A 54601-nucleotide genomic window follows, 5' to 3' on the forward strand; every position below is an offset into this window, starting at 1 on the left:
ACCCGCATCGAGGTGGCCGGCCACGCCGACCGCTCGGGCACCCCGCAGTACAACCAGCGCCTGTCCCAGCGCCGCGCCGAGGCCGTCGCGGCCGAGCTGTCCCAGCGCGGGATCAGCCGTTCGCAGATCACGGTCCAGGCCTTCGGCGAGAGCCGTCCGCTGGTCCCGACCGCCGATGGCGTGCGTGAGCCGCAGAACCGCCGCGTGGAGATCGTCCTGCGCTGAGCAGGCGATCCCTCACCGGGTGAACAGGAGGGGGCGGGACCGCAGGGTCCCGCCCCTTTCTTCTTGGCCCCTCCTCCCGCGAAGGGCGAAGCCCTCTTCGGCTCCACGGGCCAAGGCCCCCTCATGCTGATATAGACGGGCCCCATGACCAGCATCCCCGACCAGCAACTCATCCAGGACGAGATCCTTCGCCAGGTCGCCGCGCGCGCTGCCGGCCGCAGCATCTGCCCAAGCGAGGTGGCGCGAGCCTTTCTGCCCGATGGCTGGCAACCACTTATGGGTCCCGTGCGCCGGGCCGCGGTGGCCCTCGCGCGCGAGGGCCGGCTTGAGGTGCTGCGCAAGGGGCGTCCCGCCGACCTGGATGAGTTGCGGGGCGTCATTCGCCTCCGCGCACCGCTTCCGCCCGGCGAGGCAGCACCGGAATAGCGCATCGCGGAAGGCGCCCGATTGACCGGAGTGCCGGGCGAGAAGCATTGATCCTCTCGAACGGATCGGACCTTCCGCCATGCGAACCATCCCTGCCGCGCTGCGCGATGCCTGGGCGCTCTCCCGCCCCTTCTGGACCGGGGACGGGCGATGGGCGGCGCGCGGCCTGCTGGCGGTGGTGGTGGTGCTGAACCTCGCGCTCGTCGCGATGAACGTGATCCTCACCTACTGGCAGCGCGGCTTCTACAACGCGCTGGAGACGAAGAACTGGGAGTCCTTCATCAGCCTGCTGCTGCTCGGCGGGCCGACGGACGATGCCAGCTACATGCCGGGCTTCAGCCTCATCGCGGCGCTCTACATCGTCGTCGCGGTCTACGCGCTCTACCTCAAGCAGGCCTTGCAGATCCGCTGGCGAACCTGGCTGGCCGAGAACCTCACGGCACGTTGGATGGGCGGTCGCGCCTATTACCGTCTTGCCGTTGCCGGCGACGGCGGCACCGACAACCCGGACCAGCGCATCTCCGAGGACACGCGGCTCTTCGTCGAGAGCACGCTGACGCTCGGCCTCGGGCTGATGCGCGCGGTGGTCACGCTCGTCTCCTTCATCGTCGTGCTCTGGGGCCTCTCGGGCGAGGTGACGGTCTTCGGCGTGGTCGTGCCGGGCTACCTCGTCTGGATCGCCCTCGCCTACTCGGTGGTGGGCACCTGGATCACCCATCGCATCGGGCGGAAGCTGATCGGCCTGAACTTTCTGCAAGAGAAGGTGGAGGCCGACTTCCGCTACGCCCTTGTCCGCGTGCGCGATCATGTGGAGGGCATCGCCCTCCAGCACGGCGAGGCGGAGGAGCGCGCCGGGCTGCAGGGCCGCTTCGGCGCGCTGATCGCCAACTGGTGGGCGATCATGCGGGCCACAAAGCACCTTACCTTCTTCACCGCCGGCTTCGGGCAGGTCGCGACGATCTTCCCCTTCGTGGTCGTTGCGCCGAACTACTTCGCCGGGCGCATCCCGCTCGGCGCGCTCATCCAGACCTCCTCGGCCTTCGGGTCCGTGCAGGAGGCGCTCTCCTGGCTGGTGAACAACTATTCCGACGTGGCTGCCTGGCGCGCGACGGTGCAGCGCCTCTCGGGCTTCGACATCGCGATCAAGGCGGTCGAGGCACGCGCGGGCGAAGGCCCTTCGGTCGAGGCCGGGGCGCAGGAAGAACTCAGGGTTTCCGGGCTGGACGTCTGGCTACCCGACGGGCGGCGCCTCGTGGAGGGTGCCGACATGGCGGTTTCGCCAGGTGAGGCCGTTCTCCTCACTGGTCCCTCCGGCAGCGGCAAGTCCACCCTCTTTCGCGCCCTGGCCGGAATCTGGCCCTTCGGCCGGGGCCGTGTCGGTTTGCCCGCCGGCCGCCCGGCACTCTTCCTGCCGCAGCGGCCCTACCTGCCGCTCGGCACGCTGCGGCGAGCCCTTTGCTACCCTGCCAACGAGACGGGCTTCGACGACGCTACGATCAGGGCCGCGCTCACGGATGTCGGGCTTGGCCAACTGGTGTCGCGCCTCGATACCGCCGAAGACTGGGAGCGCATCCTCTCCGGCGGCGAGCAGCAACGGCTGGCCTTCGCCCGCGCTCTCCTGCAACGCCCCGCCTGGCTCTTTCTCGACGAGGCGACCGCCAGCCTCGACGCGGCGGCAGAAGGGGAGCTCTACGCGCTTGTGCGGGAGCGACTCCCCGGGACTGGGGTCGTCTCCATCGCTCACCGGGCCGCGGTGGCGGCCTTCCACGACCGGGCGGTGCGTCTGGAAAGGGGCAAGCTGGTGCCGGCCTGATTTCCATGGCGCGGGCGGCGCCGGCGAGAGGAAGAGGGAGGTCTTCCTCTCGCCGGCCGCCTCACCGTCGTCGTTTTCTTCGCATTCGCAAGGATTTAGCGGCCGACCCGCCTCAAGCCACGGCCTCGGGGCGACTGCACACGCACGAAGGTGCCAGCGCCCAGGCCCAGTTCCTGCGGCCCGAATCCGCGTCAGCGAGCTAGGGATCTAACGGCCTTAGCCCCCTGGACGGTCCGAGGACTGCCTCGGCCCCGGAGAGGGCAGCGCCCCCTCGGGACCGAGGGCCCGAGCTTCAATGGTCCTGGTCGGGCGCCGGGTCCGAGTTGAGGAGGGTGTAGCGTTCCTCGCCGATGCGCTCGATGAGCGTGAACTGCGCGTGGAGGAAGTCCTCGTGCTTTTCCTCATCGGCGAGGATCTTCAGGAGGAGATCGCGCGAGACGTAGTCGCGCACCGCCTCGCAATGGGCGATGCCGTCCTTGAGGTCCCCGATCGCCTTCTGCTCGAGGCGGGAGTCACACTCGAGCACCTCCTTCACCGTCTGCCCGATGAGCACCTGATTGAGGCGCTGGACGTTGGGCAGCCCGTCGAGGAAGAGGATACGCTTGATGAGCCAGTCGGCATGGCGCATCTCCTCGATCGATTCCTCGTACTCGTGCTTGCCGAGCCGGGTGACGCCCCAGTGATTGAGGGTGCGCGCGTGGAGGAAGTACTGGTTGATCGCCGTCAGCTCGTTGCTGAGCTGCGTGTTCAGGTATTCGATGACCTTCGGATCGCCGGCCATGGGGTGCGCCCTTTCCAAGATGGGCCGGTGATGGGGCCTGGAGGCGGCCCGGTCAATTCGAACCTTGGCCGCGCCTAGTTCGGCGCGCTCGTCTCCGCCTCCGCGTTGCGGGCGCGCAGCATGCACAGGATCGTGCCGGTGCAGGAGCCGCACTGCGCACGGCACTGGCAGGCGGCGTAAACATCATGGGTCCGGCTGGCACCGGCCGAGATGGCGGCCTGGATACGCGTGTCGCTCAGCCCGTTGCAGATGCAAACATACATGCGGCGCGGCTCCCCTCCCCGGACCGGCCGGGGTGGGAGGGTTCTAGCAGTTGCGAAAGTTTCTGCAAGTCATTCGCAACCTGAAAACGCGGAAAGGGGCTGGACCCCTCCCCCTCGGGGTCCGCGCCGTGAGGAAGGCGCCGAAATGGCAGCCCACAGGCAGCCGCTCTGCCGGCGAGGTGAGCCTAAACACAGGGCGGGACTGGGCGAGCCCACCGGACATCCGCCGGTTGGGGCGCCTCCGCAAGGTCAGCTCGCTTCGCGCAACACCCGGAGCACGTCCTGCCCGTAGCGCTCGAGCTTCGAGGCGCCGACACCGTGGACGGAGGCGAGCGCGTCGATGCTCCCCGGGCGGCGCGCCGCGATCTCTTCCAGCGTGCGGTCGGGGAAGATGACATAGGCGGGTACGGCCTGCCGGGTCGCCTCCTCCTTCCGCCAGGCGCGCAGTGCCTCGAAGGTCTCGCTGCCCGCAGCGGCGGAGAAGGCGGGCGCGGCGCGGCGCTCCCCTCGCTGCCGACGGGAGGCGCGGGCGGCCTCGCGCAGCGCGGATTCCTGAAGAAGCACGGGCTGGTTGCCCTTGAGGATCGGCCGCGCGGCCTCAGTCGCCTGGTAGATCGGGAGGTTCGTCTCGCTTGCCATCGCCAGCGCGCCGTGGGCGAGGAGGTGGCGCGCGATGTTGCGCCAGGCGCCCTCCGCCACGTCCCGCCCGATGCCGAAGACCGAGAGGCTGTCATGCCCGAAGGAACCGACCTTCTCCGTCCGGTTGCCGCGCAGCACGTCCACGACATGGCCGAGCCCGAAACGTCCGCCGGTGCGGTGGACGGCCGAGAGCAGCTTCCGTGCGGCCTCCGTCGCGTCCACGAGGCGCGGCGGGCGGAGGCAGGCATCGCAATTGCCGCAATCCTCGGACAGGTCGTCCCCGAAGCAACGGAGCAGCAGGCGGCGACGGCAGGTCGCGCTCTCCACGATCGCAACGAGGCGGTCCAGCCGCTCGTGGTCGAGGCGCTTCTGCGTCTCGGCAGCCGGGCTCTCCCCGATGCGGCGGCGGGCGACGGCGATGTCTTCCGCGCCATAGAGGAGAAGCGCGCGCGCGGGGGCGCCGTCCCGCCCGGCGCGGCCGATCTCCTGGTACCAGGACTCGGGGCCGCCCGGCAGCGCGAGATGGGCGACCCAACGCACGTCCGGCCGGTCTATGCCCATGCCGAAGGCGATCGTCGCGGCCATGACCACGGGATCGCCGGAGGAGAAGCGGCGCTCGGCCGCGCGGCGGTCCGCGGGTTCCATGCCTGCGTGGTAGTGGAGCGCGTCATAGCCCTCCCGCTTCAGGCGGGCGGCGGTGCGCTCCGTCTCGGCGCGGCTCGGGCAGTAGATGATGCCCGCGCCGCGCCCGTCATCGGCCTCCTCCATGAAGGCGGCGATCTGGGCGGTGGGGTTGTCGCGCGGCGCCACCTCGATGCGGATGTTCGGGCGGTCGAAGCTACCGCGAAAGACCGGTGCGTCGGTGAGCGACAGGCGTTCGCGGATGTCGTCCACGGTGCGGGCATCGGCCGTCGCCGTCAGCGCCACGCGTGGCACCTCGGGGAAGCGCTCCGCCAGCATGGTCAGCGCGCGGTACTCGGGGCGGAAGTTATGGCCCCAGGCGGAAATGCAGTGCGCCTCGTCCACGGCGAAAAGGGAGAGGTCGCGGCGCGCGAGGCGCTCGGCCGTCCCCTCCAGCGCCAGTCGCTCGGGCGAGACGTAGAGAAGCTTCAGCCGGCCGTTCGAGAGGTCGAGCGACACGCGGCGCCGCTCCTCCTCGTCGAGGCCCGAATGCAGCGCGGCGGCGGCGACGCCCTGCTGGCGCAGCGCCACCACCTGGTCCTCCATCAGCGCGATGAGCGGCGAGACAACGACGCCGAGCCCGGGGCGGCAGAGAGCCGGCACCTGATAGCAGAGCGACTTTCCGCCGCCAGTCGGCATCAGCACGAGGCCGGAGCCGCCGGCGGTGACGTGCTCCACGATCTCAGCCTGGCGCCCACGGAAATCGGGGAAGCCGAAGACGTCGTGCAGGACAGTGCGAGGATCGCCGCTCAACCCTGTGGCCCCCTGCTGGAGGCCGTGAGTCGTTCGGTCCGCGCCGCTTCGGCGGGATGGCGTTCGGTGCGCTTCATGGGGTCCGGATGAGATGGGGCAGCGCGCCCCCGGCGGACAGGGGCCGGGGGCGGAACGGACGGGTCAGGACATCGCCGGCAGCGCGCGGCCGCCCGCGAGACGGAGGATGCGCGTCGGCCGCTCCACCCCGATCAGCCGATGGGTGATGAGGATGGAGCTGCGCCCGCCGAGCGCGGTGTCGAGGGTCTCGAGGAAGGCGCGCTCCGTCGCGGCGTCCAGCCCCGCCGTCGGCTCGTCCAGGATGATGATGGAGGCAGGCGAGAGCAGCGCGCGGGCGAGCGCGATGCGCCGCGCCTGGCCGCCGGAGAAGCGGGCCCCGGCCTCGCCGCAGCGCGTCTCCAGCCCCTCCGGCAACGCGCGGACGAGTTCGGCGATCTGCGCGCGCTCCAGCGCGTGCCACAGGGCGGCGTCCGGTGCCTCGGGCGCGGCGAGGCGGAGATTGGCCGCGATCGTGTCGTCAAAGAGGGTCGCGTCCTGCGTCAGGCAGGCGATGCGCGCGCGCACGGTATCGGCCGACAGCGTCGCGTAGTCGGCGCCGCCGAGCGTGATGTGCCCTGCCTGAGGCGCCGCCAGCTTCAGCAGCACGGCCGCAAGCGTGGACTTGCCGATGCCGGAGGGGCCGAGCAGCGCGATGCGCGCGCCTTCCGGCAGGTCGAGGGAGAGGTCCTCGAAGACCGGCACCCGGTCCTCCGCCCAGGCGAAGCGGACGCCGCGAACCGAAAGGGCGTGGCCCTCCGGCGTCGCCGAGGAAGGCGGGTCGGGCACGGGAACGGGGTGGTCGGCTGCTTCCAGCAGGCGCCGGGCGCCGGCGGCGGCAAGGGCCAGCGCGGCGCCCGCCCGGGGAAGCGCGCCCAGCGCGTCCGCCGCGGCGAGGACGAGGAAGAGGGCGACGACGACCGCGCTCGCCTCCCCGCCGCCCGCGACACCCCAGGCGAGGGCGCCGAGCAGCGCGCCCTGCGTCAGGACCGTGCCCGCTGCCCCGCCGAGGGAACCCGCGCGGGTCAGGCGCCGCCGTTCCAGGTCCATGTCCCGGGCCGCCGCCTCGACGCGGGCGGTGGCGCGGCCCTCGGCATTGGTGGAGAGGATGTCCTCCATCGCCGTCAGCGGCTCCACCGCTTCGGCGCGCAGGGCACCGGTGGCCATGGCAGCGCGGGTGGCGGCGCGGCCCGCGAAAGGGGCGATGGCCAACGGCAGCAGCAGTGCGAGGGCAAGCGGAAGGGCGACGATGGCTGCCAGCACTGGGGCGATCGCGCCGAGAATGACTGCAAGCGCCAGCACCACCGCGGCCGCCGCCGCCATGGGAACGAGGGCGCGGAGGTAGAGCCCGTCCAACGCCTCCACGTCCGTGACGAGCCGGCCTAGCAGGTCGCCCGAACGCGTCATGCCGGGGCCGGCGGTCAGGCGTTCGGAAAGGCGGCGGAAGAACCAGGTGCGGGTATCCGCAAGCGCCCGGAAGGTCGCCTCATGCGTCGCCATCCGCTCCGCCCAGCGAAGGAAGGGACGAAGGAGGATGAGCGGGCGGAGGAAGACGAGCAGCCCCGCGCCGGCCGCCAGCGTGCCCGTCGCCAACCCCTGCCCCACGCCGCCGCCGGCCAACGCCAGCAGCGCAACGCCCGCGAGCGCCGAGGCACCGGCTGTCACCGCACCGAAGGTGAGCCAGCCGCCACGGGGCCGCCAGAGGCCGAGAACCCGGCCGAGATCCCGCGCGGCACTCATGTGGCCACCGCTCGGCGCTGGGCGACCACGCGGCCGTCCCGCAGTTCCAGCACCTTCGGGAAGCGGGCGCGCAGCATGGCGGAGTGGCTGGCGATGACGACGGTGCGCCCAGTGCAGAGGCGGCGAAGGCTGTCGAGCACCTGGCTCTCCGTGGCGGGGTCGAGATGGGCGGTGGGCTCGTCGAGCAGCACCAGCGGCGCGTCGCGCAAGAAGGCGCGGGCGAGCGCGACACGTAGGCGCTGGCCGCCGGAAAGCCCGTGCCCACCCTCCCCCACCGGGGTGTCGAGGCCCTGCGGCAGTTCGTCCGCGAAGGCCGAGACCTGGGCGGAGCGCGCGGCGGCCTCCACCGCGGCGTCGGTCGCCTCGGGGCGGGCAAGGCGGATGTTCTCGCGGATCGATGCGCGGAGCAGGACCGGCCGCTGCGGCATATAGGCGATCAGCCGGCGCAGCTCGGCAGGGGCGAGGGCGAGCGCGTCCCGGCCATTGAGAGCGATCCGGCCCTCGTCCGGCCTGGAGAAGCCCATCAGCAGCTTCAGGATGGTGGACTTGCCCGAACCACTGGGCCCCGAGAGCACGAGCGCCTCACCGGGGGTCACGCGGAAGGAGACGTCGTCGATCGCCAGGGGGCGAGCCGGGTCGGGCCGGTGCGAGAGGTGGTCCACCACGAGGGTCACGCTCGGTGGCACCTCCTCCAGCAGCAGGCCGGCCGGGGCGGGTGCGTCGAGGATGGGCGCGATCGCCGCCGCCGCGCCCTGGGCAGACATCCGCTCGTGATAGGCGGTGGAGAAGGCGCGGAGCGGCGCGAAGAAGGCGGGCACGAGCAGAAGGCAGAACAACGCCGCAACCGGGTCCGGATGGCCCGCGGCCGCGAGATTGCCGTGCCGCCAGGCGAGGCAGCCGAGGACGGCCGCGGCCACCAGTTCCAGCATGCCGGTCGAAAGGAAGGCGAGGCGCAGCACTCGCATGGTGCGCAGGCGAAGCTCCTGAGCGGCGGCGTCGAGCGCGCGGGCCTCGTCCTCCTGCCGGCGGAAGAGCACAAGCGTGGGCAGGCCCCGCATGCGGTCGAGGAAGCGGCCCGACAGGCGCTGCAGCGCGTCGAACTGCCGCCGGCTGGCGATGGAGGCGCCGATGCCGGAAACGGCCATGCCGACCGGTACGAGAAGCCCGGCCGCGACGAGGATCATGCCGCTGAGCGCATCGGCCGCGAAGGCCGCCAGTGCCACCATCAGCGGACCCATCATCGCGAGCGCCGCCGAGGGGATCCAGCGCGCGAAGTAGCCGTCCATGGCCTCCACGCGGTCCACCGTCAGGGCCGCGCCCTCCCCGGCCGGGCGGGCGGAGGGGGTCTCGGCCAGGAGTCGGGCGAAAAGGCGGCGACGGAGATTGGCGCGCGATGCCTCGCCGGCGCGGGCGGAGGCGGCTTCCTGCGCCACCACCAACCCGACCTGCAGCAGCGCCAGCCCGGCCGCCGCGGCGAGGGTGCCCGCTCCCGCCGCCCCGTATCCGAGCAGCGTCGCGAGGAGCGTCGCCACCAGCCAGGCCTGCGCGATGCCCGCGGCCGATGCCGCCAGGCCGAGCAGGATGGGCAGCATCAGGGCGGCGCGACCCTCCCGCGCGGCGGCGGAGAGGAGGGCGCGGGCAGGATCTCGGCCGGCACGTCGGGACATGATGGGCGGCTTCTTACGTCATTCGCGGGGCTGGCGGAATGCGGCACGGGTGCTGCACCCGCGAAGCACCATGGCGGTCTATCTTGTGCCGATTCATGCCCTAGCGAGGTCCCGCATGCTGCCCGTGCACGGAAGACATGGCTACCACCCCTGGCGCGGCCGCCCTTCCTGGTCCTGGCCAGGCGGGGCGCGGCTGGCCGTCTATCTCGGCGTGAACCTCGAACACTTCGCCTTCGGGGAGGGGCTGGGGGCGGAGCTGGCGCCCGGGGCGAACAGCGGGGGAGGGCCGCAGCCGGACGTGCTGAACCACGCCTGGCGGGACTACGGCAACCGTGTGGGCGCCTGGCGGCTGATCGAGACGCTGGACGAGCTCTCGCTTCCCGCGACGGTGCTGCTCAACTCCGCCATGTACCACCACGCACCGGCGCTGGTGGCCGCGCACCGGGCGCGGGCGGACGAGATCGCGGGCCACGGCCGCACGAACTCGGAGCGCCAGTCCACCCTGCCCGAGGCCGAGGAGCGGGCGCTGATCGCGGAGGCGACGGCGGCTATTGCCTTGCATGAGGGGGCAGCGCCGCGGGGCTGGCTCTCCCCCTGGATCGCCGAGAGCCATGCCACCCCCGACCTGCTGGCCGAGGCGGGCTACGGCTACACCCTCAACTGGTGCAGCGACGACCAGCCCGTCTGGCACCGGACCCGCCACGGCCGGATCATGGCCATCCCCTACCCCCAGGAGGTGAACGACATCCCCGCCATCATCGCCCGCAAGGACGGCGCGGCGCAGTTCGCCGAGATGATCGTGGAGGATTTCGAGGAGCGGCTGCGCCAGGTTCGGGACGGCATGGCGCAGGTGATGGGCATCGCGCTCCACCCCTACATCGTCGGGCAGCCCTATCGGATGCGAGCGCTGCGCCGGGCGCTCGCGCATGTGGCGGCGCGGCGGGAGGAGGTCTGGATCACCACCGCCGGCGCCGTCTTCGACCACGCGAGCGCTCTGCCCCCGGGGAACATCCCCGGGGAGTAGACCCTCAGAAGGTCACCACGGACCGGATGCTCTTGCCCTCGTGCATGAGGTCGAAGGCGTGATTGATCCTATCCAGCGGCATGGTGTGGGTGATCAGGCTGTCGATGTCGATCTTCCCCTCCATGTACCAGTCCACGATCTTCGGCACGTCCGTGCGCCCGCGCGCGCCGCCGAAAGCCGAGCCGCGCCAGTTACGTCCCGTCACGAGCTGGAAAGGGCGGGTCGAGATCTCCTGGCCGCTGGGCGCCACGCCGATGATGATCGAGGTGCCCCAGCCGCGATGGGTGCACTCCAGCGCCTGGCGCATCGTGTTCACGTTGCCGACGCACTCGAAGGAGAAGTCGGCGCCGCCGTCGGTCAGGTCCTGGATCGCCTGCACCACCTTGTCCCGCCCGACCTCGTCCGGGTTGACGAAGTGGGTCATGCCGAACTTCCGGGCCATCTCGACCTTGCTGGGGTTCAGGTCCACGCCGACGATCCGGTCGGCGCCAACCATGCGCGCGCCCTGGATCACGTTCAGCCCGATGCCGCCGAGGCCGAAGACCACCACATTGGCGCCCGCCCAGACCTTGGCCGTATAGACGACCGCACCGATGCCCGTGGTGACGCCGCAGCCGATGTAGCAGATCTTGTCGAAGGGCGCGTCCTCCCGGACCTTCGCCACCGCGATCTCCGGCAGCACCGTGAAGTTCGAGAAGGTGCTGCAGCCCATGTAGTGCCAGAGGGGCTTGTTCGGGTTTTCGCACGCGAAGCGGCTGGTGCCATCGGGCATGATGCCCTGGCCCTGCGTGGAGCGGATGGCCGTGCAGAGGTTGCTGCGCTGGGAAAGGCAGGTTTTGCACTGCCGGCACTCGGGCGTGTAGAGCGGGATCACGTGATCGCCCGGCTTCACAGCCGTGACGCCCGCGCCCACCTCGCGCACGATGCCCGCGCCCTCATGACCGAGGATGCAGGGGAACTTGCCCTCGCTGTCCAGCCCAGAGAGCGTATAGGCGTCGGTGTGGCAGACCCCCGTCGCCATGATCTCCACCAGCACCTCGCCGGGCTTCGGGCCCTCCAGGTCCACGGTCTCGATGCTCAGCGGCTTGTTCGCCTCCCAGGCGACGGCAGCGCGGGTCTTCATTTGGGGGCGGCTTCCCTTCTCGCTCGTCCGGTGACCTTATCCGGCCCCGGTGGGGCGGGCCAGGGGAGGCACGGGGCGTGACGCTGGAGGAGCTGACGGCGCGGGTGCGCGAGGGCGTGCCGCTTGCGGGCGCCTTGGGTATCGAGGTGCTGCGGGCCGACGCCGGTTCGGCCCTGCTGCGGATGCCGCCCTCCTCCCTCTCCCTGCGGCCTGGCGGAACGGCTTCGGGGCCGGCGCTGATGACACTGGCGGATGTCGGGATCTGGGTGCCCCTGCTGGTCGCGACCGGCGGGGCGGACAGCACGCGAACCGCCCAACTCGGCATCTCCTTCCTGCGGCCAGCGGGCGCGGCAGGCGTGCTGGCGGAGGTGCGCGTCGTTCGCCAGGGCCGCACCAGCGTCTATGCCGAGGTTTGGATGCGTGCGGAGGCAGAGGAGAAGCCCTGCGCGCACGCGACGGCGACCTGGATGAAGGCCACCGGCATCTGAGGGCAGAGATTTGCCTGGCGTCATGGCCGGTGAAAGCCCGTGGCCGCGGCACGTGGAAAGCTGGCGCACCCTGAGGGACTTGAACCCCCAACCAACCGGGTAGAAGCCGGTTGCTCTATCCAGTTGAGCTAAGGGTGCGGCGACGGTGCCTCAGTGCGTCCAGTTGACGAGGCGGTCCGTGCGAAAATTGTCGGCATAGGACTTCGGCCGCAGCGCCGGGATCTGCCGGCGGCGCTCGACCTCGTAGGGGATGCCCTTCGACTTGGCATAGGCCTCGGCCTGCTCCAGCGTGTCGAAGCGGAGGCGGACCTGGCGGTTCGTGTCGCCCGAGCCGTACCAGCCCGTGAGCGGGTCGATCCGCTTCGGCTCGGAGGGCTCCCACTCGAAGATCCATTCGTCGGTGCGGCCCTGGCCGGACTGCATCGCGTTCCGGGCGGGCGAGTGGATGCGGGCCATGTTCATGCAGCAACTCCGGCGACTGGTCTCTAATTCGGGGCGGCGGGATTCGAACCCACGGCCTCCTGTACCCAAAACAGGCGCGCTACCAGGCTGCGCCACACCCCGTGAGACCGGGCGAAACTATGGGCGCGGCGGCCCCGGCGCAATGGGCGCCGCGCGATTAGGCCGGACCTATGGCTTCCGCGCCGCCCATGAAGGGGCGCAGCACGGGCGGGATGGCGATGGAGCCGTCCTCCCGCTGGTGCGTCTCCATGACAGCGACGAGGGCGCGGCCGACCGCAACGCCGGAGCCGTTGAGGGTGTGGAGGAAGACGTTGCCCTTCCCCTCCCGCGGCTTCATCCGGGCGTTCATGCGGCGCGCCTGGAAGTCACGGCAGTTGGAGCAGGACGAGATCTCCCGCCAGGCCCCCTGCCCGGGCAGCCAGACCTCGAGGTCGTAGGTCTTGGCGGCGCCGAAGCCGGTGTCGCCGGCGCAGAGGAGAATCCGCCGCCAGGTGAGGCCGAGATCGGTCAGCACCCGCTCCGCGCAGCGGGTCATCCGCTCGTGCTCCTCGGCGGAGGCGTCGGGGGCGGTGATGGAGACCATCTCCACCTTCGAGAACTGGTGCTGGCGAATCATCCCGCGTGTGTCCCGGCCGGCCGAGCCCGCCTCGGAGCGGAAGCAAGGGGAGAGGGCGGCGAGGCGTAGGGGCAGGGCGGATTCGGGCACGATCTCGCCCCGCACCGTGTTCGTCAGCGGCACCTCGGCCGTCGGGATGAGCCAGCGGTCGTCGGTTGTGCGGAAGAGGTCGTCGGCGAATTTCGGAAGCTGGCCGGTGCCGTACATGGTCGCGTCGTTCACCAGCAGGGGTACGACGGTCTCGGTATAGCCGTGCTCGTCCACCTGCAGGTTGAGCATCCACTGGCCAATGGCGCGCTCCAGCCGCGCGAGCGAACCGCGGAGGACGGTGAAGCGGCTGCCGGCGAGCTTGGCGGCGGTGGTGAAGTCCATCCCGCCCAGCGCCTCCCCCAAATCGAAGTGCTGCTTCGGGGCGAAGGGGAGGTTAGGCACCTCTCCATGCTGGTGGAGGACGACGTTCGCGGTCTCGTCCCGGCCATCCGGCACGTCCTCGTCGAGGAGGTTCGGCAGGGCTTCCAGGATGCGGGCCTGGGCGGCCTCGGCAGCGGCCGCCTCGGCCTCCAGGCTCTCCATACGGGTGCGGAGCGCAGTCGCCTCGGCCTCGAGCGTGGAGGTGTCGGCCCCAGCCTTCTTCCCCTGGCCGATCTCGCGCGCGAGGGCGTTGCGGCGGGCCTGGGCCTCCTGCGCCGTGGTCTGGGCGGAGCGCCGGGCGGTGTCGAGCGTCAGCAGCTCGGACGAGACGGGGGCGAGGCCCCGCCGCGCGAGTGCGGCGTCGAACGCGGCCGGATCGGCGCGGACGGCCCGGATGTCATGCATAGGGTGGCCTCAGGTCGTCGGGGGCTTGGGCTTGGGCGTCATCCAGACCGCGGCCAGGATCGACAGCTCGTAGAGGGCCAGCAGCGGCACGGCGAGACCGACCTGGCTGATGATGTCGGGCGGCGTCAGCACCGCGGCGACCACGAACATGCCGACGATCGCGTAGCGCCGGCCACGCCGAAGTTGCTCCACGCTCAGGATGCCGACGCGCGCCATGAGGGTGATGGCCACCGGCATCTGGAAGGCCACGCCGAAGGCGAGGATCATGTGCATGACGAGCGAAAGATATTCGGAGACCTTCGCCTCGAGCTGCACCGGCAGCCCGCCGCCGCCGGTCGGCGTCTCGAAGGAGATGAAGAACTTCCAGGCGAGCGGGAAGATGAAATAATAGGCCAGCGCCGCGCCCATCACGAAGAGGACCGGCGAGGCCACGAGAAAGGGCGTGATCACCTTCTTCTCGGACTTGTAAAGGCCGGGCGCGATGAAGAGCCAGAGCTGCGTGGCCCACATCGGGAAGGAGAAGAACACAGCCCCGAAGAAGGCCACCTTCAGGTAGGTGAAGAAGGCCTCGTAGAGCGCGGTGAAGATCATCCGCCGCTCGCCAGCGCCCTGGTGCATCAGGATGTCGGCCAACGGGCGCGCGAGGAAGCCGTAGATGGCCGTCGAGAAGTAGTAGCAGAGCGCGAAGGCGATCCCGAAGGCGCCGATCGACCACAGGAGCCGCGTGCGCAGCTCCAGCAGGTGGTCGATCAACGGCATGGGCTTGTCGTCGATCGTATCGTCGGGGTCGCGAGACACTGGGGCTGATACTTCTTCGTCAGGCGGTGTGGGTGGTCGCCGGGCGGGCGGCGGTTTCGGCGAGCGGAGGAGCAACGGGGGGCGCGACCGGCTCGGCGGTGCCGGCGACGGGAGGCAGGGCCTCGCTGGCGACGGTCACGGCGGGAGCCGGGGCAACTGGCGCCATATCTGGCGGCGGGGGCGCGGCGGGCAGGTCGGCGGCGCTCGCGACCTCGACCTCGGCGGCGGGCGTGGTCGCGTCCACGGGCGGCGCGCCTTCCGGCAGGGTGGAGGCGGTGCCCTCGGCCGGGGCAGCATCCGAGGTGGGCGGGGGCGGCGCGCGGAAGGGGTCGTCGCGCATGGTCCGCATCAGCGTCCCGTCCTCGTCCACTGCCTTCTCGATGGTGGACTTAAGATCGAAGTTGCGGATGTCGCGAATCTGGTCGCGCACGTCCTCCAGCTTCGCCTCGCGCACCACCTCGTCCAGGTGGCCCTGGAACTCGCCGGCCATGCGGCGCAGCTTCTGGATGCCGCGGGCGACGCCGCGGACAGCGTCCGGAAGGTCCTTGGGACCGATCACCACCACCGCGACAACGGCGATAAGGGCGATCTCGGACCAGGCAAGGTCGAACATGTCTCTCCGATCACCCGGGCCGGGCGGCCAGCCATCGCGTCGGGCGGCCGGTCCCTCGCGGGGTCGCTTCCGTTAGCAGAACTCGCCCGCACGACAAATGGGGCCCCCGGAAGATGGGCCCTTCGCCGGCCCGATGAAAGCGCCGGGCGCTCAGGCGAGCCCGGCGCCGGGCGGCGGCGAAAGGGGCAGCCCCGGCTCGGGCAACAATTCCTCACGCTTCGGCAGGTCTCGCAAGGAGGCGAGGCCGAACTGCTCCAGGAAGCGGGGCGTGGTGGCCCAGAGGGTCGGGCGGCCGGGCGCCTCCTTCCGCCCGCGCGGCGCGACGAGGCCGTTCTCGAGCAGCGTCTCGAGCGTGTTCTGGGAGAGGGCGGTGCCGCGAATCTCCTCGATCTCGGCGCGGGTCACCGGCTGGTGCCAGGCGATGATGGCCAGCGCCTCCATCGCCACGCGCGGCAGGCGGCGGGGCACCTCCACCACGCGCGTCAGGGCGGGCGCGAGGTCGGGCGCGGTGCGGAAGGCGTGCCCGCCCGCGACGGAAACGAGGTTCACCCCCCTGCCCTCATAGGCTTCGGCCAGGGCGGCCAGGGTGGCGGCGGCCTCCACCCCCGCCGGCAGCAGCGGCTGGAGGCGGGCAAGCGTCACCGGGGTGGCGGAGGCGAAAACCAGGGCCTCCGCGATCCGAAGGGCCTCCGCGGGCACGGCCGCCGCCGGGAGGCGGGGATCGGCCGCGGCAGCCGCCGCATCCGGTCCGCCGTCCTCGGCTACGGCAACCGGCGACTCGGGCGCGACGGGCTCGTCGAGATCCGGCTCCTCCGGCGTCGCGGCGTCAGGCAGCGTCGGCATCTCTCTCCCCGCCTATTTGAGCGGCGCCGCGCGGCGGGCGCAGCAGGATAGGGGTGAAGGGAGCGTCCTGGCGAAGCTCCGCGAGGCCGGTCTTGGCCATCTCCAGCCCGGCGACGAGCGTGCTCGCCAGGGCCGCGCGGCGCTCCACCGGGTCCATCTCGGCCTCCGGCAGGAAGCCCGACAGCTCCGCCCAGCCGGGGACGTTGCCGACCAGGGCGCGCAGTCGGGCGAGCGCGTCCTGCACCGTCCAGACCCGGCGCGGGCGCGGGCGGTAGGGCCGGCGCGCGGCGGCACGGCGGAGAACGTCGGTATAGGCGCGGAGCAGGCCAGGCAGGTCGGCGGCCAGCGCCGAGCGGTCCTCCAGCACGAGGTTCTCCGGCACGCCGCGTGCCATGACGTCTCGGCCGAGGAAGGGGCGCGCACCCAGCCAGGCGGCGGCCTCGCGCATGCGCTCCAGCTCGCGCAGCCGGTCCGCCAGCGCCTCGGCAAGCGCCTCCGCGTCCTCCCCGGCCTCGGGGTCGTCGGGGAGGAGGAGGCGGGACTTCAACCAGGCGAGCCAGGCGGCCATGACCAGCCAGTCCGCCGCGATCTCGAGCCGCACGCGCCGCGCGCCCTCGATCACGGCCATGTACTGGTCCACGAGGGAGAGGATGGAGATCCGCGCGATGTCCACCTTCTGCGCGCGGGCGAGGTCCAGCAGCAGGTCGAGCGGGCCCTCGAACCCGTCCAACGTGACGTGCAGGGCGGGGGCGGCCTCGCTCATCCCCCGTGGCCGGTGATGTTCAGGACCGCCTGGGCCGTCGGCAGCACGACCGCCCGGACAAGGGCGCGCAGCGGGTCCAGGCCCGGGACGAGCATGGGGAGGATAAAAAGAAGGCCGAGCACGATGAACAGCCCGAACTGCTCCAGCCGCAGGAAGGGGATGCCGACCGACGGCGGTAGCAGCCCGCCCAGGATGCGCCCGCCGTCGAGTGGCGGGATCGGCATCAGGTTGAAGGTGGCGAGGACCAGGTTGCCGATCAGTGAGAGGACAAGGAAGGACTCGAGCCAATCGAGCAGGTTGTCGCGCCCCGGACCCTCCAGCGGATGCAGCAGGATGGCCGCGAGCACCGCGAGGGCGAAGTTGATCGCCGGACCGGCCGCCGCGACCAGCACCATGCCGTAGCGCGGGTTGCGCAGCCGCATCACGTCCACCGGCACCGGCTTGGCCCAGCCGAACATCACGTCCACCCGCCCAGAGACGAGGAGCTGCGAGATGAGCAGCAGGCCCGGCACCATCAGCGTCCCCACGGGATCGACGTGGCGGAGCGGGTTGAGGGAGAGGCGGCCGAGCTGGGCCGCCGTGTCGTCGCCGAGTGCCCGGGCGGCATAGCCGTGGGCGGCCTCGTGCAGGGTGATCGCGAAGATCGCGGCCAGGGCCGCGGCCGCGAAGTCGGGAAGCCAGTCCATCCGCTTCTCAGGCGTCCGTCAGCGCGTGCGGCAGGGTGGCGGCGGGGGCCGCGCTGCGGGCCGCGATGGCCGCGGGGCGGGCCGCCTGCATCAGGGCGCGGGCCGTTACCATGCGCTCCTCCGCGCGCGGGGTCAGGACCGGGCACTCGCGAAGAAGCGCGGCGGTGTCCTCGAGCACGCCGTTGCAGTGGAGGACGAGGTCGCAGCCGGCGGCGAGCGAGTCGGCCGCGAGCGTGCCCGAGAGCCCGGACAGCGCGCCCATGGTGAGGTCGTCGGAGACGAGCACGCCGTCGAAGCCGATATCGCCGCGGATGGTGCGCTCGATGAGGAGCGGCGAGAGCGTGGCGGGACGGTCGGGGTCCAGCGCGACGTAGGTGATGTGCGCGGTCATCGCCCAGAGGTGCCGGCCGGCGTCGCGCGCGCAGACGCTGCGGAAGGGGGCGATATCCGCTGCCAGCGTCGCGGCATCCGCCTCGACCCGCGGCAGGGAGAGGTGGCTGTCTGCCGTGGCGCGGCCGTGGCCAGGGATGTGTTTGATGACCGGGATGCAGCCCGCGGCCATCAGCCCCTCGATCCAGGCCTCGCCAAGCCGAGCCACTTCCGCGGGGTCGTCCGAGAAAGCGCGGTCTCCGATCACCTCATGCGCGCCGGATAGGTGAAGATCGAGGACGGGCGCGCAGACGACGTCGAGGCCCATGGCCGCGCATTCGCGCCCCAGCAGGGCGGCGTTGGCGGCGGCACTGGCGGCGCTCGCCCCCTCGAAGACGCTCGCCGGCGGGAAGGCCGGCCATTCGGGCGGTCGGAGGCGGGCGACACGGCCGCCTTCCTGGTCCACGAGGATGGGGGCGTCCTGGCCCAGCTCCTCCCGGATCGCGGCGGTAAGCGCGCGGAGCTGGGAGGGGTCCTGCACGTTGCGGCGGAAGAGGATGACGCCGGCGGGCGGCGTCTCCCGCAGCACCCGCGCTTCGGCGGAGGTGAGGGCAGTGCCGGACAGGCCGGTGACGGCTGCGCGGGCGGTCATCCGCCGAGCACGGCGCAGGGAAGGTTCTTCGTCTTGGCGCTCTCGCATAGGGTGCGCGCGGCCGCGAGGTCCGGCATGTTCGTGGCCCTGATCCGCCAGAGCGGCGGCAGGTCGCCCCGGTCCACGCGGGTGATCTGCGGCTCGCGGCCCGCCAGTTGCGGCAACCGCGCCTGGAGCTTCGGCCACTCGTTCCGCGCCGCCTCCTCGGAGCCGAGGGCACCGAGCTGGACCACCACGCGACCGGTGCGGGGCGTAGGGCTGTTCGCGGGCATCGGCGGCGGCGTGATGGCGGGGGTCGCCTGCGCGGCCGCCGCTGCCTGGGGCGCGGGCGGCTGGCTCGGCGCCTGCACCGCCGCGGGCTGGGGTGGCACCAGCGGGCTCGCGGCCGGCTGCGGCGCGGCGGCGGGTGACGGCACGGTCGCGGGTGCGGCGGCGGGCACGGGCTGGGAGGTGCCGTTCTGCGGGACCAGCGCCTGAGGCGCTGCGGGCGCCTGCGGGCCGAGGCTCGGGTTGACGAGCGGCGGGCGGCTCGGCGCGGCCTCCGGCTGGGAGGCGGGGAGCACCACCACGGCCGGCGGGCGGGCAGCGGCCTGGCGCAGCGCGGCCACGTCCGGCCGCTCGGGCTCGGGCGAGAGGCGCGGCTGGGCCGCCGTGCCCGTCGCACCGCGCCGCTGACTCTCGAAGATCCGCTCGTCCTGGTTGGCGACGCGCATGCCGCCGGGGTCGCTTGGTTTCACGCGAATCGGGCGGGTATCGGCCTCGATCACCGGCACCGTGTGGTTCACGGCCCGGGAAATGCCCCAGACGATGCCGCCGCCCACCCCGGCCGCGCCCAGCGCGGCGCCCGCCAGGGCCACCATGCGCCAGGGAATCTGGAAACCCGTCCGCTCCCGGCGGACGCGATAGCTTGGAACCGTAAAGTCGCTCACCGCATCTCCTCGACGGGTGTCACCCCCATCACCGCGAGGCCCGAGCGAATCACCGCGGCCGTGGCCGCCACAAGTGCAAGCCTCGCGCGCGTCGCCCCGGGTTCCCCCTCCCGGATGAAGCGCAGCGTGGCGTCCTCTCGTCCCCGGTTCCAGAGTAGATGAAAATCCGCGGCCAAGTCATGGAGAAAGAAGGCGATTCGGTGCGGTTCCCGCGCGAGCGCCGCGGCTTCCACCGTGCGGGGCCAGGCGGTCAGGCGCCGGATGAGGGCCATCTCCGCGGGATCGGCCAGCGTCTCGAGCGGCGACTCCGCCAATTCCGCCGTCGCCGGGTCGCCGGCGCCGCGCAGCACGCTGCGGGCGCGGGCATGGGCGTACTGCACGTAGAAGACCGGATTGTCGCGCGACTGCTGCACGACGGCGTCGAGGTCGAACTCCATCTGCGCGTCGGCCTTGCGCGTCAGCATGGTGAAGCGAACGGCGTCGCGGCCCACCTCCTCGATCAGGTCGGCGAGCGTGACGTAGGTGCCGGCGCGCTTGGACATGCGCACGGGTTGCCCGCCCTTCACCACCTTTACGATCTGGGTCAGCACCACGTCGAGCGGCACCTTGCGATCGGCCGAGAGGGCGGCAACGGCCGCCTTCATGCGCGGCACGTAGCCGCCGTGGTCGGCGCCCCAGACCTGCACCAGCTCGTCGAAGCCGCGGGCGATCTTGTCGGCGTGGTTGCCGATGTCGTTGGCGAAGTAGGTGTTACTGCCGTCGCTCTTGCGGAGCGGCCGGTCCACGTCGTCGCCGAACTCGGTGGAGCGGAAGAGTGTCTGCTCGCGCGGCTCCCAGTCGTCCGGCAGCTTGCCCTTGGGGGGCTCCAGCACGCCCTCGTAGACGAGGCCGCGGGCGGAGAGCGCCGCGATGGCGGCATCGGCCGCGCCGCTGCGGACAAGCGCCGCCTCGCTGATGAAGACGTCGTGGCGGACGCCGAGTGCCGCGAGGTCCGAGCGAATCTCGGCCATCATGGCGTCCACCGTGAACTCGCGGACCGTCTCGAGCCAGAGCGAGGGATCGGCCGGCACCGCGCCGGGCGCGAGGCTGTCGCCGAACTTCTCGCGCAGCGCCTCGCCCACGGGGATCAAGTACTCGCCGCGGTACTGCAGCCCGCCGGGGATGGAGGCGGCAAAATCGTCCTCAGTCAGGCTCGTGCCCAGCGCCTGGAGGTAACGCCAGTAGGCAGCCCAGGCGAGGGCCTGCACCTGCGCCCCGGCATCGTTGATGTAGTACTCCTTCGTGACGGCCCAGCCGGCCTTGGTCAGCAGGTTGGCCAGGGCGTCCCCGACCACCGCGCCGCGGCAGTGGCCGACATGCATCGGGCCCGTGGGGTTGGCCGAGACGTACTCGACGTCGACCTTTCGGTCCGCGCCCGCGGTGCCGTTGCCGTAGGCTTCGCCGGCACGGAGAATGACCGGGAGCTGGTCGCGGAGGGTCGACTCCTCGAGGCGCAGGTTCACGAAGCCGGGGCCGGCGGGGGCAGCGGCGGCAATGCCCGGCCGGGCAGCCAGCCGTTCCGCAAGCGACTTCGCAACCGCTTGCGGTGCCTGGCGCGCGGGCTTCGCCACGACGAGGGCCGCGTTGGTCGCCATGTCCCCGTGCGAGGCGTCGCGCGGCGGCTCCACCAGAACGCGGGCGAGGGTCTCCTCCGGCAGGTCGGGCAGGAGGGTGCGAAGCTCGGTCACGACCGCGTCGCGGATCGTGCGGAAGATGTCGTCGGTCATTGGGATACGATCAGCCGGGAATGTGGGGGTCCGTCAGGCGACGGTGCTCTTCGAGGGCGAACTTGTCGGTCATGCCCGCCAGCCAGTCGCAGACGGTGCGCGCGGCCTCGGCCGAGCCCGCCTCCCCTGCCCGCTTCGCCCAGGCGGGGGGCAGCATGTCCGGCTGGCCGTGCAGAAGGGAGAACATCACCTGCAGGGCGCGCTTGGACTTCAGCGAGGTGCGGTTGACGCGCCAGTGGCGGTACATGCGGTCGAAGAGAAAGGTGCGCGTCTCCTGGTTGAGCGCGTGCATCCGCTCGGAGAAGAAGACGACGGGCTGGGGGGCGTTGCGGATATCCGTCACGCTCTTCGGCGCGAGCAGCGCGATGCGGCGGCGCGCCTCCTCCACCACGTCCGTGATCATGAGATTGATGACGCGGCGGATGATCTCGCTCGCCACGCGGTCGGGCGGCGCGTCCGCGGGGATGGCGTCCATGGCCAGGTCCCGCGCGGCGCCCACCAGCGGCAGGGCGCAGGCTTCCTCCAGGGTAAAGAGGCCGGCGCGGAGGCCGTCGTCGAGGTCGTGGTTGTTGTAGGCGATGTCGTCCGCGATCGCCGCCGCCTGGGCCTCGGCGCTCGCGTGGCAGTGCAGCTCGAGGTCGTGCCGAGCCGAGTATTCAGCGATGTAGTGTGGCGGGCGGCGGAGAGGGCCGTTGTGCTTCGCCAGCCCTTCCAGCGTCTCCCAGGTAAGGTTCAGCCCGTCGAAGCCGGCGTAGCGGTGCTCCAACAGGGTCACGGCCTTCAGGGACTGCGCGTTGTGGTCGTAGCCGCCCCAGTTTCGCATCAACCCGTTCAGCGCCTCCTCCCCCGCATGGCCGAAGGGCGGGTGGCCGAGATCGTGCGCCAGCGCCAGGGCCTCGGCCAAGTCCTCGTCGAGATGGAGCTGGCGCGCGAGGGAGCGGGCGATCTGCGCCACCTCGATCGAGTGGGTCAGCCGCGTGCGGAAGGCGTCACCCTCGTGGAAGACGAAGACCTGCGTCTTGTACTGGAGGCGGCGGAAGGCCGTGGAATGGATGATCCGGTCCCGGTCCCGCTGATAGGGGGAGCGGCCGCCGCCCGAATCCTCGGGGTAGAGGCGCCCGCGGGAGGCCTCCGGCTGCACCGCCCAGGGGGCCAGCCCCTGCGGCTGGCGCGCCACGGGGCGGGCCGCTTCGGCGGGATCGAGGGGGTTGGAGGGCTGGTCCATGGGCTCGGCGGGCCGTAGCACCCGGCCCGCCGCAGCGGCAAGGCCGTTGCCCCGCTTTGGAGAACCGGCGGGGCGACCCTATCTTAGGGTGAACGGCGGTCGCCCTGGCGGCGCGCCACATCCTGGCCGAGGTTTCCCATGCCCGATGGCAGCGCCCTTCCCGCCCCTTTTACCGTGACCCCCGCGGCTCTCGCGCAGGTGGCGGAGATCGCGGCCGCTCAGGGCAGGCCCTCCGCCGGGCTGCGCCTCGCGGTCGAGGCCGGCGGCTGCTCGGGCTTCCAGTACAAGTTCGACCTGGCCGAAGCGCCCGAGGCGGACGACCTGGTGGTGGAGGGCCGGGTCTTCGTTGATCCCGTCTCGCTCGACCTGTTGCGCGGAGCCCAGCTCGACTGGGCGGACGAGCTGATCGGGGCGCATTTCAAGGTGAGCAACCCGGTGGCGGTCTCGGGCTGTGGCTGCGGGGTGTCCTTCAGCGTCGGCTGAGCCCCATGCGCCTCTGCACCTTCAACGTGAACTCCGGCCGCAAGCGCATGCCGCATCTGCGGCGGCTGCTGGAGCGCCACGCGCCCGACATCGTTTTCCTCCAGGAACTGAAATGCCGAACGGAGGAGTTCCCGGCCATGGAACTGGCCGATCTCGGCTATCGCTGCCACGTCGTGGGCCAGTCCGGTGGGCGGAACGGGGTGGCCGTGGTGTCCCGCATCCCCTTCGAGGTGGTGGACGAGGCCCTGCCCGACGGCGAAGGGGACACCCACGCCCGCTTCGTCGAGGTGAAGGCCGCGGGCGCCCATCTCGCCGGCATCTACCTTCCCAACGGCAATTCCGGCGGGGAGGAGGGCTATGCCTACAAGCTCCGCTGGATGGAACGCCTCCGGACCCGCGTCGCGGAGCGGCTGAACGGCTTCATCCCTTACGCCGTGCTCGGCGATTTCAACGTCTGCCCAACGGACGACGACTTCGCCCCTGGCGCCCTGCCTCGGACCGATGCCCTGGTCCGCCCCGAGACCCGTGCGGCCTTCCGCGCCATCACCCATCTCGGCATGACCGACGCGCTGCGGGCGCTGCACCCTGAAGATGCGCCCTGGACCTACTGGGACTACGGCCCCGCCTTCGAGTCGAATCGTGGCCTGCGTATCGACCACGCCCTGCTGAGCGCGGAACTGGCGGAACGGCTGGTAGGAGCCTCCGTGGACGTGGTGGCACGCTCGGAGGAAAGCCCGTCCGACCACGCGCCGGTGCTTTTCGACTTCGCGGATTAGGCGCCGGCCCCTCCGCGGCCGCTGGCGCTCAATGCCGGACGAAGGTCAGCACCAGCACGTCGCGATGCCCGGGCCGGGAGGGGTCGATCGGGTGGATGGGCGTGACGCCGTGCTTCACGCGGCGGTCGTCGAGCAGCACGGCGTCGGCGGCGTGGGAGAGGGTGAAGCTCGCCTCCTCGTGCCCGTCGATCTCGATGCCGGTCACGCCACCCTCCACGTTCTCGCGGCCGACGAGCATCACCATGACATGGTCCACGCCGTCGCTGTGCATGCCCTCGGGCGTGGGCTGGCCCGCTTCGTCCGGCCGGGCCTCGATGCGGAACTGATGAACCTCGATGTGCCAGGTGGTACCCGGGGAAAGGCGGTCGAAAACAGTCCGGGCGCGGTTCAGCAGGGCAGTGAGCGCCGGTCCCTCCCCGATCGCGGGTTCGACCGGCTCGAACCAGCGCTGAACCCCGCCGTTCAGCGGGTTGTGAGCGACGGCCTGGTAGTGCGGCTGATGTGGCGCGCGCGCGATGGGGCCGCCGGGCGAGGCGGCATAGGTCGCGTGCCGGCGGCGGCGGTAGCGGCCGCCATCGGCCATGAAGGCGTCGGGTCGAAGATCGTTCCAGCTGTCGGCGAAGCGGGTCCATTCGGCCGCCGAAAACGCCGTGCCGGCGGGGTCGAAGGCCGCGCGCGTCGCCTCGCCGTGGAGGGCGACGTAGCCGGTGGCCGCGATGGCGGCGGCGAGGTCCGTCATGTCCGCCGCGCCCTCTCCATCACCTGCCGCATGCGGGAAACGGCGGCGGGGAGGCCCTCGAAGAGCGCCTGCCCCATGAGGAAGTGGCCGATGTTCAGTTCCACCACCTCCGGGATCGCGGCGAGGAGCGGGGCGGTGTCGTAGTCCAGGCCATGGCCGGCGTGGCACTCCATCCCGGCGGCGGCAACGAGGCGGGCGGCTTCGCGCAGGCGCGCCAGCTCCGCGTCGCGCGCCGGGCCGGGCAGGGCGTCGCAGAAGCGGCCGGTGTGCAGTTCCACCGCGCGGGCGCCGAGGCGGGCGGCGGCCTCCACCTGATGGGGATCGGGGTCGAGGAAGAGGGAGGTGCGGATCCCCGCCCCGTTCAGGGCGGAGACCAACGGGGCGAGGTTCGCTTCGCCGCCGGCAGCGTCCAGCCCGCCCTCGGTCGTCACCTCGGCGCGGCGCTCGGGCACGATGCAGCAGGCATGGGGGCGCAGCGAGAGGGCGATGGCCTGCATCTCCGCCGTCGCCGCCATTTCGAGGTTGATGGGGGCGGTCAGCGCCTGCCGCATCGCGCGGCAGTCGGCGTCGCGGATATGGCGGCGGTCCTCCCGCAGGTGGATCGTGATGCTGTCAGCGCCGTGCTCGAGAACGAGCCGCGCGGCGGCCAGCGGGTCGGGGTGGGTCCCGCCGCGCGCGTTCCGCAGGGTGGCGACATGGTCGACGTTCACGCCGAGCCGGATGGGGGTCATGCCGCGACGGGCTCCCTGTTGCGCCGTGCCGCCATCTCAGCCGCGAGGCGTAACGCCGCGACGAGGCTGCCGGGGTCGGCGGCGCCCTGCCCGGCGATGCCGAAGGCGGTCCCGTGGTCGGGCGAAGTGCGGATGATGGGGAGGCCGAGCGTGACGTTCACGCCGCCATCCATGTCGAGCGTCTTGATCGGGATCAGCGCCTGGTCGTGGTAGAGGCAGAGCGCGGCGTCGTAAGTAGTGCGGGCGCGGGCAGTGAACATCGTGTCCGGCGGCAAGGGTCCGAAGGCGTCGATGCCGGCCGCGCGTAGCGCCTCGATGGCGGGGACGACGAGCGTTCCTTCCTCGTCGCCCATGGCGCCCTCCTCGCCCGCATGGGGATTGAGGCCCGCCACGGCGATGCGCGGGGCGGCGATGCCGAAGCCCTGCCGCAGCCCGGCGGCCAGTGCCTTCCCCGTGCGGATGATCTCGGCCGTCGTGAGGGTGTCGAGCGCGCGGCGCAGGGAGACGTGGATGGTCACGGGCACGACGCGCAGCATGGGCGAGGCGAGCAGCATGACCGGCGGCTCGGCCGTGCCGGTCAGGGCGCCCAGGAACTCGGTATGGCCCGGGAAGGCGAAGCCGGTGCGGTAGAGAGTTGCCTTGCTGATGGGGTTGGTGACCACGCCACCGACGCGCCCAGCCTGGGCAAGGGCCACCGCCCGCTCGATGGAGCCAAGCACGGCGGGGGCATTCGCGGGATCGGGGCGTCCGGGCTCGGAGGGGACCGGCAGGCGCACGGTCATCACCGGCAGGCGCTCGGGGAAGACGGCGGCGGCCTCCTCAGGCCCCGAGACCTCGGCCACTGGCACCTCCCAGCCGAAGCCGGCGGCCAGGGCCGAGAGGCGGCGCGGATCGTCCAGCGCGACGAAGGCGGGGCCCTCCCGCCGCAACCGCGACCAGGCCGCAAGCGTGATCTCGCCCCCGATCCCCGCGGGGTCTCCCATGGTCAGGGCAAGGGGCGGGATCGATTCCATCCGGGGTAAACTCGCACGGCCATGATCCGTCGCATCCCCTGCGCGGATCATGGCTGGACTGCCCGGTTCAGATATCGGCGTAGACGTGGGTCTCGGCCGCGCCGCCCGGATGTGTCACCGCGCCGAGGTGGGCAGGACCGACGAGCTGGGCGTATTTCCACAGGGCGCCCGCGTTGTAGTCCGTGCCGCGCGGCTTCCAGGCGGCACGGCGCGCGGCCAGCTCCTCCTCCGGCAGGTCCACGTCGATCGTGCCCTTCTCGGCGTCGATGACGATGCGGTCGCCGTCCTTCAGCAGCGCGATCGGGCCGCCGACCGCCGCCTCGGGACCGACATGACCGATGCAGAAGCCGCGCGTGGCGCCGGAGAAGCGGCCGTCGGTGATGAGCGCGACCTCGCCTCCCATGCCCTGGCCGTAGAGGGCCGCGGTGGTGGAGAGCATCTCGCGCATACCGGGGCCGCCCTTGGGGCCTTCGTAGCGGATGATGATGACGTCGCCCGGCTTGTAGGCGCGGGCCTCCACGGCGGCGAAGGCGTCCTCCTCGCAGTCGAAGCAGAGGGCGGTGCCCTCAAACCGGAGCTCCTTCATGCCCGCCACCTTCACGATGGCGCCGTCGGGGGCGAGGTTGCCCTTCAGCCCCACCACGCCGCCGGTCGGCGAGATCGGGTCGGAGACGGGGCGGATCACGTCCTGGTCCTTCGGGAAGATCACCTCGCGGTGGTTCTCGGCGAGGGACTTGCCGGTCACGGTCAGGCAGTCGCCGTGCAGCAGCCCGGCATCGAGCAGCGCCTTCACGATCACGGGGATGCCGCCGACCTTGTAGACGTCGAAGGCCACGTAGCGGCCGCCCGGCTTGAGGTCGCCGATATAGGGCGCCTTGCGCATAATCTCCGCCACGTCGTGCAGCGTGAACTTGATCCCCGCCTCATGCGCCATGGCCGGCAGGTGCAGGCCGGCATTGGTGGAGCCGCCGGTCGCGCCGACGATGAGGGCCGCGTTGTAGAGGCTCTCCTTCGTGACGATGTCGCGCGGGCGGATGTTCTTCCGCAGCAGGTCCATCACGGCCTTGCCGGATTCCACGGCCCACTTGTCGCGGTCCTCGTAGGGCGCCGGGGCGCCGGCGGAACCGGGCAGCGCGAGGCCGATCGCCTCGGAAACGGTCGCCATGGTGTTCGCGGTGAACTGGCCGCCGCAGGCGCCCGCGCTCGGGCAGGCGACGCATTCGAGGGCGTGCAGGTCCTCGTCCGACATGTTGCCGGCGGCGTGCTGGCCGACCGCCTCGAACACGTCCACCACCGTGACGTCGCGGCCCTGGAACTTACCGGGCAGGATCGAGCCGCCATACATGAACACGCTCGGCACGTTCAGGCGCAGCATCGCCATCATCATGCCCGGCAGCGACTTGTCGCACCCGGCGAGGCCCACCATCGCGTCGTAGCAGTGGCCGCGCATGGTCAGCTCCACAGTGTCCGCGATGGCGTCGCGGGAGGCGAGCGAGGACTTCATGCCCTGGTGGCCCATGGCGATGCCGTCGGTGACCGTGATGGTCGTGAACTCGCGGGGCGTGCCGAGGGCGTGCTTCACGCCGATTTTCACGCTCTGCGCCTGGCGGGAAAGCGCGATGTTGCAGGGCGCGGCCTCGTTCCAGCAGGTGGCGACGCCGACCAGCGGCTGTGCGATCTCCTCCTCGGTCAGGCCCATCGCGTAGTAGTAGCTGCGGTGCGGGGCGCGCTCGGGGCCGACCGTCACATGGCGGCTGGGGAGGCGCGACTTGTCCCAGGTGTTGTCCGGCATCGGCATTTCCCTTCTTGTAGGGCCGTGTATCGCGCAACAAACCGGGCGGATCAACGCGCCAGCACGCAATGCAGGCTCCCGCGGGCTGCTCCCCGGAGGTGCCCTGCACACGGGGATGTCACTGCTGCCGTAGGATTTCGGGCGCGATAGTCCCCTCCCCGACCCTACGCACAGCACCTTCGAGTGAGGCTGCGATGCGCATTCCTTCCCCCCTTCTCCCGGCTTTCCTGGCCGCGATGCTCACAAGCGCCCTCGCACCGACCGCCCAGGGGCAGTCCGGGCCATCCGCCGCCGAGCTGGCGGAGGCGCTGCGGCAGGGCGGACTTGTCCTCTACATGCGCCATCCGGCGACCGAGGCCAGGACGGATGCGGAGGAGGTGGATTTCGCGGATTGCGCGACCCAGCGGAACCTGAGTGATGCCGGGCGGCAGGTGGCCGCCGAGGTCGGGGCTGCGCTGCGCGCCATCCGCGCCCGCGTCGGCCGGGCCGTGACGAGCGAGTACTGCCGTGCCCGGGAGACGGCGCGACTCATGGGCGTGTCCGGGGCGGAGGTTGATGGCGCGCTGAACGACGGCGGACGAATGCTGGCCAAAGGCCCCTCTTCCCCGCAGGCGGAGGCGCTGCGGGCCATGCTGCGCGCCCGGCCGGAAGCCGGCGAGGTGACGCTGATCGTGGCGCACCGGCCGAATCTCGTGGACGCGGCCGGTGCGGGTTTCGCCGATCTGGGCGAGGCGGAGATCGTGGTTTTCCGGGCGGTGCCCGACGAAGCGGGTTTCGCGACCTTGGCCCGGATCAGGGCCGCCGACTGGCCCGCGCTTGTCGCGGCGTCGGGAAGCTAGGACCTTCTCCCCAGCCGTGGCAGTGGACAGGCGTGCCGGCACCCTGCTCGACCAACCGACGACCTCGCCCGTTCAAGCGTCGCGTCAGCCGACGCCGCGCACCGCTTCCTCGGCCCGGCGCCGGGCCTCCTGCCAGAGGCGCAATTCGCTCTTCGCATCCTCAAGGGCGCGGTGGGCTGGCGTGGCCTCCCGCTGTTCCCGGACGATATCGGCGAGGATTTCGGCCAGAAGTTTATCGCACCGGGATGGCTCCACCCCCGCGGCGGTGAGGGCCGCAAGGGCGGCGTCGCGCCTCGCATCCTCCGTATCGCGCAGGCGCAGGGCGTGTCGGGGCTGCCCGGCGGCGCGCAGGAGGCGGCTGAGCCATTGCCCGTCCCAGGACGGGGCGGAAGCGTAGAGAGCATGGCCGGAGAGCTCCGCCAGCATCCGTCGCGCTACTTCGCCGTGCGGCTCGCCTTCGCGCTCCAGCCGCTCGCGCGTGAGGCGATGGATGGCCTCGGCCTCGGCGCTCCACTCGGTCCAATCCGGGGCCGGGCGGATGAGGTGGCTCTCCTCCCGGCCGTCTTCCCGCACCCAGCCGACCTCGACGGGAAAGCTCCGCTTGCCGAGGCTGCTCGCCTCGAAGTCGAGGAAGACGATCACCGGGCGGGCGGGGCGGCACTCTGCTCCCGCGCCAGGTGGCCGTGCACGCGCGGCTCGCGCATGGAAAGGGCCGAGAGGAGGGAGAGGATGCAGAAGCCGGACACGTACCAGAAGAAGGTGCTCTCCATCCCCTGGGACTTGAACCAGAGCGCGACGTACTCGGCCGTGCCGCCGAAGAGGCTATTTGCGATCGCGTAGCCGAGCCCGACGCCGAGCGCGCGGATCTCGGCCGGGAACAGCTCCGCCTTCACCACGCCGGAAATGGATGTGTAGAAGCTGACCACCGCGAGGGCGCCGAAGATGATGGCGAAGGCCGTCGTGCTGCTCTGGACCCCCGCCAGAAGGGAGAGGAGCGGCACCGTCATGATGGCGCCGCCCAGGCCGAAGATGATGAGGCAGACGCGCCGGCCGATCCGGTCCGACAGGGCACCGATCACGGGCTGGAGCAGCATGTAGCAGAAGAGCACCACGGTCATGGTGACGCTCGCCCGCTCCGCCGAGAAGCCGGCGGTGTTGACGAGGAATTTCTGCATGTAGGTCGTGTAGGTATAGAAGGCGAGGCTGCCGCCGGCGGTGAGAAGGATCACCTGCATCAGCGGCTTGGGGTGCTGCAGCAGCAGCGAGATCGTCCCGGCGCCGCTCTTCGAGCGATCGGCCGCCGTGGTCGTCTCGTGCAGCGCGCGGCGGAGGAACAGCGCGACGATCGCCGCCGCAGCGCCGATGAGGAAGGGGATGCGCCAACCCCAGGCACGAATCTCGTCCGGCGTCAGGACCGCCTGCAGCACCACGAGCACGAGCAGGGCGAGAAGTTGTCCGCCGATCAGCGTGACATACTGGAAGGAGGCGAAGAAGCCGCGATGCCTCTGCGTCGCGACCTCGCTCATATAGGTGGCGCTGGTGCCGTACTCGCCCCCGACCGAGAGGCCCTGGATCAGCCGCGCCACCACCAGCAGGACGGGTGCCGCGACGCCGATGCTCGCATGGGTCGGCAGCACCGCGATCATGAGCGAGCCGAAGCACATCATGAGGACCGAGGCCATCATGGAGGCGCGGCGCCCGTAGCGGTCCGCGACCGAGCCGAAGAGCCAGCCGCCGATCGGGCGCATGAGGAAGCCGACCGCGAAGATGGCGGCGGCGTTCAGGAGCTGCGTCGTGCGGTCCCCGGCCGGGAAGAAGGCCGGGGCGAAGTAGAGCGCCGTCGCTGCATAGACGTAGAAGTCATACCACTCGACGAGATTCCCGGAGGAACCTCCGATGATCGCCATCACGCGGCGGCGGGTATCGGCGCGCTCCTCCACAGCGGACGGGTTGGCCAGGACGGCCGCGGGCTGTTCGGGCATGAGGATCTCGCGCGGAGGGGGACGGCGCCGAGGCGCCTTTTTCAAGAAAGCCCCCGCGAGCGGCGTGGTTTCAGGCGGGTCCTTACCCCCGGTCCCTCAGCGATAGACGACGTAGCGCAGGATGTAGATCGCGCAGAGCACGGCGCTGAACAGCGCGCCGAGCCGGACCGCCGCCTGCTCGGTGATGGGCGGATTCCGGTCGATCCGCGGCAGGCGGGTGCGGCACCAGAGGATAGGCACGACCGCCAGCACCGTCAGGGCGAAGAAGTCGAAGAAGCGCACGTTCAGGCCGCGATGCGGGCGATGGCCGCGGCGAGGCGCGCGGCCTCGGCCTCGGCGCTGCGCAGGCGCTCTCGGGTCTCCTCGACCACCTCCTCCTTCGCGCGGGTGGTGAAGTCCGGGTTGGCAAGCTTCGTCGCGATCTTGCGGGCCTCGGCCTCGGCCTTCGCGTGGTCCTTGGCCAGGCGGGTGCGCTCGGCCGCCAGGTCAACCACGCCGGCGAGCGGCAGCATCACCGTCGCCTCGCCGACCACCGCCTGGGCCACGCCTTCCGGGATCGTGCCCTCCAGCGGCCGAACCTCGGTCGCGCGCGCCAGGCGCCGGATCGGCTCGATCCATCGGGCGGCGCGGGCCAGGGTCTCCGCGGATGCACCCTGCACCAGCAGGGGCACCGTGACGGAGGGCGGCACGTTCACCTCGGCCCGCACCACGCGGATCTCCGTGATGAAGGAGACGAGCCAGTCCAGCTCCGCCCGCGCGTCCGCGGCGCCCGGCACCTCAACCGGCGCGGGCCAGGGCGTGCGGATGAGGCTGCCCTCCGGCCCATACCCGAAGCGGTCCCAGAGCTCCTCGGTGACATAGGGCATGACGGGGTGCGCCAGGCGCAGGATCACGCCCAGCACGTGCTGCGCGGCGCCCTTCACCTCGCTCTTCTCGGCGCTATCCGGGCCCATGAGGGCGGGCTTCGCGAGTTCGAGGAACCAGTCGCAGAAACCGCCCCAGGTGAAGCGGTAGAGGGCGGCGGCGTAGTCGTCGAGGCGGTAGGACTCGAGTGCGGCCGTCGCTTCCGCAACAGCGGCATTGGCGCCGTCAACGATCCAGCGCGCGAGCGGCGTGGCCGCGGTGGAGGGATCGAAATCGGCATCCGGCGCGATCCCGTTCATCTCGCAGAAGCGCGCGGCGTTCCAGAGCTTGGTGACGAAGGCGCGGTTGCTCTCCACTTTCTGCCGCCCGAGGCGCACGTCGCGCCCTGGTCCCGCGAAGGAGGCCAGGGTGAAGCGCAGGGCGTCGGTGCCGTAGGCGTCCGCCAGCTCCAGCGGGTCCATGACGTTGCCCTTGGACTTCGACATCTTCTGCCCGCGCTCGTCGCGCACGAGGCCGTGGATGTTGACGGTCCGGAAGGGCACGTCGCCCATGAAGTGGATGCCGAGCATCATCATCCGGGCAACCCAGAAGAAGATGATGTCGAAACCCGTCACCAGCACGTCGCCGGGGTAGTAGCGGGCCAGTTCCGGCGTCTTCTCGGGCCAGCCGAGGGTGGAGAAGGGCCAGAGGCCGGAGGAGAACCAGGTGTCCAGCACGTCGGGGTCGCGGGTGAGCGCCACCTCCTGCCCGTAATGGGCGCGGGCGGCGGCGGCGGCTTCCTTCGCCGTGCGCTCGACGAAGAAGTGGCCGTCGGGCCCGTACCAGGCGGGGATCTGGTGGCCCCACCAGAGCTGGCGGGAGATGCACCAGGGCTGGATGTCACGCATCCAGGCAAAGAAGGTGTTCTCCCACTGCTTCGGCACGAACTGGGTGCGGCCGGTCTCCACCGCCTCGATCGCGGGCTTAGCGAGGGTCGCGGCATCGGCATACCACTGCCAGGTCAGCCGCGGCTCGATCGGCACGCCGGAACGGTCGCCATGCGGCACGGCATGGGTATGCGGCTCGATGGCCTCCACCAGCTCCAGGCGCTCCAACTCGGCGATAAGGGCCTTGCGAGCCTCGAAGCGGTCCTTGCCGGCGAGGTCGCGGATCCAGGCAGGATCGGCCACGCCCGGCACCGCCCGCAGATCGGCCTCGATCTCGTCGAGGCTCACGCGCCCCTCGGCGTCCAGCACCGTCGGCGCGGGCAGGTTGTGGCGGCGGGCGACCTCGAAGTCGTTGAAGTCGTGGCCCGGCGTGATCTTCACCGCGCCCGAACCCTTCTCGGGGTCGGAATAGGCGTCGGCCACCACGGGGATGCGGCGGCCGGTGATCGGCAGGATGAGGAACTTGCCCACCAGGTCGCGGAAGCGGTCGTCATCCGGGTGCACCGCCACCGCAGTGTCGCCCAGCATCGTCTCCGGGCGGGTGGTCGCAACGACGAGGAAGCGGCCCGCCTCGCCTTCCACGGGGTAGCGGAGGTGCCAGAGGCTGCCCTTCACCTCCCGGCTCTCCACCTCCAGGTCGGAGATGGCGGTCTGGAACTTCACGTCCCAGTTCACCAGACGGCGGTCGCGGTAGATGAGGCCCTGGCGGTGCAGGGTGACGAAGACCTCCCGCACGGCGACGGAAAGGCCCTCGTCCATGGTGAAGCGCTCGCGCGACCAGTCGAGGCTCGCGCCCATGCGGCGGAGCTGGCGGGTGATGGTGCCGCCGCTCTCGGCCTTCCATTTCCAGACGCGCTCGAGGAAGGCCTCGCGGCCCATCTGCCGGCGGTCCAGCCCCTCGGCCGCCAGCAGGCGCTCCACCACCATCTGCGTCGCAATGCCCGCGTGGTCCGTGCCGGGCTGCCAGAGGGCGTCGCGGCCCTGCATGCGGCGGAAGCGGATCAGCGTGTCCTGGATCGTCACGTCGAGCGCGTGGCCCACGTGGAGGCTGCCGGTGACGTTCGGCGGCGGGATCATGATGGCGAAGGGCTGCGCGTCGGAGGCCGGATTCGCCGTAAAGGCGCCGGAGGCCTCCCAGCCTTCATAGAGGCGCGGCTCGTAGCCGGCGGGCGAGAGGGTCTTGTCGAGCATGGCCGGAGGCTTGGCGCGGGGGCCCGCCCGCCGTCAAGGCCCCTGCGCGGCCGGTCTGCCCCGCGCGGGAACCCGCGGAGGCCCTAACCGAGGGAGCGGCTGACGACGCGCTCGATCTCGGCGCGCACCAGGCGCTCCATCAGGGCAGGCAGATGGGCGTCCATCCAGGCCTTCAGCATCGGCCGCAGCTCCTCGCGCACGACATCCTCGATGGAGGGGCCGGCGCGGTGCACGGGGGCGGAGCGCTCGGCCGCGACGGTGCGCGCGAGTTGGCCGAGGATGGCCGCGGCCGCGGCCGCCGTCGCCGGGGCGACGATGCTTTCGGAGGGATCGGAAGGCGCGGATTCGCTGGGCGGCGGAGGCATGGGGGCGGGCGGCATGGGCGGCTGGGCCATGGCGGGGGGCGGCGGGGCCGGGGCGGGCGCCGGCAGGGGTTCGGGCGCCGGCGGCCGCGGCTGACTCTCCGGCTCCAGCAGGGCCGGGCGGGCGGGGCCGGGCGCGGAGGGCGCGGGCGGCGGGGCCACGAGCATTTCCTCCGTGAGCACCAGCGGCTCCTCGGCCACGGCGGGCGCCGGGGCGGCAGCGGCGGGAGCCTCGGCGGGCGGGGCCGCCGCCTCCTCCTCGTTCAGGATCTTGCGGATGGAGGCGAGGATATCCTCCATCGACGGGTCCTGCCCGGGGGTTGTGGCGGCGGACATGGTGCTTGGCTCTTTCCGGACGGCGTGGAAGGGGGCGGAGGTCTACTGGCGAACGGGCTGCGGCGCCGCGTAGTCGCCCAGCCCCGCCCAGCGGTCGCGCACCGCGCGGTAATAGGCCTCCTGGTCATAGAGCGCGACCGGCAGGGCGAGGTCTCGCGCCGTCAGCCGGCCGACGGCCTGGGCAAGGGAGTGGCTGGCGGTCACGACATTGGCGAGCGCGCGAACGAGCGAGACGCGGGCGTTCAGCAGCTCCTGCTCGGCGTTCAGCACGTCCAGCGTGGTGCGGCTGCCGACCACGGCCTCGCGCTGGACGCCATCGAGGGCGATCTCGGCCGCGCGGATCTGGGAGCGCACGCTGTCCACCGTCGCGCGGGCGCTGCCGAGCGTTTCCCAGGCCGTGGAGGCTTGGGAGGAGGCGGCGCGGCGCTGGTCGTCCACCACCTGGCGGAGCCGCGTCGCGTCCTGCCGGGCCTGGCGGACCTGCGAGTACTCGGCGCCGCCCTGGTAGAGCGGCACGGTGACCGTCGCCGTCACGCTCTCGCCGATGGCGCGGGAACCGAGGATGGTCTGGTTGTCGTTTCGGAAGGCCTGGGCCTGGAGGCTCGCCTGCGGCAGCAGGGTGCTCAGCTGCACGTCAATGAAGTCGCGCGCCGCCGCCTCGTCGAACAGGGCGGCCACGACCGCGGGGTTGTTGAGGGCGGCGACCTGGGCGGCGTCCTGGTTGTTGCGGGCGGCGGGCGTCAGCGGCTGCGGCGCCGTCAGGCGACTGGGTGCGAAGCCGATGGTCCGCAGGAAGGTGGCGCGGGAGTTCTGGAGCTGGCCCTCCGAGTCGGCGCGGGAGGCGCGCGCGCCGGCGAGACGCGATTCGGCCTGGGCCACGTCGGTGCGGGTGATCTCGCCGACCCGGAAGCGCTCGTTCGTGGCGTCCAGCTGACGCTGCAGCACCTGGGCGTTGTTCAGGTTAAGGCGAACCTCCTCCTGGAAGCGGATGACGTTGACATAGGCCGTGACGGTGTCCTGCAGCACCTGCTGCTCGGTCGCGAGCAGCCGGGCGCGCTGCGCGAGGACCTGGTTCTCGGCCCGGCGGGTGGAGGCCACGGTGCGGCCGCCGCGGTAGAGGGGCTGGGTAGCCGTCACGGCCACGCTGCCGATGGCGCGGTCCTGGTCGCTGGTGACGCCGATGCGGCCGCCGTTGAGCAACTGAGAGCGCTGGCGGGCATTGGCCGCGGCATAGCCGACGCTGCCCGTGATGCTCACGCTCGGCCGCCAGCCGGCGAGGGCCTGGGGCACGTTCTCGTCGACGACGCGAAGCTGCGCGCGCGCGGTGGCGAGCGTGGGGTTGTTGGCGTAGGTCTGAGCCAGCGCCTCCTGCAGCGTCTGGGCGGAGGCCGGGGCGACACCCATCAGCGCCGCCCCCATCAGAACGGCCAGCCCGAGCACGCCGGCGCCTGCGGCCGGGGCAGTGCTGCCCTTCTTCCGGAACGGGTGGCCCTTCGCGTGGCTGTGGGTCATCGGCTGCTATCCCTGATCGGCAGCGCCATGCCCCCTTGCGGGAAGCCGGCGGGCCGGATGGTCGTGGTTCCCGGCGATGCTAGCCCGCCCTGGTCCATCGCGGCCAGGATTGGCTTGCCGGGATTAGGGGATGGTTGACGGCGCGGCCGGCGGGCCGGCGCAGGCCCCCTGCCCCGCCGGTCACTCCTCCTTCAGGCGAGCACGAAGCCGGGGCGCGGCGTGAAGGCCGGGAGAGGCGTGCCCTGGACGTCGAAGGCCTCCACCGCGCTGAAGGAGCCGCCCACGCGGCGGCCGAGGATGGCCGCGCCGACCCGGCCCGGCGGCTGGCGGATGGTGACCAGGCGGCCGCCCTCGGCGAGTTGCTCCACCAGGGCGGGCGGCACGGCGGGGATGGCGCCCTCCACCAGGATGAGGTCGAAGGGCGCCCCGGCCGGGAAGCCGGCCGTTGCCAGCCCCGCCTCGCGGCGGAGGGAGCCAGGGGGAAGGTGACAGGCCGCGATGTCCGTGCTGCCGAGGTCGGCCAGCACCGGGTCGTCCTCGAGCGCCACCACCTGCGCGCCCATATGCGCCAGCAGCGCGGCGCCGTAGCCCGTCCCGGCGGAGATCACGAGCACCCGCTCGCCCGGACGGGGGGTGGCGAGCTGGAGCATCCGCCCGATCGTCATCGGCTGGAGGAGAACCCGGCCGTTGCCCAGCGCCAGGTCCTCGTCCGCCAGGGCGCGCACGCGGAGCGCCTGCGGGACGAAGAGTTCCCGCGGCACTTCCAGCATCGCCAGAAGAATCCGGGGATCCGTCACCCGGTTGGGCCTGACCTGCCCGTCCACCATGCGCTTGCGCGCCTCGGCGAAATCCATGCCGCCGCTGCCTCATCAAGATTGAACCGGGCGGTTTATAGGCGCGGCGCGGCGCCGTTGGAAGGATGGGCGGTCAGGGAGCGTTCGCCCCTGCGTCTTCGCCAAGCCGGAGAGCCGGGTTGACCCGGCGGCCGATGGGGGCGATATCGGCCGGGCGTGCCGGCCCGATGGCAGAATGGTGATGCAACGGACTGCAAATCCGTGAATGTGGGTTCGATTCCCGCTCGGGCCTCCATCGCTTTCCCAACCCCCCTTGCGGCGGAAGAGAAGGCGCGGTATCCGGCGCGCCCCGCAAGAGATCGCGGGCCTGATCCCCGATAGCTCAGCTGGTAGAGCACGCGACTGTTAATCGCTAGGTCGTTGGTTCGAGTCCAACTCGGGGAGCCATTGCGGAAAGGGGGATGCGCCGGCCGGCGCGTCCCCCTTCTCTGTTTTGCGGTTTCGTGAACCGTGCCCCGGAGCCGCCCGCGGGGGCTTGCCCCGCCGCCGCGCTCGGGCAGAAGGGACGCATGAACAACGAGACGATCCTGACCAACGCGCGGCTGGTGCTGCCGGACCGCGTTCTGGACGGCACGGTGGTGTTGCGCGGCGGCCTGGTGGCCGAGGTCTCGCCCGGGCGCAGCGCGGCGCCGGGCGCCGAGGACCTGGGCGGCGACTACCTCATCCCCGGCGTTGTCGATGTCCACACGGACAACCTTGAGCGCCAGGTGCTGCCGCGGAGCATGGCGCGCTGGCCCTCTGTTTCCGCCTTCCTGGCCCATGATTCGCAGGTGGCCGTGGCCGGGGTGACCACGGTGCTGGACGCGCTCTGCCTGGGCGATCTCGGATTCGACGAGAGCCGGATGCAGACCGCCAGGGATGGGGTGCGCGACCTCGCGGCGCTGACGGCGGCCGGGGTGCTCAAATCCGAGCACCTGCTGCACCTGCGCTGTGAGCTGCCCGCCACCGACATGCTGCCGATGCTGGAGGAATACCACGCCCATCCGTTTCTGCGGATGGTGAGCCTGATGGACCACACCCCAGGAGTCGGCCAGTACGCCGACGCCGACCGCTACCGCGCCATGCGGGTGAAGGGCGGCGCCTCGCCCGAGGCGGTGGAGCGGCGAATCGCGGAGCTGACGGCGCAGCGGGCGGAATGGTCCGAGCCGAATCGGCGGCGCCTGCTCGGCTTCTTCGCCGGACGCGACGTGCCGCTGGCCACCCATGACGACTGGGATCCGGCCATCGTTGCCCGCAACGCCGCCGACGGAATCGCGATCAGCGAGTTCCCGGTGAACCTCGAGGCGGCGCGCGCGGCGCGGGAGCAGGGAATGGCGATTATCGCCGGCGCGCCGAACCTTGTCCGCGGCGGCAGCCATTCCGGCAACGTCTCGGCCGCCGAGCTGGCGCGGGAGGGGCTGGTGGACATCATCGCCTCCGATTACGTGCCGCCTGCGATGATCGAGGCGGCCTGGCGGCTGGCATCCGAGGGCGGGATGGACCTGCCGGCGGCGGTCGCGACGGTCTCGGCCAACCCGGCGCGCGCGCTGGGGCTGGAGGACCGGGGACGGATCGAGCCCGGGCTACGGGCGGACCTCGTCCGCCTGCGCGTCTTCGGGGACACGCCGATCGTCGAGGCCGTGTGGCGCGGAGGGGCGCGGATCGCATGATGGGCGTGGAGGCGCTGGCCCGCGTCGCCCTCTACTGGGCGCCGGCCGTGGACGACCCGCTGCACCGGCTGGGCAGCGCCTGGCTGGGACGGGACGCGGAGACGGGCGCCAGCCTGCCTCAGCCCGCGATTCCCAGCATTGACCTCGCGGCGCTGACCGCCGATCCCCGCCGCTACGGGCTGCACGCGACGCTGAAGCCGCCCTTCCACCTGACCGGCAGCTACGCCTCGCTGCAGGCCGACGCGGCCGCGCTGGCGGCGGGAACGGCGCCCTTCGAGCTGCCGCCGCTGGCGATCGCTTCGCTGGACGGCTTCCTCGCCCTGCGTGAATCCATCCCCTGCCCCGCCCTGCACGCCCTGGCCGATGCCCTCGTGGAGCGGCTGGACGGTCACCGCCGCCCGCCCGACGCGGCTGAGATCGCCCGCCGCCGCCCGGAACGGCTCCGGCCGGAGGAGCGGGAGAACCTGCAGCGCTGGGGCTACCCGCATGTCTTCACCGATTGGCGCTTCCACGTGACGCTGACGCACCGGCTGACGCCCGAGCAAGCAGCCCTGGTGCGGCCCGCGGCGGAGGAGATGCTCGCTGAGGCGGCGGCCCGGCCGCGCCGGGTCACGGAGCTGTGCCTCTTCACCCAGGCCGCGCCTGGTGAGCCCTTCCTGATCGCCGAGCGGCTTCCGCTGGCGGGCTGAGCGGCCCTGCCCCTTCCAAGGCGGCCGGAAGGGCTGCATGAGGGGAGGTGCCCGCCGCGCGACGGGGGGCCAGGGAGGAAAACGCCCATGCAGGCAGCGAGCGACGTCCACGGCGAGCTTCGCGAGGCGGTGCGGGCGCTCTGCGCCGAGTTCCCTGCGGAGTATCACCGCAAGATCGACGCCGAGCGCGGCTATCCCGACGCCTTCGTGGAGGCGCTGACCAAGGCGGGCTGGCTGGCGGCCCTGATCCCCGAGGAATATGGCGGCTCCGGGCTCGGGCTGGCGGAGGCCTCCATCATCATGGAGGAGATCAACCGCTCCGGCGGCAATTCGGGCGCCTGCCACGGCCAGATGTACAACATGGGCACGTTGCTGCGGCACGGCTCGGCCGAGCAGAAGGCACGTTACCTGCCGAGCATCGCGAGCGGCGAGCTGAGGTTGCAGTCCATGGGCGTGACGGAGCCGACCACGGGCACGGACACGACGAAGATCAAGACCACCGCGGTGCGCCAGGGCGACCGCTACGTGGTGAACGGGCAGAAGGTCTGGATCTCGCGCGTCCAGCACTCGGAGCTGATGATCCTGCTCGCGCGGACGACGCCGCTGGCGGAGGTAAAGAAGAAGTCCGAGGGAATGTCGATCTTCCTCGTGGACCTGCGCGACGCGATCGGAAACGGCATGACCGTGCGCCCGATCGACAACATGGTGAACCACGAGACGAACGAGATCTTTTTCGACAACCTGGAAATTCCGGCCGAGAACCTCATCGGCGAGGAGGGGCGCGGGTTCAAATACATCCTCGACGGACTGAACGCCGAGCGCACGCTGATCGCGGCCGAGTGCATCGGCGACGGCTACTGGTTCATCGACAAGGTCGTGCCCTATGTGAAGGAGCGCACCGTCTTTGGCCGGCCCATCGGCCAGAACCAGGGCGTGCAGTTCCCCATTGCCGAGAGCTACATCGAGATCGAGGCCGCCAACCTCATGCGCTTCGAGGCCTGCCGCCTCTTCGACGCGAACCAGCCCTGCGGCGCGCAGGCGAACATGGCGAAATACCTCGCGGCCAAGGCGTCCTGGGAGGCGGCGAATGCCTGCCTGCAGTTCCACGGCGGCTTCGGCTTCGCGCATGAGTACGACGTGGAGCGCAAGTTCCGCGAGACACGGCTCTACCAGGTGGCGCCGATCAGCACGAACCTGATCCTCTCCTATGTCGCCGAGCACATCCTCGGCATGCCCCGCAGCTTCTGATGTCCGGATCGAAGCCGCTCGCGGGCTTGCTGGTCGTTTCGATGGAACAGGCGGTCGCCGCACCGCTCTGCGCGGGGCGGCTGGCGGATGCGGGCGCGCGGGTAATCAAGATCGAACGCGCGGAGGGGGACTTCGCGCGTGGCTACGACGCCGCCGCCGCCGGGCTTTCGAGCTACTTCGTCTGGCTGAACCGCGGGAAGGAAAGCGTCGTCCTCGACATCAAGGCGGAGGCGGACCTCGCGCTGCTGCGTCGCATGGTGGCGCGCGCGGATGTGTTCATCCAGAACCTCGCGCCCGGCGCCGCGGCCCGCGCGGGCTTCGGCAGCTCGGCGCTGCGCGCGGCGCATCCGCGCCTGATCACCGTGGATATCTCCGGCTACGGCGAGAGCGGCGAATACGCCGACATGAAGGCCTACGACCTGCTGGTGCAGGCGGAGAGCGGGCTCTGCGGCGTGACGGGACGGCCGGAAGGACCGGGACGCGTCGGCGTTTCCGTCTGCGACATCGCCTGCGGGATGAACGCCCACGCGGCCGTGCTGGAGGCGCTGATCGAGCGAGGGATCACCGGCCGCGGCAAGGGCATCGCCGTCTCCCTCTTCGACGGCATGGCGGACTGGATGAACGTGCCGCTCCTCTACTTCGAGGGCACCGGGCGCGCGCCCGAGCGCGTCGGCCTCGCCCATCCCTCGATCTGTCCCTACGGCGCCTTCGGGACGGCGGACGGTGCACAGGTGCTCATCTCGATCCAGAACGAGCGGGAATGGGCGTCCTTCTGCGCAGCCTTCCTTGGCGAGCCCGTCCTGCCGGCACGTGAGGGCTTCCGCAGCAACGTGGAGCGCGTGGCGAACCGGGTGATGGTGGACGGGCACATCGCCCGGCATTTCGCCGCGCTGACGCGCGAAGAGGCGGCATCGCGGCTTCGCGCGGCGCGCACCGCCTTCGGCTTCGTGAACGACCTGGCCGGCCTCGCGCGGCACCCGGCGTTGCGCCGCGTGGTGCTGGAGACCCCGGGCGGCCCCGTGCGCGCGGCGGCGCCGGCCGCGTTGTTCAGCGACGGGGCGCGCGACCTCGGCCCCGTGCCCGCGCTCGGCGAGCACACGGCACGCATAAAGGAGGAATTCGCGGCATGAACGGCGCCCCCATCGTCCCGCTCTTCGTTCCCGGCGACCGCCCGGAGCGCTTCGAGAAGGCTGCGTCTTCCGGCGCGGATGCGGTCATCATTGACCTTGAGGACGCGGTTGCGCCGGAGCGGAAAGAGGCTGCGCGGCGAGCGGCCGCCACCGCGTCACTCGCCCTGCCCGTCTTCGTGCGCGTGAACGCGGCGGGCACACCCTGGCACGCGGAGGATCTGGCCGCCCTGTCCGGCGCAGCGCTCGCTGGAGTCATCCTGCCTAAGGCCGAAGACCCGGCAGCGCTGGCGACGCTGCGCGCGCTGCTGCCGGACGAGGGCGTGGTGGTCGCGCTGGTGGAGTCCGCCCGTGGCCTTGCCGGGACGCGGGAACTGGCGCGGGCGGCCGGGCGCCTCGCCTTCGGCTCCATGGACTACGCCGCCGATCTCGGCTGTGCCCACACGCGGGAGGCGCTGCTGACGGCGCGGTCGGAACTCGTGCTCGCCTCGCGTCTCGCGGGCCTGCCCGCGCCGCTCGACGGCGTGACCGCCGCGATCGGGGACGAGGCGTTGACCGAAGCCGATGCCCGCCACGCGGCGGAACTCGGCTTCGGCGGCAAGCTCCTCATCCACCCGCGCCAGGTCGCGCCCGCGCTGCGCGGCTTCGCCCCGGGCGAGGAGGAGGTAGCCTGGGCGCGCCGCGTGCTCGCGAGCGAGGGCGACGGTGCGGTGAAGGTGGACGGGGCGATGATCGACGCGCCCGTCAGGATGCGCGCGGAGCGCATCCTGGCGCGCGCCCGCAGTTAGCGCTTCGCGGCGGCGGCGCGGATCTGCGTCACCGTCTGGCGGTTGGTGATCTGCTCCGCGCTCATCCGTACCTCGATCACCGCGGGCTTGCCGCTCTCCCGCGCGCGGCGAAAGGCCGGAACCAGCTCGTCGGTCGCGGTCACGATCTCGCCGTGGCCGCCGAAGGCCTCGATGAATTTCGCGAAGTCGGGGTTGGTGAGCTGCGTGCCGGAGACGCGGCCGGGATAGGCGCGCTCCTGGTACATGCGGATCGTGCCGTACTGGCCATTGTTCACGACGATGACGATGGGCGTGACGCCGGCGTGGAAGGCGGTCGCGATCTCCTGACCGGTCATCAGGAAGCCGCCGTCGCCCACGAAGCTGACCACCTGGCGGTCGCGGAAGGTGATGGCCGCGCCGATGCCCGAGGGCACGGAATAGCCCATCGCGCCATTGGTGGGGCCGAGGAAGTCCTGCCCCTCGCGCACGGACATGAAGCGCTGCGGCCAGGTCGCGAAGTTGCCGGCGTCGGTGGTGAAGATCGCGTCCGGCGGCAGCTCCGCCTCCAGCGCCTGCAGGGCGCGGGCGAGGTTCAGCGGGCCCTCGTAGTCAGGCGCCACGACGCTCGCCTCGCGGCCCGCGCGCAGGCGGCGGGTCCAGTCGCCCCAAGGCCGCGGCTTGCCCGGAGCGGCATCCCGCAGCGCGAGGGCGAAGGCGTTGAGGTCGGCGGTGATGCCGAGCAGCGGGCGGAAGACGCGGCCGATCTCGGCCGGGTCCGGGTGGACCTGCACAATCGGGCTCGTCTGCCCCGCCGGAAACAGGGTGTAGCCCTGGCTGGTCGCCTCGCCGAGCCGGCTGCCGACGGCGATGACGAGGTCCGACTCCTTCACCCGCGCGACGAGGCCGGCATCCGACCCGACGCCGAGGTCGCCCGCGAAGTTTGGCGAGGTGCCGTCGAAGAGGCCGAGGCGGCGGAAGCCGACGGCGACCGGCAGGTCATGGGCGAGGGCGAAGCCGCGGATGGCGGCCCTGCCCTCCTCCGACCAGCCGCTGCCGCCGAGCACGAGGACGGGGCGCTGGGCACCGTCCAACAGGGAAAGCAACTGGGGGATGGCGCCCGACGCCGGGGCGGCCGGCAGGGTGGGCGCGGGGCCGACATCCGGCACCTCCACAACGCTCTTCTGCATTTCCTCCGAAATGGCGACGACGACCGGGCCGGGGCGGCCGCTGCGGGCCACGTCGAAGGCACGCGCCATCAGCTCGGGAATGCGGGCCGCATCGTCGATCTGGGTCACCCACTTCGCGAGCGGGGAGAACATCCGGCGGTAGTCCACCTCCTGGAAGGTGTCGCGGTCGGTCTCGGCGAAGGGGATCTGGCCGACGATCAGCACGAGCGGCGTGCTGTCCTGCATCGCCACATGCACGCCGATGCTCGCATGGCAGGCGCCGGGGCCGCGGGTGACGATGGCGACGCCGGGGCGGCCGGTCAGCTTGCCATGGGCCTCGGCCATGTGGACGGCGCCGGCCTCGAAGCGGCAGGTGACCAGTTCCACGCGGTCCCGCACCTCGTAGAGACCGTCCAGCAGATCGAGGAAGGACTCTCCGGGCACCGAGAAGGCGTGGGTGACGCCCTGGGCGACCAGCGCATCGGCCAGGAGCTGGCCTCCCGTCCTCGCCCGCGTGATCTCCTGCCGTGCCGCCGCGCCGTCGTCCATTGTCCGTCTCCCCCTCTCCCGGGCCCTGCGGCCCGGGGGGCGGAGACTACGTCCGGAGCGGGCGCGCCGCCAGACGGGCCCCTACCGCGTCAGCTCGACCGCGGAGGAGGTGTAGAGGGCGACGCATTCCTCGGTCAGCACGCCGTCGATCACCTCGAGGTCCCAGCCGACGTTCTCGGCAAAGCTCTCGACGGTGTAGCCCTTGAAGTTGAAGGCTTTCTTCGCCAGCCGCTTCACGTCCTCATTGCGGGCGCCCAGGACGAGCCGCTTGAAGCCCCCGTTGAGGATAGCGCCGAGGCACATCGGGCAGGGCTCGCAGGTGGCGTAGAAGGTGCAGTCCGGCAGCTCCCGCCGGCCGAGGGCGCGGCAGGCCAGGCCGACCGCCAGCGTCTCGGAATGGGCGGTCGCGTCGCAGAGGCCGACCTTCTTGCTCCAGGTCTTGGCGACCACCTCCCCCTCCCGCGCCACCAGCGCGCCGAAGGGCTGCTCGCCGAGGCTCGCGCCGTGGCGCGCCTGCTCGATGGCGAGCGCCATCATCCGCTCGTGCTCGGTCATGTCGCGGCCCCTCAGCCCAGCGCCGGCAGGATGCGCGCCTCGCGCGGGGGAAGGAAATCGCGCACGAAGACCTCCCGCACGCCCGGGGTGCGCGGCAGCGAGTAGGTTTGCACGACGGTGCCGATGGCGCCCTCCAGCCGCTTGTCGTCGAGGTCGCCGAGGCCGAGCGCGGCGGTCTCGGGCGTCGTCATCTGCGCGCGCAGCATGTAGAGCAGGCGCTGCCGCTCGATGCCCGGCTCGGTCAGCGGCTCCACGCGCTTGAGTTCGGCGATGCCGGCGTCGGGGCTGGCCGCCACCTCCCCGATCGCGCGGTTGATGGCCGTGACGAGGCCGCGGACGGCCTCGGGCTTGCTCCGCAGCAGCGCCTGGCTCACGAGCACGCCGTTCGAGTACTGGTCGAGGCCCATGTCGCTGTAGAAGAACCAGCGGAAGTCGCGCTCGGGGTCGCGGCCCATGCCGATGAAGTTCATGTAGCTGGTGCCCGAGAACTGGGCGATGGCGTCCACCTGCCCCTGCACGAGCATCTGCTCCACGAGGTTCGGCGCAATGGCCGCCATGCCGACCTTGGAAGGGTCCACCCCGTTCCGCGCGGCGAGCGCCGGAAACATGCGGGCGGTGGCCGAGCCCGCGGGCGCGCCGACCTGCCGGCCCTCCAGGTCCTTCAGCGCGCGCACCGGGCCATCCGCGCGGGAGATGATGGCGTAGGGCGCACGGTTGTAGACGAGATAGACCACCACGGGCTGCTCGCCCGGCCGCTGCGCCGCGTTCTGGATGACGGCGTTGATGTCGCCGAAGCCGACGTCATAGGCGCCGGACATGACGCGGGTGACCGCGGCGGCGGAGCCCTCGCCCTGGTCAATCGTCACGTCGAGCCCGGCCTCGCGGAAATAACCTCGGGACTGGGCCAGGTAGTACCAGGCGTGCGGCCCCTGCGCTTTCCAATCGAGGATGAAGCGGATGGGCGTCAGCGGCTGGGCGTGGAGCGATCCTGCCCCGAGCACCATCGGGCTGGCGAGCGAGGCACCGAGCAGGCCCCGCCGAGTGGAGTGACGCATGAAGTGCACCTCTACAGCGCCCCGGGGGTGCCGGGGACGTCGGAATGCCGCGTGGGGGTGCGGGCGGCGATGGTCATGCGGACTTGCGGCGGCCTTCCCCCGCCGGACCCCCGGCGCCCCTTCCTTCCGGTGGGCATCCGCGGTCTTCCGCAATCGGGTCACTTGCGTGCCTGACGGCCGAGCGGGCGATGCAGGTTCCGTGCCTGCCGCTCCCGCTTGGAAGGGCGCGGCCGCGGAGGCATGGTGCGGGCCGAACCGGAGCGGACGGCGCATGAAAGCGATTTTCGTGATGATCAAGTGCGAGATGGGGGCCGCCTACCGCGTGGCGCGGGAGATGGCGGACACGATCCCCGAGCTGTCGGAGATGCACTCCACCAGCGGGCAGTACGACCTGCTGGGCAAGTTCTACCTGGAGCCCGAGCAGGACATCGGCCTCTTCGTGGTGGAACGGGTGCAGGGGGTCGCCGGGGTGAAGGATACCTACACGTTGCAGACCTTCAACGCCTTCTCGGGGCCCAAGGGCTGATGCGGCGGCCAGGCCTGCCATGAAATGACCCCGATCCCGCCGCGGCCTGCCCCGGCTTCGCCGCGCGGGTGACATGGAGGGAGCCGATATCTGGCGGCATCGGAGGTCCCGCCAGATGAAGGTTCGCTTTCTCCCCGCCCTCGCCCTCGCCGCCGCGCTGACGACGGCGGGGTGCCAGAACCCCGACGGCTCCACGGACTGGGGCAGCACTCTCGCGCTCGGGGCCGGCGTCGGCCTGGCGGCCGGGCTGCTCGCGGCCTCTTCCGGCGGCCACGGGAAGCAGCACTACCGGCAACCCGACCGTGGGGGCTACGGTTCCTATGGCGGACACGGCCGCGGCTATTACGGCGGCCGGCCCTATGCTCAGGGATACGGAAGGGGTTGGTGATGAAGGCGCGCTTCGCGGTGCTCGCCCTGGCCGGGCTCCTCCTCGGCGGTTGCTACTACGCGCCCTATGGGGAGCCGAACGTGGCAGGGGCCGCGCTGCTCGGCGCGGGCGTTGGCGCGGCGGCCGGGGCGGCGATCGCCTCGGGGCCGACCTATTACGCGCCCGCACCCTACTACGCGCCGCGGCCCTATTACGGCTACGGCTACTACCCGCATTACGGCTATCGCCGCTGGTAGCGGCCGACGGGCAACCTGCGCCCGCCGGTTACCGGCCCGAACCTCAGTCGAAGCCGAGGAAGCCCGGCATGGAGGAGATGGGCGGCGCCTTCGCCAGCGCCGCGATGTCCGGCACCGGCCGCGCGAGTTCGGCGTCGCCGACCACCGCCGCTTCGATCGCGGCGGCCGCGCGAAGCACCAGGGCGTCCCCTCCGCGCGGCCCGACGATCTGCAGGCCGAAGGGCATGCCCTTGGCGTCCCGGCCGAGGGGGATGGAGATGGCGGGATGGCCGGTAAGGGTCACGATGTAAGCCATCGCCAGCCAGTGGAAGTAGGTGCGGGTCTTCTGCCCATCGATCTCGGCCGGGAAGAGCTCCGACCAGGGCCGGGGCGAGATGGTGATGGCGGGCGTCACGATCAGGTCGTTGCCGGCCGCGAAGAACTCCTGCCAGCGGAGGTAGAGCTGTGTCTGGAGGATGCCGCCGCGCGCGACGTCCGCCGCCGAGTAGCCGAGGCCTTCCGCCACGTTCGCGCGCACGTTGGGCCCGACCAGCTCCGGCGTTTCGGCCACTTTTTTCGCGTGGGCCGCGACGAAGTTGAGCGCGCGCAGGATCTCGAAGGCCTCGTCCGCGCCGGCGCAGTCCGGGGTGGCCTGCTCGATACGCGCGAAGAGGGGCGTGAGGGAGGCGACGCGGGCGCGGAAGGCCTCGCGCACCGTGTTCTCGACGAGCGCGACGCCGAAATCCTCCGTCGCGGCGACGCGGAGCGAGGAGAGGTCGATCGGCCGCAGCGGCGTCCACATGTCGGCCACGCCGCGCACGGGCTGGCCGGGCAGCGTGTAGGAGAGCGGATCGCGCGCGTCGTCGCCGGCCATGGCCCCCACCAGCAGAGCCGCATCGGGCACGTTGCGCGCCATCGGCCCGAGCACCGGCAGGTTCTGCCAGCCGAGCAGCCGGCGCTCGCTGGAGACCAGGCCGGGGCTGGGCCGGAAGCCGACGATGCCGTTGAAGGCCGCGGGGTTGCGGAGGGAGCCGCCTGTGTCGGATCCTGAGCAGATCGCGAACATCCCCGCCGCCAGAGCCGCGCCCGAGCCGCCCGAGGAACCGGCGGCGGAGCGTGTGGGGTCGTGCGGGTTGCCCGTCGCGCCGTAGACGGCATTGCGCGTGTTGGCGCCGGCGCCGAATTCGGGCGTGTTGGTCTTGGCCGTGATGATGGCGCCCGCCGCCCGGATGCGGGCGACAGAGCCGAGATCGGCCTTCGGCACGTGGTCCTTGAAAAGCGGGCTGCCGAAGGTCGTGACCAGCCCCTCCGTCTCCTCAAGGTCCTTGATGCCGATGGGCAGGCCATGGAGAAGACCGAGCTTGTCGCCGCGCATCACGGCCGCCTCAGCCGCCTTCGCGTCGGCCCGGGCGCGGGGCTCGTCCATGGCGACCACCGCGTTGATCGCGGGGTTCACCGCGGCGATGCGCGCGAGGCAGGAATCGAGCAACTCCACCGGGGAGAGGCGCTTCGTCCCGATCAGCCTCCGGGCTTCGAGGGCGGTGAGGTCGCAGGGCTCGGTCATCGGCACATCCCGTCGGCGGATCAATCAGCAGGGTGGGCCGCGCCGGGGCGCGGCCCGGATCGGGCTAGTAGCCCATCGCGCAACCGTCCTTGCGCGGGTCGGAGCCGCCGATCAGCACGCCGCGATCACGGTCGATGAGGATCGCCTGGCCGCCGCCATGCGGCTTCTTGATGAGCTTCGGCTGATGGCCAAGGGCGGCGAGCTGGCCCTTCAGCGCCTCCGGCAGGCCGGTCTCGATCTCGACGTCGCGGTGGTTGGCGCCGACGCTCGGGAAGACGCGGGTCAGGTCCAGCGCCTCCTGCACGTCCATGCCGAACTGGAAGTGGTTCGTCAGGAACCAGCTCTGCCCCATCGGCTGGAAGTGCCCGCCCATGACGCCGTAGGGCATGATCGCCTGGCCGTCCTTCATCACCATGCCAGGGATGATCGTGTGCATCGGGCGCTTGCGCGGCGCGATGCAGTTCGGGTGGCCTTCCTGGAGCCGGAACCCGAAGCCGCGGTTCTGCAGCATGACGCCGCAGCCCTCGGCGAGGATGCCCGAGCCGAAGCCCTCGAAGAGCGAGTTGATGAAGGAGCAGGCGTTCCCGTCCTTGTCGACGACCGTGAGGTAGACGGTGTCCTTGTGCTTCTGCCAGTCCACGTCGCCGGGCGGCGGCAGCTCCACCATCGCCTTGTCGTCGCTGATCATGCCGCGGAGCTTGTTGAGGTAGTCGTCCGACAGGAGCTTTGCGAGCGGCACCTCGACCTGGGAGGGATCGGCGAGGAAAGCGTCGCGGTCGCGGTAGACGAGGCGCGCGGCCTCGAGGTGCCGGTGCAGGCGCGTGGCGGTCAACGGGCCGCCCGGGTCGGGGAAGCCGTCGAGAATGCCGAGCAGCATGAGGACCAGCAGGCCTGAGCCGTTGGGCGGGCACTGGAAGACCTCCATTCCCCGCCACTTGCGGGAGATCGGGTCCACGAAGTTGGCGCCGTTCAGGCCCTCGGCGAAGTCCTCCTCAGTGTGGCTGCCGCCGGCCTCGCGGAGGGCGCGCACCATGTCGGCCGCGATGGGGCCGGTGTAGAAGGCGCGGGCGCCGTCCTTGCCGATGGCGCGCAGCGTCTTGCCGAGCTCGGGCTGGACGAAGCGGTCGCCGAAGGCGTAGGCGCGGCCGTCCTTCAGGAAGCGCCGGCTGGAGGCCGGGTTCTTCGAGAGCTTCTCCACGCTGTCCTCCCAATCCGCGGAGACGCGGGAGGAGACGGCGAAGCCCTGTTCGGCGAAGCCGATGGCGGGCTGGAGAATCCTCTCCATGCTGAGCTTGCCGTGGGCCTTGTTCAGCGTCTCCCAGGCGGAGACCGCGCCGGGGACGGTGACGGAATGGGCGGAGGTGTTGACCATGGCGGTCAGCCCGTCGGCCCGCAGGCGCTCGGGCGTCGCGCCCGCAGGGGCCCGGCCGGAGCCGTTGATCGCGATTACGCCGCCGGAGGCCGGGGCATAGAGGCAGAAGCAGTCGCCGCCGATGCCTGTGGACTGGGGCTCCACCACGCCGAGGACCGCGCAGGCGGCGATCGCCGCGTCGAGGGCGTTGCCGCCGGCGCGCATCGTGTCGAGGGCCGCGAGGGTCGCGACGGGCATGGAGGTCGCGGCCATCGCGTTGAGGGCCATGGCCGGGCTGCGCCCGGGAAGGTGAAGGTCGCGCATTGGCTGGACAGAGCCCCCCATTGTCGTCGGCAGGTCCGCCCCCCGAAGGCCCTGGGCCGGGGAGAACGGCTGCTGGTTCCGCGGCCCTCCCGTCCCGTGACGGTCCGGCCGCGCCCGACCGGGATACGCCGGCTTGTGCGGGCAGGAAAGCCCGCCTCCTTCAACTGCCTGGGGGCATCCAGGGACGTGCCCGGGCCTGGGCGGCCATGCGGACGCCGGCATTGGCCGCCCCGTAGCCGTCGTAGCCGCCGCGGCGCTCCACCACCTCGAAGAAGAAGCGGTCCTCGAAGGAGACGGTGTAGGCGTGGAGGAAGGCGCCCCCCTGCCCGTCTCCGTCGTATAGGAGATGACCGCGCTCCAGTGCTTCCAACTCCTCATCGCCAAGGCCGAACCGGGCACCGAGGTCCTCGTAGTAGTTGGCGGGGATCTCCAGCATCGGCGCTGCCCGGCCGGCAACGAAGGCTGCGGCGTCCGTGGTGGAGAAGGCGACGTGGTGCACCCCCGCTCCCGCGATGGCCGAGACGAAGCGCCCAGTGGCCGTCTGCCGGCTTTCCGACACGTTGAGCGGCATCCTGACGCGGCCGGCGGGGTCCGCCATCGCGCGGCTGCGGACGAGGCCCTGCGGGTCCGGCAGGTCGAGCGGCGCCCCCGGCTCCAGCCCGAAGACGGCGCGGTGAAAGAGGACAAAGCCGTCCATCTGGCCGCCGCTGAGGGCGTGAGCGACGTGGTCCACCCCCTCCAGGGCGGGCCGGGCGGATTCGCCGGGGAGGAGGTGGAAGTCGCTTTCCCAGATGCTGCGCGCGCCGGGCTCGACCAGGTAGATGAGTGTGCCGTCCGGTGCGCGGACGGCGGGGATGGTGCGCTCCCCCTCCCCCACCCGTTCCCGCCAGGTGGAGCAGAGAAGGGCCTCGGCCCGGGAAAGAGTGCGGGTGGCGTCGTCCACCCGGAGTGCCGTCGCGCAGACCGAGGCGCCGTGCAGCTCGAAATGGCCGGCCGCGGCGCTGTCGGGCTCGGCGTTCAGCACGAGGTTCACGCCGCCCTGGCGCCAGAGCTCCACGGCTTTGGAGCGGTGCTGGCCGGCCTTGCGGAAGCCGAGGGTGGAGAGGAAGGCCGCGAGCTCCACGCCGCGCCGCTCGTCCACGGCGAATTCGAGGAACTCGACGCCACCCAGGGCGGGCGGCGGCGGGAGGGGCGCGGCGGGAACGGAGGGGCCGGCGATGACGGAATCAAGCCAGATGAGGGAGCGATGGCCATCGCGCGCGATGCGCCGGGCTGGCGCGGCGCGGAACTCGTCATTGAACACCTCGAGCGAGAGGGGACCGGTGTAGCCCGCCTCCAGCACGGCACGGGTGAAGCCGGCGACCGCCAGTTCCCCCTGGCCGGGGAAATTGCGGAAGTGGCGGGACCAGCCGAGCACGTCCATCGTCAGCCGCGGCGCGTCGGCGAGCTGCACGAAGGCGATGCGCTCCCCCGGCACTTCGGCGGCGAGGCCGTCCAGCGTGTCTCCCAGCGCCAGGGTGTGGAAGCTGTCGAGGATGAGGCCGAGGGCCGGGTGGTCCGCGCGCTGCACGATGTCCCATGCCTGGCGCCAGCGGTTGACGTGCCGGCCCCAGGAGAGTGCTTCATAGCCGACGCGGAGGCCTCGGCCGGCAGCGCGCTCGGCCATCTCTCGTAGGTCGGCGGCGGCCCGGGCGGGGTCGTCGAGGGCGGCGGGCTGGGTGTTGCTGCAAACGAGGACGAGATCGGTGCCGAGGGCCTGCATGAGGTCGAACTTCCGCTCGGCCCGGTCCATGTTCCGCCGCCTCTGCGGCTCGGGCATCGCCTCGAAGTCGCGAAAGGGCTGGAAGATGGTGATGCCAATCCCGAGGTCGGCCGCCATGGCGCGGACCCCTTCGGGCGGGCCGTCATGGGTCAACAGATCCTGCTCGAAGATCTCCACCCCCGCGAAGCCCGCGGAGGCCGCGGCCTCCAGCTTGTCCGGCAGGCTGCCGGATAGGCAGACAGTGGCGATGGATTTCGGCAGGGCGCGGAAGGCGGCGCCGGGCGGCTCACGGGTGGGTTCGGGCATGCAATCCCTGGTGCGGTACTGGGTGCGGTACTGGGCGCGGGCCGCCGGCGGGATGCGCCGGCCGGGCCCGCGAGGCCGGCGCACCCCAGTTTAGAGCGGATCGCCGCCCCCTCTTCCAGCCCGCCGCGCCCTCCGCTATGCGCGGCGGATGGAGACGCCCGCCACCCCCGCCACCTTCGCCGAGTTCGAGCGCATCGAGATCCGTGCCGGCACGGTGGTGGAGGCGCGGCCCTTCCCGGAGGCGCGCAAGCCCGCGATCCAGCTCGTGATCGATTTCGGCGAGGGGATCGGCCTCCGCCGCTCCTCCGCCCAGATCACGGTTCACTACACGCCGGAGGCGCTGGTGGGGCGGCAGGTGATGGCGGTGGTGAACTTCGCCCCCCGCCGCATCGCCGGCTTCTCGAGCGAGGTGCTGGTGCTGGGCGTGCCGGACGAGGAGGGCGCGGTGGTGCTGCTGCGTCCCGACCAGGCCGTTCCCAACGGCGCGCGGATGTTCTGAGCCCCTCTCCGCCCCCTTATCCCGACAAGCCGCTCCGAGAGGACTGCGACCATGCCTCGCTACTACACCGTAACCTGGGACCAGCTTCACCGCGACGCCAAGGCGCTGGCCTGGCGCCTGGTGGGCAAGGGCCCGGTGGAGGGCGGCTTCAGGGGCATCGTCGCCATCACCCGCGGTGGCCTCATCCCCGCGGCCATCGTCGCGCGGGAGCTGGACTGCCGGCTGATCGAGAGCGTCTCCGTCGTTACCTATGACGAGGAGGAAATGGGCAAGCCGCGCGTCGTGAAGCCGCCAGCGGCCGCGGGCACAGGGGCCGGCTGGCTGGTCCTGGACGACCTCGTGGACACCGGGACCACGGCCAAGGTGGTGCGCGCCATGCTGCCCGAGGCGCATTTCGCCACGATCTACGCCAAGCCCGCTGGGCGCCCGCTGGTGGACAGCTTCATCACCGAGGTGAGCCAGGACACCTGGATCCTTTTTCCCTGGGATACCGAGCCGCAGTTCGTCGCGCCCATCATCAAGACGGCCGGCGCGGCCGGGGCGTAGCGGGCATCATGGACCTCGGCCGGGTACAGCGGATCGCCGCCTTCTCGGTCGGCAACACCGGGGGCAACCCGGCGGGGGTGGTGATCACGGACTCCCTGCCCGAGGAGGCAGCGATGCAGGCGCTGGCCGCGGAGGTCGGCTATTCCGAGACCGCCTTTGCCGCGCCCGAGGGCGACGGGTGGCGCGTGCGCTACTTCGCGCCGGCGATCGAGGTGCCCTTCTGCGGCCACGCGACCATCGCGCTCGGCGCGGCGCTGGCGCTGCGGCACGGCCACGGCTGCTACGCCCTGCGTCTGAACGAAGGGGCGATCACGGTGGAGGGATGGCGGGAGGGCGGTCTGCGCGCCGCCCTGCAGTCGCCGCCGACACGCAGCGGGGCGGCGCCACCGGCACTGCTGGCGGAGGCGCTGGAGCTCTTCGGGATCGAGCCGGGGGCGCTGGACCCGCGCATCCCGCCCTCGCTCGCCGAAGCCGGCGCGCGCCACCTCGTCCTCGCGCTGCGGGAGCGGTCGGCGCTCGTGGCCATGCGCTACGACCTTGCCCGGGGCGCCGCGATGATGGCGGCGGCGGGTCTGGCGACGGTCGCGCTGGTGCGGGCCGAAGGGCCTTCCCTCTTTCACGCCCGCAACGCCTTCGCGGTCGGCGGCGTGGCCGAGGACCCGGCGACCGGCGCTGCCGCCGCGGCGCTCGGCGGTCTGCTCCGGGACCTTGGCTGGCCGCATGGCGGGCGCATCGAGATCCGGCAGGGTGAGGATATGGGGGTGCCCTGCCTGCTTCACGCCGCTATCCCGGCGGAGCGGGGCGCCTCCGTCCGGGTCTCCGGAAGCGCGCGCCTCATCGGCTGAGCACCCTCAGGCGGAGACGGGCTCGTCCTTGGCGACGAGGATCTTGTCCACGCGGCGCCCGTCCATGTCCACGATCTCAAAACGCCAGCCGCCGAAGACGATGCGGTCCCCCTCCTTCGGCACGCGGCGGAGCAGCGCGAGCATGAGGCCCGCCACCGTGTGGTAGGTGCCAGGCTGCGGCAGCACCGGCAGGTCGAGGCGTGCTTTCAGCTCGTCGCTCGGCATCATCCCGTCCAGCAGCAGGCTGCCGTCGTGGCGCTCCACCGCGGGACCGGCGGAGGGCAGGCTGGCAGGCGCACCGAGCTCGCCGACGATGGCTTCGAGCAGGTCGGAGGCGGTGACGACGCCCTCGAAGGAACCGTACTCGTCCATCACGAGCGCGAGGCCGAGCGGGTCCTGGCGGATGCGCTCCAGCGCGTCGAGCGCCGACAGGTTGTCGGGCAGCACCATGGGCCGGCGCAGGGCCGCCGCGACCGAAAGGGGGGTGCCGGAGAGGACCTGGTCCAGCAGGTCCTTGGCTGCGACGACCCCGACCACGTTGTCCACCCGCCCGTCCGCCACGATGAAGCGGTTGACGGTCTCGCCCTTCAGCTTCTCCGAGACCTCCTCCGGCGTCGCGGCGCGGTCGAGCCAGACGATCTCGGGACGCGGCGTCATCAGGGCGCGGATGGGCTTGTCGGCCAGGCGGAGGACGCGCTCGATCATGTGGCGCTCCTCCGTCTCCAGCGCACCGGCCTGGGCGCCCTCGGCCACCACGGCCTTCACCTCCTCTTCCGTCACGGACTGCTCGATTGGGTGGTTGGCGCCCAGCAGGCGCAGCACGAGGTTCGAGGAGGAAGACAGCACCCAGACCAC

54 protein-coding genes and 4 tRNA genes (1 of these 58 cut by a window edge) are annotated in these 54601 nt (G+C 71.7%); 21 read left to right on the plus strand and 37 right to left on the minus strand.

The window, feature by feature from the left end; translation table 11 throughout:
* From BO39_RS19005 to BO39_RS19015, 3 genes are all read left to right on the plus strand, one after another.
* Positions 1–225: OmpA family protein (locus tag BO39_RS19005; RefSeq protein ID WP_043836391.1), on the plus strand; the 225-nt coding region annotated here is incomplete at its 5' end.
* Positions 226–369: 144 nt separating this feature from the next.
* Entirely contained in the window at positions 370–651 is a 282-nt protein-coding gene (locus BO39_RS19010; RefSeq protein ID WP_043836393.1) for a DUF3253 domain-containing protein, read from the plus strand.
* Between the two features lie 79 nt (positions 652–730).
* Complete coding sequence (locus BO39_RS19015; RefSeq protein ID WP_043836395.1) at positions 731–2464, plus strand: ABC transporter ATP-binding protein/permease; 1734 nt, start codon at positions 731–733, stop codon at positions 2462–2464.
* A gap of 292 nt (positions 2465–2756) precedes the next feature.
* On the opposite strand, the gene bfr is transcribed toward BO39_RS19015, so the two are convergent.
* The 5 genes from bfr to cydD all read right to left on the minus strand — a co-directional run bounded on the left by bfr (position 2757) and on the right by cydD (position 9042).
* Positions 2757–3245: a bacterioferritin gene (gene bfr, locus BO39_RS19020; RefSeq protein WP_043836397.1), complete on the minus strand. Its 489-nt coding sequence runs from the start codon at positions 3243–3245 to the stop codon at positions 2757–2759.
* 74 nt (positions 3246–3319) lie between these two features.
* Positions 3320–3508, minus strand: coding sequence for a (2Fe-2S)-binding protein (locus BO39_RS19025; RefSeq protein WP_043836398.1), 189 nt, complete (start codon positions 3506–3508; stop codon positions 3320–3322).
* A 249-nt stretch (positions 3509–3757) separates the two neighbouring features.
* The gene (gene recQ, locus BO39_RS19030) at positions 3758–5581 is read right to left on the minus strand and encodes a DNA helicase RecQ (protein ID WP_043836401.1); all 1824 of its coding nucleotides are present in this window, start codon (positions 5579–5581) and stop codon (positions 3758–3760) included.
* 141 nt (positions 5582–5722) lie between these two features.
* A complete protein-coding gene (gene cydC / locus BO39_RS19035) occupies positions 5723–7375 on the minus strand; it encodes a thiol reductant ABC exporter subunit CydC (RefSeq protein ID WP_043836404.1) in 1653 nt (550 codons plus the stop codon).
* Complete coding sequence (gene cydD, locus BO39_RS19040; RefSeq protein ID WP_043836406.1) at positions 7372–9042, minus strand: thiol reductant ABC exporter subunit CydD; 1671 nt, start codon at positions 9040–9042, stop codon at positions 7372–7374. The genes cydC and cydD overlap by 4 nt, the downstream gene beginning before the upstream one ends.
* Before the next feature lie 115 nt (positions 9043–9157).
* On the opposite strand from cydD, the gene BO39_RS19045 reads away from it, so the two are divergent.
* The gene (locus BO39_RS19045; RefSeq protein WP_043836544.1) at positions 9158–10066 is read left to right on the plus strand and encodes a polysaccharide deacetylase family protein; all 909 of its coding nucleotides are present in this window, start codon (positions 9158–9160) and stop codon (positions 10064–10066) included.
* A 4-nt stretch (positions 10067–10070) separates the two neighbouring features.
* On the opposite strand, the gene BO39_RS19050 is transcribed toward BO39_RS19045, so the two are convergent.
* Positions 10071–11189: an S-(hydroxymethyl)glutathione dehydrogenase/class III alcohol dehydrogenase gene (locus BO39_RS19050; RefSeq protein ID WP_043836408.1), complete on the minus strand. Its 1119-nt coding sequence runs from the start codon at positions 11187–11189 to the stop codon at positions 10071–10073.
* Positions 11190–11266: 77 nt separating this feature from the next.
* Between BO39_RS19050 and BO39_RS19055 the strand changes: the two genes are divergently transcribed.
* Positions 11267–11677: a PaaI family thioesterase gene (locus tag BO39_RS19055; RefSeq protein WP_043836410.1), complete on the plus strand. Its 411-nt coding sequence runs from the start codon at positions 11267–11269 to the stop codon at positions 11675–11677.
* A 61-nt stretch (positions 11678–11738) separates the two neighbouring features.
* On the opposite strand, the gene BO39_RS19060 is transcribed toward BO39_RS19055, so the two are convergent.
* The 13 genes from BO39_RS19060 to BO39_RS19120 form a co-directional block, all read right to left on the minus strand.
* Positions 11739–11815 (minus strand) — tRNA-Arg (locus tag BO39_RS19060).
* 12 nt (positions 11816–11827) lie between these two features.
* Complete coding sequence (locus BO39_RS19065; protein ID WP_043836412.1) at positions 11828–12139, minus strand: ETC complex I subunit; 312 nt, start codon at positions 12137–12139, stop codon at positions 11828–11830.
* A gap of 28 nt (positions 12140–12167) precedes the next feature.
* Positions 12168–12241: transfer RNA gene (locus tag BO39_RS19070), tRNA-Pro, on the minus strand.
* Positions 12242–12296: 55 nt separating this feature from the next.
* Positions 12297–13571, minus strand: coding sequence for a serine--tRNA ligase (gene serS, locus BO39_RS19075; protein ID WP_043836414.1), 1275 nt, complete (start codon positions 13569–13571; stop codon positions 12297–12299).
* A gap of 9 nt (positions 13572–13580) precedes the next feature.
* On the minus strand, positions 13581–14369 hold the full coding sequence (gene tatC / locus BO39_RS19080) for a twin-arginine translocase subunit TatC (RefSeq protein ID WP_043836416.1): 789 nt from the start codon (positions 14367–14369) through the stop codon (positions 13581–13583).
* 19 nt (positions 14370–14388) lie between these two features.
* Positions 14389–14982 carry a Sec-independent protein translocase protein TatB gene (gene tatB / locus BO39_RS30195; RefSeq protein WP_052402314.1) on the minus strand — a complete coding sequence of 198 codons (594 nt, stop codon included), beginning with the start codon at positions 14980–14982 and terminating at the stop codon, positions 14389–14391.
* 150 nt (positions 14983–15132) lie between these two features.
* Complete coding sequence (gene scpB, locus BO39_RS19090) at positions 15133–15825, minus strand: SMC-Scp complex subunit ScpB (RefSeq protein WP_084698256.1); 693 nt, start codon at positions 15823–15825, stop codon at positions 15133–15135.
* Positions 15809–16588, minus strand: coding sequence for a segregation and condensation protein A (locus BO39_RS19095; RefSeq protein ID WP_043836418.1), 780 nt, complete (start codon positions 16586–16588; stop codon positions 15809–15811). The genes scpB and BO39_RS19095 overlap by 17 nt, the downstream gene beginning before the upstream one ends.
* The gene (locus tag BO39_RS19100) at positions 16585–17274 is read right to left on the minus strand and encodes a site-2 protease family protein (protein WP_043836420.1); all 690 of its coding nucleotides are present in this window, start codon (positions 17272–17274) and stop codon (positions 16585–16587) included. The genes BO39_RS19095 and BO39_RS19100 overlap by 4 nt, the downstream gene beginning before the upstream one ends.
* Before the next feature lie 7 nt (positions 17275–17281).
* Positions 17282–18295: a beta-N-acetylhexosaminidase gene (gene nagZ, locus BO39_RS19105; protein WP_043836422.1), complete on the minus strand. Its 1014-nt coding sequence runs from the start codon at positions 18293–18295 to the stop codon at positions 17282–17284.
* Positions 18292–19224, minus strand: coding sequence for an SPOR domain-containing protein (locus BO39_RS32735; protein ID WP_043836424.1), 933 nt, complete (start codon positions 19222–19224; stop codon positions 18292–18294). Before BO39_RS32735 ends, nagZ begins: the two co-directional genes overlap by 4 nt.
* Positions 19221–20990, minus strand: coding sequence for an arginine--tRNA ligase (argS, locus tag BO39_RS19115; RefSeq protein ID WP_043836427.1), 1770 nt, complete (start codon positions 20988–20990; stop codon positions 19221–19223). Before argS ends, BO39_RS32735 begins: the two co-directional genes overlap by 4 nt.
* A gap of 10 nt (positions 20991–21000) precedes the next feature.
* Positions 21001–22215: a deoxyguanosinetriphosphate triphosphohydrolase gene (locus BO39_RS19120; protein ID WP_084698258.1), complete on the minus strand. Its 1215-nt coding sequence runs from the start codon at positions 22213–22215 to the stop codon at positions 21001–21003.
* A gap of 138 nt (positions 22216–22353) precedes the next feature.
* Here BO39_RS19120 and BO39_RS19125 point away from each other — a divergent pair, with 138 nt between their 5' ends.
* Both BO39_RS19125 and BO39_RS19130 read left to right on the plus strand, forming a co-directional pair.
* A complete protein-coding gene (locus tag BO39_RS19125; protein ID WP_052402315.1) occupies positions 22354–22698 on the plus strand; it encodes a HesB/IscA family protein in 345 nt (114 codons plus the stop codon).
* A gap of 5 nt (positions 22699–22703) precedes the next feature.
* The gene (locus BO39_RS19130; protein WP_043836429.1) at positions 22704–23474 is read left to right on the plus strand and encodes an exodeoxyribonuclease III; all 771 of its coding nucleotides are present in this window, start codon (positions 22704–22706) and stop codon (positions 23472–23474) included.
* 28 nt (positions 23475–23502) lie between these two features.
* Here the strand turns inward: BO39_RS19130 and BO39_RS19135 are convergent, their stop codons facing one another.
* From BO39_RS19135 to ilvD, 4 genes are all read right to left on the minus strand, one after another.
* Positions 23503–24213, minus strand: coding sequence for a 2OG-Fe dioxygenase family protein (locus tag BO39_RS19135; RefSeq protein ID WP_043836430.1), 711 nt, complete (start codon positions 24211–24213; stop codon positions 23503–23505).
* The gene (locus BO39_RS19140) at positions 24210–24944 is read right to left on the minus strand and encodes a pyridoxine 5'-phosphate synthase (RefSeq protein ID WP_043836432.1); all 735 of its coding nucleotides are present in this window, start codon (positions 24942–24944) and stop codon (positions 24210–24212) included. Before BO39_RS19140 ends, BO39_RS19135 begins: the two co-directional genes overlap by 4 nt.
* Positions 24941–25957 (minus strand): 4-hydroxythreonine-4-phosphate dehydrogenase PdxA, encoded by a 1017-nt coding sequence (gene pdxA / locus BO39_RS19145; RefSeq protein WP_043836434.1) that lies wholly within the window; start codon positions 25955–25957, stop codon positions 24941–24943. The genes BO39_RS19140 and pdxA overlap by 4 nt, the downstream gene beginning before the upstream one ends.
* 67 nt (positions 25958–26024) lie before the next feature.
* Positions 26025–27749 (minus strand): dihydroxy-acid dehydratase, encoded by a 1725-nt coding sequence (gene ilvD / locus BO39_RS19150; RefSeq protein ID WP_043836554.1) that lies wholly within the window; start codon positions 27747–27749, stop codon positions 26025–26027.
* Positions 27750–27943: 194 nt separating this feature from the next.
* On the opposite strand from ilvD, the gene BO39_RS30200 reads away from it, so the two are divergent.
* Positions 27944–28588: a histidine phosphatase family protein gene (locus BO39_RS30200; protein WP_052402316.1), complete on the plus strand. Its 645-nt coding sequence runs from the start codon at positions 27944–27946 to the stop codon at positions 28586–28588.
* 84 nt (positions 28589–28672) lie between these two features.
* On the opposite strand, the gene BO39_RS19160 is transcribed toward BO39_RS30200, so the two are convergent.
* The 7 genes from BO39_RS19160 to BO39_RS19190 form a co-directional block, all read right to left on the minus strand.
* On the minus strand, positions 28673–29230 hold the full coding sequence (locus BO39_RS19160; RefSeq protein ID WP_043836436.1) for a 3'-5' exonuclease: 558 nt from the start codon (positions 29228–29230) through the stop codon (positions 28673–28675).
* A complete protein-coding gene (locus BO39_RS19165) occupies positions 29227–30570 on the minus strand; it encodes an MFS family transporter (protein ID WP_052402317.1) in 1344 nt (447 codons plus the stop codon). The genes BO39_RS19160 and BO39_RS19165 overlap by 4 nt, the downstream gene beginning before the upstream one ends.
* A 96-nt stretch (positions 30571–30666) precedes the next feature.
* Entirely contained in the window at positions 30667–30852 is a 186-nt protein-coding gene (locus tag BO39_RS19170; RefSeq protein ID WP_043836438.1) for a hypothetical protein, read from the minus strand.
* Positions 30853–30854: 2 nt separating this feature from the next.
* On the minus strand, positions 30855–33551 hold the full coding sequence (locus tag BO39_RS19175) for a valine--tRNA ligase (protein ID WP_043836440.1): 2697 nt from the start codon (positions 33549–33551) through the stop codon (positions 30855–30857).
* An 83-nt stretch (positions 33552–33634) separates the two neighbouring features.
* The gene (locus BO39_RS19180) at positions 33635–34249 is read right to left on the minus strand and encodes a DUF2497 domain-containing protein (protein WP_211257486.1); all 615 of its coding nucleotides are present in this window, start codon (positions 34247–34249) and stop codon (positions 33635–33637) included.
* A gap of 42 nt (positions 34250–34291) precedes the next feature.
* A complete protein-coding gene (locus BO39_RS19185; RefSeq protein ID WP_084698259.1) occupies positions 34292–35761 on the minus strand; it encodes a TolC family outer membrane protein in 1470 nt (489 codons plus the stop codon).
* A gap of 191 nt (positions 35762–35952) precedes the next feature.
* Complete coding sequence (locus tag BO39_RS19190) at positions 35953–36615, minus strand: protein-L-isoaspartate O-methyltransferase family protein (protein WP_043836444.1); 663 nt, start codon at positions 36613–36615, stop codon at positions 35953–35955.
* Between the two features lie 161 nt (positions 36616–36776).
* Between BO39_RS19190 and BO39_RS19195 the strand changes: the two genes are divergently transcribed.
* From BO39_RS19195 to BO39_RS19225, 7 genes are all read left to right on the plus strand, one after another.
* Positions 36777–36850 (plus strand) — tRNA-Cys (locus tag BO39_RS19195).
* A gap of 76 nt (positions 36851–36926) precedes the next feature.
* A tRNA-Asn gene (locus BO39_RS19200) sits at positions 36927–37002 on the plus strand.
* Between the two features lie 122 nt (positions 37003–37124).
* The gene (locus tag BO39_RS19205) at positions 37125–38264 is read left to right on the plus strand and encodes an alpha-D-ribose 1-methylphosphonate 5-triphosphate diphosphatase (protein ID WP_043836446.1); all 1140 of its coding nucleotides are present in this window, start codon (positions 37125–37127) and stop codon (positions 38262–38264) included.
* Entirely contained in the window at positions 38261–38953 is a 693-nt protein-coding gene (locus BO39_RS19210; RefSeq protein WP_052402318.1) for a DUF1045 domain-containing protein, read from the plus strand. The genes BO39_RS19205 and BO39_RS19210 overlap by 4 nt, the downstream gene beginning before the upstream one ends.
* Positions 38954–39040: 87 nt before the next feature.
* A complete protein-coding gene (locus tag BO39_RS19215) occupies positions 39041–40201 on the plus strand; it encodes an acyl-CoA dehydrogenase family protein (RefSeq protein ID WP_043836449.1) in 1161 nt (386 codons plus the stop codon).
* A complete protein-coding gene (locus BO39_RS19220) occupies positions 40201–41331 on the plus strand; it encodes a CaiB/BaiF CoA transferase family protein (protein WP_043836450.1) in 1131 nt (376 codons plus the stop codon). The genes BO39_RS19215 and BO39_RS19220 overlap by 1 nt, the downstream gene beginning before the upstream one ends.
* On the plus strand, positions 41328–42116 hold the full coding sequence (locus BO39_RS19225; RefSeq protein ID WP_043836453.1) for an HpcH/HpaI aldolase/citrate lyase family protein: 789 nt from the start codon (positions 41328–41330) through the stop codon (positions 42114–42116). Before BO39_RS19220 ends, BO39_RS19225 begins: the two co-directional genes overlap by 4 nt.
* Here the strand turns inward: BO39_RS19225 and BO39_RS19230 are convergent.
* The 3 genes from BO39_RS19230 to BO39_RS19240 all read right to left on the minus strand — a co-directional run bounded on the left by BO39_RS19230 (position 42113) and on the right by BO39_RS19240 (position 45420).
* Positions 42113–43810: a thiamine pyrophosphate-dependent enzyme gene (locus tag BO39_RS19230; protein WP_043836455.1), complete on the minus strand. Its 1698-nt coding sequence runs from the start codon at positions 43808–43810 to the stop codon at positions 42113–42115. The two genes, BO39_RS19225 and BO39_RS19230, sit on opposite strands and share 4 nt — an antisense overlap.
* Positions 43811–43891: 81 nt before the next feature.
* The gene (locus BO39_RS19235; RefSeq protein ID WP_043836457.1) at positions 43892–44365 is read right to left on the minus strand and encodes a nucleoside deaminase; all 474 of its coding nucleotides are present in this window, start codon (positions 44363–44365) and stop codon (positions 43892–43894) included.
* A gap of 11 nt (positions 44366–44376) precedes the next feature.
* On the minus strand, positions 44377–45420 hold the full coding sequence (locus tag BO39_RS19240) for an ABC transporter substrate-binding protein (protein WP_043836459.1): 1044 nt from the start codon (positions 45418–45420) through the stop codon (positions 44377–44379).
* A gap of 271 nt (positions 45421–45691) precedes the next feature.
* Between BO39_RS19240 and BO39_RS19245 the strand changes: the two genes are divergently transcribed.
* The 3 genes from BO39_RS19245 to BO39_RS19250 all read left to right on the plus strand — a co-directional run bounded on the left by BO39_RS19245 (position 45692) and on the right by BO39_RS19250 (position 46570).
* Positions 45692–45946, plus strand: a complete 255-nt coding sequence (locus BO39_RS19245; protein ID WP_043836461.1) for an Lrp/AsnC family transcriptional regulator — start codon at positions 45692–45694, stop codon at positions 45944–45946.
* Positions 45947–46061: 115 nt separating this feature from the next.
* Positions 46062–46334: a hypothetical protein gene (locus tag BO39_RS30205; RefSeq protein WP_052402319.1), complete on the plus strand. Its 273-nt coding sequence runs from the start codon at positions 46062–46064 to the stop codon at positions 46332–46334.
* A complete protein-coding gene (locus BO39_RS19250; protein WP_052402320.1) occupies positions 46334–46570 on the plus strand; it encodes a hypothetical protein in 237 nt (78 codons plus the stop codon). Before BO39_RS30205 ends, BO39_RS19250 begins: the two co-directional genes overlap by 1 nt.
* Positions 46571–46613: 43 nt before the next feature.
* Here the strand turns inward: BO39_RS19250 and BO39_RS19255 are convergent, their stop codons facing one another.
* The 3 genes from BO39_RS19255 to BO39_RS19265 all read right to left on the minus strand — a co-directional run bounded on the left by BO39_RS19255 (position 46614) and on the right by BO39_RS19265 (position 51856).
* A complete protein-coding gene (locus BO39_RS19255) occupies positions 46614–48113 on the minus strand; it encodes an amidase (RefSeq protein WP_043836463.1) in 1500 nt (499 codons plus the stop codon).
* A 64-nt stretch (positions 48114–48177) separates the two neighbouring features.
* The gene (locus tag BO39_RS19260; RefSeq protein WP_043836465.1) at positions 48178–49788 is read right to left on the minus strand and encodes a gamma-glutamyltransferase family protein; all 1611 of its coding nucleotides are present in this window, start codon (positions 49786–49788) and stop codon (positions 48178–48180) included.
* 160 nt (positions 49789–49948) lie between these two features.
* Complete coding sequence (locus BO39_RS19265; protein ID WP_052402321.1) at positions 49949–51856, minus strand: bifunctional sugar phosphate isomerase/epimerase/4-hydroxyphenylpyruvate dioxygenase family protein; 1908 nt, start codon at positions 51854–51856, stop codon at positions 49949–49951.
* Positions 51857–52004: 148 nt separating this feature from the next.
* Here BO39_RS19265 and BO39_RS19270 point away from each other — a divergent pair, with 148 nt between their 5' ends.
* Genes BO39_RS19270 through BO39_RS19280 form a run of 3 tightly spaced genes read left to right on the plus strand, consistent with a single transcriptional unit; the run spans position 52005 to position 53746 of the window.
* Complete coding sequence (locus tag BO39_RS19270) at positions 52005–52355, plus strand: tRNA-binding protein (RefSeq protein WP_043836467.1); 351 nt, start codon at positions 52005–52007, stop codon at positions 52353–52355.
* Between the two features lie 51 nt (positions 52356–52406).
* Positions 52407–52901: a xanthine phosphoribosyltransferase gene (gene gpt / locus BO39_RS19275; RefSeq protein ID WP_043836469.1), complete on the plus strand. Its 495-nt coding sequence runs from the start codon at positions 52407–52409 to the stop codon at positions 52899–52901.
* 8 nt (positions 52902–52909) lie between these two features.
* A complete protein-coding gene (locus BO39_RS19280; RefSeq protein WP_043836471.1) occupies positions 52910–53746 on the plus strand; it encodes a PhzF family phenazine biosynthesis protein in 837 nt (278 codons plus the stop codon).
* Between the two features lie 6 nt (positions 53747–53752).
* Here the strand turns inward: BO39_RS19280 and BO39_RS19285 are convergent, their stop codons facing one another.
* Positions 53753–54601, minus strand: the 3' portion of a protein-coding gene (locus BO39_RS19285; RefSeq protein ID WP_043836473.1) for a hemolysin family protein. Its footprint extends 456 nt past the window's final position; only the last 849 of its 1305 coding nucleotides appear in the window; the start codon falls outside the window, past its right edge; its stop codon occupies positions 53753–53755.

The sequence above is a fragment of the Roseomonas aerilata DSM 19363 genome (assembly GCF_000711725.1).
Lineage (GTDB): Bacteria > Pseudomonadota > Alphaproteobacteria > Acetobacterales > Acetobacteraceae > Roseomonas > Roseomonas aerilata.

Coding starts and splice junctions, on each gene's coding strand:
- BO39_RS19010 (WP_043836393.1), top strand. CDS start 370: ATGACCAGCATCCCCGACCAGCAACTCATCCAGGACGAGATCCTTCGC.
- BO39_RS19015 (WP_043836395.1), top strand. CDS start 731: ATGCGAACCATCCCTGCCGCGCTGCGCGATGCCTGGGCGCTCTCCCGC.
- bfr (WP_043836397.1), bottom strand. CDS start 3,245: ATGGCCGGCGATCCGAAGGTCATCGAATACCTGAACACGCAGCTCAGC.
- BO39_RS19025 (WP_043836398.1), bottom strand. CDS start 3,508: ATGTATGTTTGCATCTGCAACGGGCTGAGCGACACGCGTATCCAGGCC.
- cydC (WP_043836404.1), bottom strand. CDS start 7,375: ATGAGTGCCGCGCGGGATCTCGGCCGGGTTCTCGGCCTCTGGCGGCCC.
- cydD (WP_043836406.1), bottom strand. CDS start 9,042: ATGTCCCGACGTGCCGGCCGAGATCCTGCCCGCGCCCTCCTCTCCGCC.
- BO39_RS19045 (WP_043836544.1), top strand. CDS start 9,158: ATGCTGCCCGTGCACGGAAGACATGGCTACCACCCCTGGCGCGGCCGC.
- BO39_RS19050 (WP_043836408.1), bottom strand. CDS start 11,189: ATGAAGACCCGCGCTGCCGTCGCCTGGGAGGCGAACAAGCCGCTGAGC.
- BO39_RS19065 (WP_043836412.1), bottom strand. CDS start 12,139: ATGAACATGGCCCGCATCCACTCGCCCGCCCGGAACGCGATGCAGTCC.
- serS (WP_043836414.1), bottom strand. CDS start 13,571: ATGCATGACATCCGGGCCGTCCGCGCCGATCCGGCCGCGTTCGACGCC.
- tatB (WP_052402314.1), bottom strand. CDS start 14,982: ATGTTCGACCTTGCCTGGTCCGAGATCGCCCTTATCGCCGTTGTCGCG.
- scpB (WP_084698256.1), bottom strand. CDS start 15,825: ATGCCGACGCTGCCTGACGCCGCGACGCCGGAGGAGCCGGATCTCGAC.
- BO39_RS19095 (WP_043836418.1), bottom strand. CDS start 16,588: ATGAGCGAGGCCGCCCCCGCCCTGCACGTCACGTTGGACGGGTTCGAG.
- BO39_RS19100 (WP_043836420.1), bottom strand. CDS start 17,274: ATGGACTGGCTTCCCGACTTCGCGGCCGCGGCCCTGGCCGCGATCTTC.
- nagZ (WP_043836422.1), bottom strand. CDS start 18,295: ATGACCGCCCGCGCAGCCGTCACCGGCCTGTCCGGCACTGCCCTCACC.
- argS (WP_043836427.1), bottom strand. CDS start 20,990: ATGACCGACGACATCTTCCGCACGATCCGCGACGCGGTCGTGACCGAG.
- BO39_RS19120 (WP_084698258.1), bottom strand. CDS start 22,215: ATGGACCAGCCCTCCAACCCCCTCGATCCCGCCGAAGCGGCCCGCCCC.
- BO39_RS19125 (WP_052402315.1), top strand. CDS start 22,354: ATGCCCGATGGCAGCGCCCTTCCCGCCCCTTTTACCGTGACCCCCGCG.
- BO39_RS19130 (WP_043836429.1), top strand. CDS start 22,704: ATGCGCCTCTGCACCTTCAACGTGAACTCCGGCCGCAAGCGCATGCCG.
- BO39_RS19135 (WP_043836430.1), bottom strand. CDS start 24,213: ATGACGGACCTCGCCGCCGCCATCGCGGCCACCGGCTACGTCGCCCTC.
- BO39_RS19140 (WP_043836432.1), bottom strand. CDS start 24,944: ATGACCCCCATCCGGCTCGGCGTGAACGTCGACCATGTCGCCACCCTG.
- pdxA (WP_043836434.1), bottom strand. CDS start 25,957: ATGGAATCGATCCCGCCCCTTGCCCTGACCATGGGAGACCCCGCGGGG.
- ilvD (WP_043836554.1), bottom strand. CDS start 27,749: ATGCCGGACAACACCTGGGACAAGTCGCGCCTCCCCAGCCGCCATGTG.
- BO39_RS30200 (WP_052402316.1), top strand. CDS start 27,944: ATGCGCATTCCTTCCCCCCTTCTCCCGGCTTTCCTGGCCGCGATGCTC.
- BO39_RS19165 (WP_052402317.1), bottom strand. CDS start 30,570: ATGCCCGAACAGCCCGCGGCCGTCCTGGCCAACCCGTCCGCTGTGGAG.
- BO39_RS19175 (WP_043836440.1), bottom strand. CDS start 33,551: ATGCTCGACAAGACCCTCTCGCCCGCCGGCTACGAGCCGCGCCTCTAT.
- BO39_RS19180 (WP_211257486.1), bottom strand. CDS start 34,249: ATGTCCGCCGCCACAACCCCCGGGCAGGACCCGTCGATGGAGGATATC.
- BO39_RS19185 (WP_084698259.1), bottom strand. CDS start 35,761: ATGACCCACAGCCACGCGAAGGGCCACCCGTTCCGGAAGAAGGGCAGC.
- BO39_RS19190 (WP_043836444.1), bottom strand. CDS start 36,615: ATGGATTTCGCCGAGGCGCGCAAGCGCATGGTGGACGGGCAGGTCAGG.
- BO39_RS19205 (WP_043836446.1), top strand. CDS start 37,125: ATGAACAACGAGACGATCCTGACCAACGCGCGGCTGGTGCTGCCGGAC.
- BO39_RS19210 (WP_052402318.1), top strand. CDS start 38,261: ATGATGGGCGTGGAGGCGCTGGCCCGCGTCGCCCTCTACTGGGCGCCG.
- BO39_RS19215 (WP_043836449.1), top strand. CDS start 39,041: ATGCAGGCAGCGAGCGACGTCCACGGCGAGCTTCGCGAGGCGGTGCGG.
- BO39_RS19220 (WP_043836450.1), top strand. CDS start 40,201: ATGTCCGGATCGAAGCCGCTCGCGGGCTTGCTGGTCGTTTCGATGGAA.
- BO39_RS19225 (WP_043836453.1), top strand. CDS start 41,328: ATGAACGGCGCCCCCATCGTCCCGCTCTTCGTTCCCGGCGACCGCCCG.
- BO39_RS19230 (WP_043836455.1), bottom strand. CDS start 43,810: ATGGACGACGGCGCGGCGGCACGGCAGGAGATCACGCGGGCGAGGACG.
- BO39_RS19235 (WP_043836457.1), bottom strand. CDS start 44,365: ATGACCGAGCACGAGCGGATGATGGCGCTCGCCATCGAGCAGGCGCGC.
- BO39_RS19240 (WP_043836459.1), bottom strand. CDS start 45,420: ATGCGTCACTCCACTCGGCGGGGCCTGCTCGGTGCCTCGCTCGCCAGC.
- BO39_RS19245 (WP_043836461.1), top strand. CDS start 45,692: ATGAAAGCGATTTTCGTGATGATCAAGTGCGAGATGGGGGCCGCCTAC.
- BO39_RS30205 (WP_052402319.1), top strand. CDS start 46,062: ATGAAGGTTCGCTTTCTCCCCGCCCTCGCCCTCGCCGCCGCGCTGACG.
- BO39_RS19250 (WP_052402320.1), top strand. CDS start 46,334: ATGAAGGCGCGCTTCGCGGTGCTCGCCCTGGCCGGGCTCCTCCTCGGC.
- BO39_RS19255 (WP_043836463.1), bottom strand. CDS start 48,113: ATGACCGAGCCCTGCGACCTCACCGCCCTCGAAGCCCGGAGGCTGATC.
- BO39_RS19260 (WP_043836465.1), bottom strand. CDS start 49,788: ATGCGCGACCTTCACCTTCCCGGGCGCAGCCCGGCCATGGCCCTCAAC.
- BO39_RS19265 (WP_052402321.1), bottom strand. CDS start 51,856: ATGCCCGAACCCACCCGTGAGCCGCCCGGCGCCGCCTTCCGCGCCCTG.
- BO39_RS19270 (WP_043836467.1), top strand. CDS start 52,005: ATGGAGACGCCCGCCACCCCCGCCACCTTCGCCGAGTTCGAGCGCATC.
- gpt (WP_043836469.1), top strand. CDS start 52,407: ATGCCTCGCTACTACACCGTAACCTGGGACCAGCTTCACCGCGACGCC.
- BO39_RS19280 (WP_043836471.1), top strand. CDS start 52,910: ATGGACCTCGGCCGGGTACAGCGGATCGCCGCCTTCTCGGTCGGCAAC.